Source organism: Janibacter sp. LM (assembly GCF_039631275.1).
GTDB lineage: Bacteria > Actinomycetota > Actinomycetes > Actinomycetales > Dermatophilaceae > Janibacter > Janibacter terrae.
This window is the reverse complement of record NZ_JBDIVG010000004.1, coordinates 56,177-111,037: the sequence shown is the minus strand read 5'-3', so window position 1 is coordinate 111,037 and position 54,861 is coordinate 56,177. Positions and strand designations below refer to the sequence as shown.

Here is a 54,861-nt window from a genome sequence, read left to right as displayed (position 1 = left end):
CGCAGCTTGCGGGCCGCGCCCTTGCCGAACTCGGTGCGCTTGTCGGAAACCAGGCGGATCTCGTCGCTGGACATGTGGTGCTCCTTGTCGTGGGGGTGTGCCCGCGAAGGGAGCGGGCGAGTCTCGGGCGGTGGCCTCGACGCGGGACGTGGCGCGGACGAAGGGTGTCGACGCGCAGGCGAACCCACATGGCGGCACCGCGTCGATCACGGATCGCTGCGACCGTGCAGCGTCCCTCGCCGAGGCAACCCCGAGATCCTAGTGGACCCGCGTGGCGTCGGCCAAACCGGCCCCGATCGCCTCGTCCGTGGGCGTCGGGAGGGCGGGGCCCTCCCCTTCGCCCAGCTTGACCATGACGACGCCCGCGAGGACCGCGACGCCGCCGAGCAGCTGGCCCGGGCTCATCGCCTCGCCGACGAGGAGCCAGGCGAAGGTGATCGCGAGGAGGACCTCGCTCAGGCCGACGAAGGAGGCGACCGTGCCGCCGAGGACGCGGGCCGCCGCGATGCCCGTCGCGTAGGCGACGGCCCCGGCGACCAGCGCGAGCTCGAGGACCGCGGCCCACCACGGCAGCGACCAGCCGCCGAGCGTGACGTCGGCCGTGCCGGCCGACCACGGGAGGATGCCGAGCGCAGTGGTGGCCACGAGGCTGAGGGCGCCGACCGCGAGGCCGCCCCCGGCGAGCGCGATGGGCGGCAGCGAGTGCTCGCTCTCGTGCGCGGCGACGAGGAAGAAGACGACGAGGCCGACGGCGGCGAGCAGGCCCCACAGGACACCCACGACGTCCAGCTCGGCCCCGGACGCCACGTCGAGGACGAGGACGAGCCCGACGATCGCGGCGACGACGCCGGCCGAGGTCAGCCGGCTCGGCCGGTGGCCGCGGCGCGCCCACATCCAGCCCACGATGAGCACCGGCGCGAGGTACTCGAGGAGGAGCGCGACGCCGACGGACAGGCTGTCGACCGCCATGAAGTACGCGAACTGGCAGCCCGCCACGGCGAGGAGGCCGTAGGCGAGGACGGGGACGACATTGCGCCGCAGGAGGTGCCAGCGCCCGCGCATCGCGACGGCCGTCGGGCCGGCGAGGAGCAGCGCGGCGCCGACGATGCGCAGCGTGACGACGGCGGCCGGGCTCCACCCGGTGGCCATGAGCGCGGTGCCGAAGGTGCCGGACGAGCCGAAGGCGGCGGCCGAGAAGAGCGCGATGCCCAGCCCGACGACGAAGGGGGTCTGGTGACCCGTGGTGGCGGCCCGCACGGCTGCTCCTGACGTCATGAGTGAAGTAACCTGTTGCTGATGACGCTAGACCTCGACGCCGTCAGGAGTCAACGTGACCTTTGCCCATGACACCGACGTGGCCCTGCGCACGGCCGCGGCGCTGGTCAACACGGGGGTCGGCGCCTTCCCCGACGAGCAGGGCGACACCCTGGCCACCCTCGAGGCCCTCCACGAGTTCTACGTCGGGTGGGGCTGGACGGGGCGCTTCGACGGCGACGCGGCCGAGCTCGAGCAGGTGCGCAGGCTGCGGGACCGGCTGCGCGGGGTGTGGGTCCGCGCCGAGGACGAGGCGGCGGCGGTCGAGGCCGTCAACGAGCTGCTGCGCGACGGACGCGCCCTCCCCCAGCTCGTCGACCACGACGACTACGGCTGGCACATCCACGCGACCGACGCGGACGCCCCCTTCGCCCGGCGGGTGCAGGTCGAGGCCGCGATGGCCTTCGTCGACGTCATCCGTGCCGGTGAGCTCTCCCGGCTGCGCGTCTGCGCCGCCGACGACTGCGACGACGTGCTCGTCGACCTCTCCCGCAACCGGTCCCGGCGCTACTGCGACGGCGGCTGCGGCAACCGCCTCGCCGCCGCCGCCTACCGCTCGCGGCAGGGCTGAGCCTCAGGTGAAGAGGCTGGTGACCGACCCGTCCTCGAAGACCTCACGGATGGCGCGAGAGACGAGGGGGGCGATCGACAGGACCGTGAGGCCGTCGAACTTCTGCTCGTCGGAGAGCGGGAGGGTGTCGGTGACGACGATCTCCTCGGCGGCGCAGGCCTGCATGCGCTCGACGGCCGGGCCGGAGAAGATCGCGTGCGTCGCGGCGATGATGACGCCGGCGGCACCGTCGGCCATGAGCGCGTCCGCAGCCTTGGTGATCGTGCCGGCGGTGTCGATCATGTCGTCGACGAGCACGCACCAGCGGCCCTCGACCTCACCGACGACGCGGTTGGCGACGGACTCGTTCGGCCGGTCGATGTCGCGGGTCTTGTGGATGAAGGCCAGCGGGACGCCGCCGAGCTGGCGGGACCACTGCTCGGCGACCTTGATCCGGCCGGCATCCGGGGAGACGACGGCGAGCTCACGGTCGCCGTACTTGTCCTTGACGTAGTCCGCGAGGATCGGCCGGGCCATGAGGTGGTCGACCGGCCCGTCGAAGAAGCCCTGGATCTGGTCGGTGTGCAGGTCGACCGCGATGAGCCGGTCGGCCCCGGCGGTCTTGAAGAGGTCGGCCATGAGGCGGGCCGAGATCGGCTCGCGGCCGCGGTGCTTCTTGTCCTGGCGGGCGTAGCCGTAGAAGGGCTGGACCACGGTGATCCGCTTGGCGCTCGCGCGCTTGAGGGCGTCGACCATGAGCAGCTGCTCCATGATCGCCTCGTTGATCGGCGTCGCGTGGCTCTGCAGGACGAAGGCGTCGCAGCCGCGCACCGACTCCTCGTAGCGCACGTAGATCTCGCCGTTGGCGAACTCGTAGGCGCTCGAGGGCACGAGCTCGGTCCCGAGCTTCTCCGCGACCGCCTCGGCGAGCGCCGGGTGGGTCCGCCCCGTGAAGACCATGAGGTTCTTCTCGGTGGTCTTGTTGATACCGGTCACTTGGTGTCCTCGCTGCTGTCGGGGGTGGCGGACGAAGGGGGCTGGGCTGCGGCGAGCGCGGCGGCCTCGGTCTGGGTGCCGGGCCGCTGCCTGGCGACCCAGCCGTCGACGTTGCGCTGGTGGCCGCGGGCGACGGCGAGCTGGCCGGGGCCGACGGCCTCCGTCACCGCGGAGCCGGCGGCGACGTAGGCACCGTCGGCGATCTCGACGGGCGCGACGAGCACGGCGTCGGAGCCGATGAAGGAGTGGCGCCCGACGACGGTCCGGTGCTTGTGGACACCGTCGTAGTTGGCGAAGATCGTGCCGGCGCCGATGTTGGCGCCCTCCTTGATGTCGGCGTCCCCCGCGTACGTGAGGTGAGGGACCTTGGCCCCCTCGCCGATCTTCGTGTTCTTGGTCTCGACGAAGCCGCCGATCTTCCCCTTCGCCCCGAGCTCGGTCCCCGGACGCAGGTACGAGAAGGGGCCGACCTTGGCACCGTCGCCGATGACCGCGAGCAGGCCCTCGGCGCGCTTGACCTCCGCCCCGTCGCCCACCTCGCAGTCGGTGAGCGTGACGTCCGGCCCGATCGTCGCCTCCGCGCCGATGCTCGTGGCCCCCAGCAGCTGGGTGCCGGGGAGCAGGCGGGTGTCCTGGCCGATGGTCACGTCGACGTCGATCCAGGTCGTGTCGGGGTCGATGATCGTCACGCCGGCACGCATGTGGCGCTCGCAGGTGCGGCGGTTGAGCTCCTTGCCGAGCTGGGCGAGCTGGACGCGGTCGTTGACGCCCTCGGTCTGCCACAGGTCGGTGAGGACGTGGGCGGCGACCGTCCCCCCGGCGGCACGCGCCAGCTGGAGGACGTCGGTCAGGTACTTCTCGCCCTGGGCGTTGTCGCTCCTGACGTTGGCCAGCTCGCGGCGCAGCACGGCGGCGTCGAAGGCGTAGATGCCCGAGTTGATCTCGCGGATGCCGCGCTCGGCCTCGGTGGCGTCCTTGAACTCCACGATCCGCTCGACGTGGCCGTCGGCGTCGCGGACGATGCGGCCGTAGGACTTGGCGTCCTCGAGCACCGAGGTGATGACGGTGACCGCCGCGCGCTCCTCGTGGTGCACCCGGGTCAGCTCGCTGATCGTCTCGGCGGACAGCAGCGGGACATCGCCCATCGTCACGACGACGGTGCCGGTGAGGTCGGCCGGGAGGACCTCGAGGCCGCACTCGACGGCTCGGCCGGTGCCCTTGACCTCGTCCTGGTCGGCGGTGCGGCAGGCCAGCCCGCTGCGCTGCGCGTACTCCTCGATGAAGGCGGCGACCCGATCCCGCTGGTGGCGGACGACGACCACCGTCTCCGCGGCGCCGGCACCCGCGGCGGCACGCATGGCGTGACCGAGGAGCGGGGCCCCACCCAGGGGGTGGAGGACCTTGGGGAGGGTCGATTTCATCCGGGTGCCCTCGCCCGCGGCGAGGATGATGACTGCGTCGGGACGGACGTCTTTCACGCGGTTGATCTCCGAGGTGTCGGGGGTGCGGCCGGCCGACCGGGCCGCCTCGCCACTGTAGCGGCCGATCGGCGCGCCCCTCGACCCGGCGCCCCCCGACCGCGACGGACCGACAGGACTCTGCATTCCCCTAGGGCAATGCAGAGTCTCGACGTCGAGGGGCTGCATTGCCCTAGGGGAATGCCGTCACAGGAGGTCGCGCAGGCCCGGGTCGGCGAGGTCGAGCGCGGCGCGCAGGGCGTCCGCTGCCGTCCGGGCGTCCCGCACGGCGACGGCGATCCGCTGGCAGTCCGGGCGGGAGTGCAGCGAGAGGGCGAGCCGGACCATCGGCACCCTGGAGGGGGCCATCGACAGGCTCGAGGCGCCGAGGCCGACGAGGACCAGGGCGAGCAGCGGGTCGCCCGCCGCCTCGCCGCACACACCGATCGGGGTCCCGGTCGCCGCTCCCCCGTCGCACGCGGCGGCGATGACGTCGAGGACGGCCGGCTGCCAGGGGTCGAGCAGGTCGGACAGCTCACCCTGCATCCGGTCCGCCGCGAGGGTGTACTGCGACAGGTCGTTGGTCCCGATGCTCGCGAAGTCCAGGTCGGCCAGGACGTGCCGCGAGCGAAGGGCGGCGGCCGGCACCTCGATCATCACGCCGACCGTGGGCAGCCCGTGCTCGCGCACCCGCCGGGCGAACCAGTCCGCCTCCTCGGCGGTGGCGACCATCGGGGCCATGACCCGCACGTCGGCTCCGGTGTCCGCGGCGGCCACGGCGAGCGCCGCGAGCTGGGTGTCGAGCAGCTCGGGTCGGGCGGCGGACAGCCGCAGGCCGCGACGGCCGAGGGCCGGGTTCTCCTCGGGACCGAGGTCGGCGAAGGACAACGGCTTGTCGGCGCCGGCGTCGAGGGTGCGCACGACGACGCGCCGGTCCCCGAAGGGGGCCAGGACCCGGCGGTAGATCTCCGCCTGCTCCTCGACGGTCGGGGCGGTCGTGGCGGAGAGGAAGACGAACTCGGTCCGGAAGAGCCCGACCCCCTCGACGTCCTGGGCCGCAGCGGACTCCGCGTCCTCGACGTCACCGATGTTGGCCAGCAGCGGCACGGGGTGCCCGTCGCGCGTGCGCCCGGGACCGATGGCGCCGACCAGGGCCGCGGCGCGACGCTCCCGGCGTGCGGTGAGGTCGGCGACGAACTCCTCGCTGGGGTCGAGCGTCACGGTGCCGAGGTCCCCGTCGACGGCGACCGGCGTGCCGGCGACCAGCTCGAGCGCCCGGTCGCACTGCACGACGGCGGGGATGCCGCGCTGCGCGGCGAGGATGGCGGTGTGGCTCGTGCGGCCACCACCGCTGGTGACGATGGCCAGGACGAGGGCGCGGTCGAGGACGGCGGTCTCCGCCGGCGCGAGGTCCTCGGCGACGACGATGCTCGGCTCGGCGAGGTCCGGGACGCCGGGAGCTGGCACCCCGAGGACCGCCGCGACCGCCCGCGCGCCGACGTCCCTGAGGTCGGCGACGCGCTCGGCGAAGTACCCGCCGAGGGCCTCGAACTGCACGACGAACTCGTCCACGGCCGACTCGATCGCGGTGGCCGGCCCCTCCCCGGCGTCGAGGTGCGCACCCGCCGCCTTGAGCAGGCTCTTGTCCCGGGCGATGAGCGCGGTGGCCGACAGGATCTCGGCAGCGGTGTCCTCGACCCGGCCGGCGCGGTCCTCGAGGTCCCGGGCGACCGACTCGAAGGCCGCGGCGACCGCCCCCTTCGCCTGCTCCGGGTCGGTGGCGGCCGGCTCACCCTCGGGCGCGCGGACGGGCGGGGCGACGAGCACCACCGGGCCGTACGCGCTGCCCGGGGAGACGCCGATGCCGCGGCGCGTGCTGTCCTCGACGGCCATCGGGCTCACTCCTTGGCGTCGAGGTCGGTCTCGAGGAGCTCGACGAGACCGTCGAGGACCTCCTCGGCGCCGTCCCCGTCGGCGGAGATCTCGACCCGCTCGCCGTGCTTGGCCCCGAGAGCCATGACGCCGAGGATGCTCGTCGCGTCGACGGGCGCCTCGCCGAGGCGGGCGATCTGCACGTCGAGACCGGACTCGCTGGCCTGCTTGACGAACAGCGCGGCGGGCCGGGCGTGGAGACCGACGGAGGAGGCGATGGTGGTGGTGCGACGGGCCATGGGGTTCTCCTGGTGGTGTGGTGGTGGTCGGCGGTCAGCCGGCCCGCTGGCGCGGGCAGGCTCCCACCTTGTCAGGCGGCGACGCGCTGTGGCTGCGTGTCGACCGCCGTCGTGCGGGCCCCGAGGGACTTGAGGACGACGACGATCAGGGCCATCACGAGCACGCCGATCACGAGCGCGACGACGAACATGAGGAAGTTGCCCATGAGTGGCAGGACCCAGATGCCGCCGTGGGGTGCGCGCAGGGTGACCCCGGCGGCCAGGGCGATGCCCCCGGTGAGGGCCGATCCGACGACGGAGCCGGCGATGACCCGGACCGGGTCGGCAGCGGCGAAGGGGATGGCCCCCTCCGAGATGAACGACGCGCCGAGCAGCCAGGCCGCGCGGCCGTTCTCCCGCTCGGGCTCGGTGAAGAGCCGCGGCCGCACGGTGGTGGCGAGTGCCATGGCGAGGGGGGCGACCATGCCGGCCGCCATGACCGCGGCCATGATCTTCAGCTGGATGGCGTCGGTCGCCGCACCCGCCGTGGCCAGGCCGGTCGTGGCGAAGGCGTAGGCCACCTTGTTGACCGGGCCGCCGAGGTCGAAGCCCATCATCGCGCCGAGGATCAGACCCAGGACGAGCGAGCTGCCTCCGCCCATGCCCTCGAGCGCCGCCGTGAGGTTGTCCATGAGCCAGGTGATCGGCCGGCCGAGGACGGTGATGAAGAGGCCGGCGGTGATGAAGGTGGACAGCAGCGGGATGACGACGACGGGCATGATGCCGCGCACGCCGGCGGGCACGGTCCAGCCGGCGAGCCACCGGGCGACGAAGCCCGCGAGGAACCCGGTGGCCAGGCCACCGAGGAAGCCGGCACCCATCGTCGCCGCGATCCAGCCGCCGACGATGCCGGGGACGAGGCCCGGACGGTCGGCGATGGCGTAGGCGATGTAGCCGGAGAGGATCGGCACCAGGAAGCCGAAGGCGGCGCCGCCCATGACGTACAGGAGCGCGGCCCACGAGGTGAGGCTCACCGGGTTGAAGCTGTTGGTGATGTTGTACTTCCCCTCCGCGTCGAGGGCGTACTTGGTGATCTCGATGGCGCCCTGCTCGCCGAGGGCGACCTGGGCGAGCATGAAGGACAGCGCGATGAGGATCCCGCCCGCGGCGACGAAGGGGATCATGTAGCTCACGCCGGTCATGAGCCACTGGCGCACCCTGGTGGCGGTGGACACCTCGTCCTGCGTGTCGGTGGAGTCGTCGGCCTCGGCGCGCGCGGCCTGCGCGGCGGCCCGGTCGGGGTCGGCAGCCCACTCGCGGGCCAGCGTCGTGGCGCGCCGGACGAGCTCGGGTGCGTCGGAGACGGCTTTCTTCACGCCCACGTCGACCGTGGGCTTGCCCGCGAACCGGTCCTTGTCCCGGACCTCGAGGTCGTGGGCGAAGATCACCGCGTCAGCGCTCTGGATCTCCTTGCGCGACAACGGCTTCGAGCCCGCAGAGCCCTGCGTCTCGACGGAGATCGTGTGCCCGGCCTCGGTGGCGGCGAGCTCGAGGGCCTCGGCCGCCATGTAGGTGTGGGCGATGCCGGTCGGGCAGGAGGTGACCGCGACGAGGTGGAGGGGCGCGTCCGACGGCGCTGCCGCCGGAGCCTCGGCCGGCGTTGCGGCCGGTGCTGCGGCCGGTGCTGCGGCGGCGGGCTCGTCCAGGGCCACCCGCGCGTTGACGATGTCGACGACCTCGGCCTCCGTCGTCGCCGCCTCGAGGTCCGCGCGGAAGCTCGTGTCCATGAGGGCCCTGGCGAGCTTGGGCAGGACCTGCATGTGCGCCTCTCCCCCGCCCCCGGGGGCGGCGATGAGGAAGACGAGGGTGGCGGGGCCGTCCGCCGCGCCCCAGTCGATCCCCTCGCGCGATCGTCCGAAGACGAGCGACGGCTCGGTGATCGCCGCGCTGCGGGCGTGGGGGATCCCGATGCCTCCGGGGAGACCGGTGGCCATGACCTCCTCACGGGCGCGCACGTCCTCGAGGAAGGCCTCGAGGTCCGTCGCGCGACCGGCGGTCACGAGGGTCTCGGCGAGCGTCCGGGTGGCCGCGTGCCGATCCGGGGCGACCAGGTCGAGCACGACCTGGGACTGGGTGATGAGCGCCATCTCGGGGTTCCTTTCGGACAGCTCAGTCGCGGACGGCGAGGGAGCGGTCGGGGGTGGAGGTCAGCTCGACGGCGATGCCGACGAGGTCGTCGGGGCCGGGGACGCGGCTGCCGGGCAGGGTGACGGCCGCGGCGCCCCAGAGCACGCCCGTGCGCAGGGCGGCCTCGGGTGTGGTGCCGCTCGACAGGTCGTGGACGAGGCCGGCGAGCATGCAGTCGCCGGCACCGACGGTGGACCGGGGGGTGCCGATCGTGGCCCGGGCGTGGGTGGCTCCCGAGGCGTCGACGAGGACCGCGCCGTCGCGACCGAGGCTCACGGCGACCGTGCCGATGCCCTGCGCGACGATGTCGCGGGCCGCGTCGATGACGTCGCCGAGCGTGGGGAGCTCGGCACCGACGAGCTCTTCGAGCTCGACGCGGTTGGGCTTGACGAGGTCCGGGCGCTCGGCGACCGCGGGACGCAGGGGGTCGCCCGAGGAGTCGACGGCGACGCGGGCCCCCGCCGCCCGAGCAGAACGCACGAGCCGGGCGTGCAGGTCGACGGGCGCACCGGGTGGCAGGGAGCCGCACGTCACGACCCAGACCGGCTCGTCGGGGACGGAGCGGACGCAGTCGGCGACGGTCTGCAGGAGGCGGTCGACCTCCGAGGCGTCGAGGGTCGGGCCGGGCTCGTTGAGCTTGGTCGTCGTGCCGTCGGGCTCGACGGCGGTGATGTTCAGCCGGACGGAGCCGCGGATCGGGACCCCCCGGCGGGCGACTCCTGCGTCGTCGAGCAGGTCGGCCATCAGGTGCCCCTCGGGGCCCCCTTCGGGCAGGACGGCGAGCGTCGCCGCGCCCTGGGCGGTGAGCGCCCGCGAGACGTTGACCCCCTTGCCGCCGGGGTCGATCCGGCTCGAGGTCGCGCGGTTGACCGCACCCCGGTGCAGGTCGTCGAAGGCCACGGTGCGGTCGACGCTCGGGTTGGGCGTGAGCGTGATGATCATGCGAGCACCACGGCCATGCCCTCGGCGCCGAGCGCGGCGGCGGTGTCGGTGTCGAGGTCCTCGTCGGTGATGAGCAGGTCGATCGACCCACCGTCGGCGAAGCGGTGGAAGTGGTCGTCCCCGGACTTGGTCGAGTCCGCGAGGACGACGGTCCGGCGCGCGGCGGAGACCATGGCCCGCTTGGCCACGGCCTCGGCCTGGTCCGGGGTCGTCATGCCGCGCGTCGGGGAGAAGCCGTTGGTGCCGAGGAAGGCGACGTCGACGCAGACATCGGCGAGGGCGGAGGTGACCCAGGCCCCCACGCAGGCGCCGGTCCGGCCGCGGACGCGACCCCCGAGGACGTAGAGGCCCGTGTGGGTGTGGCCCTGCAGGATCACCGCGGTGTCGATGGAGTTGGTGACGACCGTGAGCCCCTCGCGGTCCGGGAGGAGCTCGGCGAGCGCCCGCGTCGTCGAGCCGCCGTCGAGGAGGATCGCGCCCTCGGTGGGCAGCTCGTCCAGGGCCCGGGCGGCGATGCGGCGCTTGGTCTGCGAGTTCTGGCTCGCGCGGGTCGCCAGGGGCGGCTCGACCTCGAGCCGCTCGACCGGGAGCGCCCCGCCGTGGACCCGGCGCACGGACCCCCGGCGCTCGAGGGCGGTGAGGTCACGCCGGACGGTCTCCGTCGTCACCCCCAGGGCCGAGGACAGGGCGAGGACCTCGACCCGCCCGTGGGCGCGCGCCATCTCGAGGATGCGCTGCTGCCGCTCGGGTGCGTACATCGCGGTGGACTCCCTCGTCCTCCATGGGCGTCACGGGCGCCCGTACCAGTGGTGACGAAGCACCACGATAGGACCCGAACCAACAGAAGTAAAGAGAAACCAACCTGTATTTGTGTTGGGAGTTTTGAGCGGCAGGACCTGCCCGCGCCGCCTAGCCCGGCACGGCGTAGAGCAGGTCGCCGGCGCCGACACGTTCCGGCATGCCTGACAGGTCGAGCGAGTCGGGGGCGGCGTCGAGGACGATGACCGGGACCTCGCGCGAGATCGGCCGCCCCGCGATCTCGTTCGGCAGCGACGACGGGTCCCAGGTGATCATCGGGTCACCGGCGGCGACCGTCGCGCCCTGCTCGACGAGCACCTCGAAGCCCTCGCCCTGGAGCCCCACGGTGTTGATCCCGAGGTGCACGAGCACGCCGGTGCCCTCGCCGACGACGACGAAGGCGTGCGGGTGCACCTTCATCACCGCCCCGCCGATCGGGGCGAGCACGCTCGTCCGGCCGTCGGGTGGGTCGATGACGACCCCGGGGCCGACGAGCTGGGCGGCGAAGACGTCGTCGACGCTCTCGGTCACGGGCCGCACGGCGCCGGCGCAGGGGGCGAGGACCTCACTCACATCAGGTCCTCGATGTCCTCGGCCAGGGTGTCGGCCTCGGGGCCGACGACGACCTGGACGACCGTGCCCTGGGCCATGACGCCGTGCGCGCCGGCCGCCTTGAGCGCGGCCTGGTCGACCTTGGAGCCGTCGCGGACCTCGGTGCGCAGCCGCGTGATGCACGGCTCGATCTCGACGACGTTGTCGGCGCCGCCGAGGCCGGCGAGGATCTGCTCCGCCTTGGTTGCCATGGTGTGTCCTCTCGTTGGGTGGTGCGTCAGGTGTCGGTGCGGGTGACCTTGGCCAGGCCGCGGGGGCTGTCGGGGTCGAGGCCGAGCGCTCGGGAGAGCCGCTCGACGAGCTGCTGGGCCGGCGCGATGAGCCCGAGCGGAGCCACCGCCTCCGGCAGGTCGGGCCCGGCGACGTGGACGTCGCAGGCCCGCGCGAAGGGGGTGTCCCCGCCGATGCCGACGACCTGCGCGCCCCTGCGGCGCAGGTCGTCGGCGAGCTCGGTGACCGGTCCCGTCATCGGGCCGTCCTGGGCGGCGACGAGCACCGCGACGACACCGGGGTCGACGACGGAGATCGGCCCGTGTCGCAGGTCGGCGTACGAGTAGCCGCGCACGGGCACGAGGCAGGTCTCCTCGATCTTCAGCGCGGTCTCCAGCGCGGTGCCGAGGCACATCCCGCGGCCCGAGACGACGACGTGCTCGGCGCCGTGCAGCAGCTCCACGGCGGGGTCGAGCCGGCCCGGGTCGGCGAGCGCCGCCTCGACCTCGTCGGCGACCCGGGCGAGCGGCTCCTCGACCCGAGCGCCGAGGGCGTCACCGAGGACGGCCGTCGCGGCGAGCTGGGTGAGGTAGGTCTTCGTGGCGGGCACCGCCCGCTCCGGCCCGGCCCGGGTGACGAAGGGGAGGTCCGCCCCCTTCGCCAGCGGGGAGCCCTCGACATTGGTCACGGCCACGGTCGCGGCACCGCAGGCCCGGGCCCACGCGAGCGTGTCGACGATCTCCGTGGTCGCGCCGGACTGCGAGATCGCGACGGCCAGCGTGTCGGTGAGGTCGAGGCGGGCGCGGTAGTGGGTCGCGATGCTCGGGGCGGCGAGGCCCGTCGGGACGCCCGCGCGGGCCTCGAGGAGGTAGCGGGCGTAGACGGCGGCGTTGTCGCTCGAGCCGCGGGCGACGAGCAGGACGCGGCGACGACCCCGGGCCAGGGCGCGCACGTCGGCGCGCAGGGGCAGCAGGGCGGCGAGGGTGCGACGGACCGCACCGGGCTGCTGCGCGATCTCGTCGGCCATGACGCTCACCTGCTTGACACCTCCCACCTCGACGTGGATCCTCACTGGTACGTACCAGACCGTACCAATGAGGGTGAGGATCCGGAAGTGTCCCGGGACAGGCTGATCGGCTCTCGGCCGAAGCACGCGCAGCTGCGCGCCCGCCTCGCCGAGCTCGCGAATGCCCTCGGGCCCGACGCGGCCATCCCCTCCGAGCGCGAGCTCATGACGACCCACGACGTCTCGCGGGCCACGGTGCGCAAGGCGATCGAGTCGCTCATCGCCGACGGCCTGCTGAGCCGCGTGCAGGGCAAGGGCACCTTCGTCACCCGACCGCGACTCGAGAGCCAGCTGCACCTGGCGAGCTTCAGCCAGGACATGCGCCGGCGCGGGCTCGAGCCCTCGACCCGGCTGCTCGTCGTCGAGCGGGCGGCCCCCCCGGGCGAGGTCGCCGCATGGCTCGGCGAGGACAGCTCGTGGCGGCTGGAGCGCCTGCGGCTGGCCGACGGCCAGCCGATCGCCCTCGAGGAGAGCTGGTACTCCGCCACGCTCCTGCCCGACCTCGACGCCCACGACCTCGGCGACTCGATCTACGCCCTCCTCTCCGACGAGTACGGCGTCGCCATCGACGCCGCCGAGCAGACCCTGTGGGGCGAGAGCGCCGAGGGCACCGTCGCCCGGCTGCTCGCGAGCCCGGCGCACACGCCGCTGCTCGTCTTCCGCCGCCTCTCCTCGAGCCTCGGCCGCCCGGTCGAGCACGTCGTCTCCCGCTACCGCGGGGACCGCTACCAGCTGCACATGTCGTTGCGCCGGGACGACACCCCACCCCCGGCACCTGAAGGAAGGGATTGACTCGTGACCACTGCAGACGGGCCCATCGACGTGCCCGGCGACCGCCCGGCACGCAAGAAGCTCAACCTCGCCCCGCTCCAGAAGTTCGGGCGCAGCCTCATGCTGCCCATCGCGGCCCTGCCCGCAGCGGCGCTCCTGCTGCGCCTCGGCCAGCCCGACCTCCTCGGCGCCGACGGCCTCGGGTGGACGCGCGTCGCGCCGGTCATCGGCGCCGCGGGCGGCGCGCTCTTCGACAACCTGCCCATCCTCTTCGCCGTCGGCATCGCCATCGGCATGGCGAGGAAGTCGGACGGCTCGACGGCCCTCGCGGCCGTCGTCGGCTACCTCGTCTTCAAGGGCGTGGGCGACGCGATGTCCCCCGTCGTCCTCGGCGCTGCCCCCGAGGGCGAGGAGCAGGAGCTGATCAACTACGGCGTCTTCGGCGGCATCATCATGGGCCTCGTCGCGGCGTGGCTCTGGCAGCGCTACCACCGGATCAAGCTGCCGGCATACCTCGCCTTCTTCGGCGGCCGCCGCTTCGTCCCGATCGCGACCGCCACCGCGGCCATCGTCATCTCCGTGCTCGTCAGCCTCGTCTACACGTGGTTCGACGCCGGCATCACCAACCTCGGTGAGTGGGTCGCCGACAACGAGGTGCTCGGTGGTTTCGTCTACGGCACGGTCAACCGGCTGCTCATCCCGACCGGGCTGCACCACATCCTCAACAACCCGCCGTGGTTCCTCATCGGCGAGTACACGCCCGCGGGCGGCCAGCCGGTCACCGGTGACATCGCCCGCTTCCTCAACGGCGACCCGACGGCGGGCGCCTTCATGACCGGCTTCTTCCCGATCATGATGTTCGCCCTGCCGGCCGCCGCCCTGGCGATCTACCACGAGGCCAAGCCGGCGCAGCGCAAGGTCGTCGGCGGCATCATGGGTTCGGCCGCGCTCACCGCCTTCCTCACCGGCGTCACGGAGCCGCTCGAGTTCGCCTTCATGTTCGTCGCATGGCCGCTCTACGTCATCCACGCGCTCCTCACCGGCAGCTCGCTGGCCCTGGTCAACGCCCTCGGGATCAAGGACGGGTTCGGCTTCTCCGCCGGCCTCTTCGACTACGTCCTCAACTTCAACATCGCCACCAAGCCCCTGCTGCTCGTCGTCATCGGGCTCGGCTACGCGCTCGTGTACTACGTGCTCTTCCGCTTCGTCATCCGCCGGTGGAACCTGCGCACCCCCGGCCGCGAGGAGGAGGGCGAGGAGTCCCTCGTCACGGCGGACGACAGCGCGTGATCCTCGCCGCCGACCGCGTCCTCGCCCCGGGGGGCACGCTCGCCCCGGGGTGGGTGCGCGTCGCCGGTGACCGCATCGTCGGGACCGGCGAAGGGGGTCCCCCCTCACCTGCCGAGGTGGTCCTGCCGGGCACCCTCGCGCCGGGTTTCGTCGACACCCACTGCCACGGGGGCGGCGGCGCGTCCTTCACCGTCGGTGACGCCGACGAGGCGGCGACCGTGGCCGCGGCGCACCTGCGCCACGGAACGACGAGCCTCGTCGCGAGCCTCGTGACCGACGAGGTCGACGCCCTCGACCGGTCGATGCGGGGGCTGCGCGACCTCGTCACCGACGGGCTGCTCGCCGGGCTGCACCTCGAGGGCCCGTGGCTCGCGCGCGACTTCTGCGGCGCCCACGAGCCGGCGCTGCTGCGGCCCCCTTCGCCGGAGGACGTGGAGCAGCTGCTGGCCGCCGGGGGCGAGGCGCTGCGGATGGTGACGCTCGCACCGGAGCTCGACGGGGGCCTCGACGCGGTGCGCCGGGTCGTCGGTGCGGGTGCGGTGGCGGCGGTGGGGCACACGGACGCCACCTGGGAGCAGACGCGGGCGGCGATCGACGCCGGCGCGAGCACCGCGACCCACCTGTACAACCAGGTCCGCGGCCTCCACCACCGCCGGCCCGGGCCGATCGCGGCACTCCTGCAGGACGAGCGGGTGTCGGTCGAGCTGATCTCCGACGGCGTGCACGTCCACCCGGCGATGCTCCGCCTCGCGCTCGGCGCGGCGCCCGGCCGGATCGTGCTCGTCACCGACGCGATGGGCGCGGCCGCCGCGGCCGACGGCGACTACCACCTCGGCCCGATCCACGTGCAGGTGCGCGACGGGGTGGCCCGCACACCGAGCGGCGCGATCGCCGGCTCGACGCTGACCATGGCCGCTGCCGTGCGGCACTCCGTCGCGAGCGGGTTCACGCTCGAGCAGGCGGTGGACGCGGCGACCCGGGCACCGGCGGCCGCCCTCGGCCTGGGCGACGTCGGTCGCATCGAGGCCGGCGCCCGCGCCGACCTCGTCGTGCTCGACGAGACCCTCGAGGTGACCGCGGTGATGCGCTCGGGGTCGTGGACGACGGGGCCCTGACGACCTCCCGTGGTCTCGGTCCACGCCTTCTCCACGTGGCCCGACGGATCAGCCCTCGAGCTCCTCGTCGATCGCCTCGCCCGTGACGTCGTGGGCGCGGACGCTCGCGAGGTGGGCGCCGCCGAGCGGGTCGGCGTGCCAGCGCACGAGGTCCCAGCCGTCACCGGGGTGGCCCTCGAGCAGGACCATGCCGGTGTTGTTGATCCACAGCCCCTCGACGTGCTCCGCGTCGAGTCCGGCCGCGAGGGTCGCGTAGACGCGGATCGCCGCGCCGTGGCTGAAGAGCGCGACCGTGTCGTCGCGCCCGTGGGCCTCGGCGATGCCGCGCACGGCCCCGTCGTACCGGGTCATGAAGTCGTGCCCGGTCGTGCCGCCCGGCAGGGCGTGGTCGAGGTCGCGGTGCAGCCAGGCGGCCACTCCCCCGAGGTAGGCCTCGACGGCCGAGCGGTCCGACCGCATCTCGTACTCGCCGGCGACGATCTCCTCCAGTCCCTCGCGCACGTGCATGTCGACGCCGCGCTCCGCGCCGAGCGGGGAGCCGGTGAGCTGGGTGCGCACGAGCGGCGAGGCGTAGACCGCGCTCACGTCCTCGTCCGCGAGCGCCGCGGGCACGGCCGCGGACTGGGCGTGCCCGAGCTCGGTCAGACCCGCACCGGGGAAGGCGGTGTCGAGCGCGCCGGTCACGTTGTTGGGGGTCTGGCCGTGACGGATGAGGAGGAGTCGCACGCCAGCAGGCTACGTGGCCGCCACGGCCGCCAGCACCGCGGTCAGCGGCGCCGGCGCTCGGTCGAGGTCCAGCACCTGGACGCACAACCGCGCGTACCTCGCCTTGCGACCCGACTGCGACGTGAGGAAGCGCCGCAGCACCTGCTCGCGCGTCCAGTCGCGCTGCGCCGGCATCCCCGCCAGCAGGCGAAGGGAGGTGGAGTCACCCGCCGCGTCGATGACGGCCTCCACGCCGTCCGGACCGAGGGAGCGCAGCAGCTCGTCCTCGAGGTCGACGACGCAGGCGTGGAAGTCCCGTCGTGCAGGACCGCCCTCGTCGGGCGCGACGGGGATCCCGGCTGCGGCCAGCCCCCTTCGCACGTGGCGTTCCTCGCCGATGTCGTAGAGGCCGAGCAAGCGACGGCCCTCGCCGAGCGGTCCGAGGCGCAGGGCGTGCGCGCGGAGGTTGGTGATGCCACCCAACGCCACGATCTCGACGCCCGCGAGATCCTGCCGCGTGCGAGCCGCCAGGGCGCACAGGGCGATCAGGTCGCTCTCACCCTCGACGAGGACGACCGGCCGCGGGTCCACTTCAGCGCACTCCGACGACCCACACGTACTGGCGGGCGGCGCGGCTGCGACGACGCTCGGTCCGCTTGCTGAGGACCGCGTAGCCGTCGGGAGAGGTCTGGACTCCGGGGGCCATCCCGTCACCTGCCGCGACCGTCGTCGCCGTCCGCGCGTCCACGACCCGCTGGCTCGAGCTGAGCTTGTCGCCGAACACCGCCTCGCGCGTGCGGTAGAACACGACGAGTCGCCCGCGTGGCTCGTTGGTCGCGATGCGCATGCCGTCGGGCACCTCGACCGAGCCGACGCCCGTGCCGGACAACGCGTCCGTGATCGTCACCCGGTCACCGTCGCGCCGCAGCAGGTAGCGGTCGTGCACGACGCTCCTGCCATCGGGCACCTCCTGGCTCTCGTCGACGGGAGGGGCCTTCACCGTGACGAACCCGGACCCGTCGAAGAGCCGGACCGAGTCGCCGCACCTCACGAGGGGCGTCGCGTCGGCCGCCAACCGCCCGCCGGAGTCACCGGGGGTGTCGAGACGCGCGCCCGGGCAGCTGACCCGTGCGACCTCCCGGCCGGAGCGGAGGGAGGTCGCCGTCACCTCGTCGCCCGAGCGGTGCACCGCGATGTCCTCGCGCACCACGACGCGGCCGCGAGGTGAGTCCTGCCAGTTCCGGGCGATCCTGCCGGTGTCGAGGTCGAGGGCCTCGGTCCGGTCCGTGCGCGGCGTGAGCAGCACGTAGCGCTGCTCCGGCAGAGCGGTGGGGTAGAGCGCGGCCAGGTCGGCGTCGCACGCCACCCCCGGGTCGTGGCTCCACGTGACCGCGCCGTCGTCGAGCGCGACCCCGGAGACGACCAGCTGACCGTCCTCCCCGTCCTCGTCCAGCCTGGGTGCGCCGTCCGGGGACAAGCAGGACACGACCGCCACGTGCTCCTCGGAGAGCCCGATGACCTCGGCCGACTCCCCCGCCCGCAGGGTCTTGTCACCGTGCGCGACGAGCAGGTCCGCAGCCAGCGCCTGCACCCGCGTGCCGTCACCGGAGATCGTGACGTCCCCGCCGAGCGCGCTGACCGACCTCCCGTCGGAGGTCAGCGCCTCGGGCCGCCCCGAGCCCTCCAGCTGCCACGCCCCGCCCTCCTGCGCGTGCTCGACGAGGTATCCGCCCTCGTCGTCGGAGTGGACGAACCAGCCCCCGGGCCCCAGCTGCACCGAGTAGGTGTCGTCGCCCTGGTAGTAGACCCGGCCGTCGACGGCGCCGCCCCCACGGCTCGTGAAGAACCACAACCCCGCCCCGGCGAGCAGTGCTCCGACCACGACGACGGCGACGAGCCTGGTGAGGTCGGCCGTCTTGCTCGGTGTGCGGGTCATGACGCCTCCCGCGCGCCCGCGACCCAGGCGCGGGGCGCTCCGTCCTCCGCGGCGTCCTCGTCCAGAGAGACGAGGACCTCCCCGGACGGGGCCAGGTCGGTCCCCGTGCGCATCCCCGGCCCGGCGGCGAGCACGAGCTCGCCGGTCGTCGCGTCGAAGACCCGGTAGTCACCGGTCACGCGCTCCCCGCCGGCGTCGATGCGGACGAACCCGATGAGCCGACCGACCGGCCCGAACTGCCCGACCTCGTAGCCCTCCGGGACGTCCAGGGTGCCGATGGTCTCGTCGGTGAGCCCGTCGGAGAGCTGCACGCCGTCGCCCGTGCGCCGCAGGACGGTCCGGCCCACCGCGACCGGCTCGGAGCCCAGCTTGCCGTCGATCCCGGTGACGGGGGCGGCCCCGCTGTCGACGACCTCGCCGTCGTCGACGAGGCGGACGCCGTCCCGGCAGGCGACGAAGGGGGTGACCTCCGGCGCGAGCTGCCGGCTGATGTGCTGCGGGTCGCCCGCACTCGCCCCGTCGCACTCGACCCGCGCCACGACCTCCTCCGTCGGCAGCGAGCGGTAGGCGACCGCATCCGCGCCGGCCGGCTCGAGGACGTGGTCCCCGTGGACGGTCACGTCGGACCTGCGGACGCCGGTCCAGCGACGCTCCACCCGGCCGGTGTCGAGGTCGACCGCGTGGCGGGCGTCGTCAGCGGTCTCGACGAGCAGGTACTCCTGCTCCGGCAGCGTGTCCGGGTAGTACGACGGCGTCACCTGCGGCCCGCACGCCACCCCCGTGTCGTGCGTCCACGCGACCGAGGCGTCCTCGAGGTCGATGCCCGCGACGACCTGTGTGCCGCCCTCGACCTCGTCGACCAGGCGGGCCGGTGCGGGCGCGAGGCAGGTGAGGACGGCGACGTGATCGGCACTCACCCCGACCGGGACGACGTCCTCGCCGGGCCACAGGTCCGCGTCGCCGAAGGCCTCGACGATGTCCTGCGCCCGGGTCGTCAACCGCGACCCGTCACGCTGGAGGACGACCTGCCCCTCGACGTCCTGGACGATGACCCCCTTCGGCGTGATCTCGCGCTGCGAGGACATGTCACCGACGGTCCAGCTCTCGTCCGTGCGCACGTTGGTGGCGACGTACCCGTCGCCGTCCGCCGGGTGGGTCACCCACCCGTCCGGGCCGAGCTGGACCGCGATGTCCTCGCTGCTCCACAGCACCCGGCCACCCACCTGCGGATCCTCGCCGCCGAACGCCGGGAGGTCGTCCCAGAAGTAGATGGCGGCCGGGACGAGCGAGAGCGCGAGCACCCCGAGGAAGATCCACGGGACGCGCCGCCGGGGACCGCTCTCCTGCACTGGGCTGGTGTGGGGCGAGGTCGTCACGGGGAGATTGTCGCCGACCCGGCCCGGCCGCGTCGCGCGGGATAGCCTGCGGCCCATGGGGACCGACACGCAGCACCCGCCGCGCCTCGATGCCGACCGGCTGCGGCGGGTCGTGCTGGTCGTCGCCGGGCTGAACTTCGCCTACTTCTTCGTCGAGTTCTCCGTGGCCCTCGTCGCGGGCTCGGTGTCGCTCCTCGCCGACAGCGTCGACTTCCTCGAGGACACGTCGATCAACCTGCTGATCTTCGTCGCACTCGGCTGGCCGCTCGCCCGACGGGCGCTCATGGGCAAGGGCATGGCCCTGGTCATCCTCGGTCCCGCCGCCGTCGCCGGCTGGGAGGCCGTCCGGCGCTTCTCCGACCCCGTGGCCCCTGAGGTCCTGCCGGTCGTCCTCGCCTCGCTCGGCGCCATCGTCATCAACGGCACGAGCGGCTGGCTGCTCGCGGGCGTGCGGCACGCGGGCGGCTCGCTCAGCCGCGCGGCCTTCCTCTCGGCGCGCAACGACGTGCTCGTCAACGTAGCCGTCATCGGGATGGCCGTCATCACGCTGTGGACCTCGTCGGGCTGGCCGGACCTCGTCCTCGGCTGCGGGATCATCGCCATCGCGCTGCACGCCGCGTGGGAGGTCTGGGAGGTGAGCGAGCAGGAGCGCCTCGCCGCCAAGGCCCTCGCGGGCGAGGAGATCGACTGAAGCTCCCCGGGTAGGAGTCGAACCTACGTCGCTAGTCCTGATTCAAAGTCAGGCGGGCCCTGCCGGCAGACCAACCGGGGAACGCCGCCGGAGCGGCACCGGTCAGGGTAGTCGACCCACCCCCTTCGCCCGTCACCGACAATGGACGCATGAGCCAGCGAGACGACCAGACACCGACACCCCGGCGTCCGCGGATGACCGGTGCCGCGCGTCGCGAGCAGCTCGTGAGCGTCGGTCGTGGCCTCTTCGCGGCGAAGGGGGTCGACGGCACCTCGGTCGAGGAGATCGCCGCGACCGCCCGGGTCTCCAAGCCGGCGGTGTACGAGCACTTCGGCGGCAAGGAGGGCCTGTACGCCGTCGTCGTCGACCGCGAGCTGCGCACGCTCACGGACCGCATCACCACCTCCCTCACCCGGGGCGGGTCGGACCGGGAGACCATCGAGCGGGCCGCGCTCGCCCTCTTCGACTACATCGAGGGGTCGTCGGACGGGTTCCGGATCCTCGTGCGCGATGTCGCCGGCGGGGCCCCGACCGGCACCTACTCGTCGCTCATGTCCGACGTGGCCGCCCAGGTCTCCTACCTGCTCTCCGACGCCTTCGAGCAGCGGGGGTTCGACACCCAGGCCGCCCCGATGTACGCGCAGATGCTCGTCGGCATGGTCTCGCTCACCGGCCAGTCGTGGCTCGAGACCCGCTCACCCGCCAAGGAGGTCGTCGCTGCGCACGTCGTCAACCTCGCTTGGAACGGCCTGACCGGCCTGCGCTCGGCGCCGGCCGGCCTGGGCGCGTCCGGGGCCTGATCAGGCCTTGCGGCCCACCGCGAAGACCCGACGGAAGGTCAGCAGCACCCCCGCCGGGGTGCGGGGGTAGGCGGCGGCGACCTTGTCGGCGTAGGCCGCGATGAACTCCTCGCGCTCGCTCTCGTCGTCGAGCACCTCCAGCATCGGGCGCAGCCCGGTGCCCGAGACCCAGTCGAGCACGGGGTTCTCGCTCTCGCCCGCGGGGTCGAGCACGTGCGTGTACGTGGTCTCCCAGGCGTCGACGGCGAGGCCGTGGGCGCTGAGGATCTGCAGGTAGGTCGACGGGTCACCGGCGCCGTAGCGCTTGCTCGCGGCCTCGAGCTCGCCCGCCCGGGGGTGGTCGACGGCGGTCTCGCGCATGAGTGCGTGCGTCGGTGCGTCGAAGTTGCCCGGGACCTGCAGCGCGAACCACCCGCCGGGCGCCAGCGCCTCCACCCAGTGCTCGATGAGCGGCAGGTGGCGCGGGACCCACTGCAGGGCAGCGTTGCTCACGATGACGTCGGGCGCGGCGCCGAGACTCTCGATGTCCCACTCGGCCAGGTCGGCCTCGACCCACTCGACCCGCCCGTCGGTGTCGAGGGCACGGGCCGCGTCGAGCATCTCCACGCTGCTGTCGACACCCACGACCCGCGCACCGGGCCACCGGTCGGCCAGCGAGAGCGTCAGGGGTCCGTTGCCGCAGCCGAGGTCGACGACGAGGGCGGGGTCGACCGCGTCGACGCGCCCCACGAGGTCGAAGAACGGTCGCGCCCTCTCGTTCGAGAACTGTCCGTACCTGCTCGGGTCCCACGCCACCGTCATGCTGTCTCCTTCGAGTCGGTGCCCAGAGCCTACTGGCAGGTCACCACACTCTCTTGACGTCGAGATTCACGATGACGGCTATTCTCGACGGATGAGCAGCCGACACGACCCCGCCGACGACGTCGACGCCATCGTCGAGGCCTGGCGTCGCGAGCGCCCCGACCTCCACGTCGACCCCCTCCACGTCTTCTCCCGCGTCTCCCGGCTGGCCCGCCTGCTCGACCTCGACCGCATGCAGGCCTTCGCCCGGCACGAGCTCGAGGGCTGGGAGTTCGACGTCCTCTCTGCGCTGCGCCGCGCCGGCGAGCCCTACCAGCTCTCCCCCGGGCGGCTCGTGCAGGAGACCCTCGTGACCTCGGGGACGATGACCAACCGCATCGACCGCCTGACGGTCAAGGGATGGGTCGAGCGCCTCCCCTCACCGACCGACCGCCGCGGCGTCATCGTCCGCCTGACCGAGGCGGGCCAGCGAGCGGTGGACGCCGCGATGGCCGACCTGCTCACCCGCGAGGCCGAGCTGCTCGACGACATGCCCGAGGACGAGCGCCGGGCCCTGGCCAACGCGCTGCGGCGCCTGCTCACACCCTTCGAGGCGTAGCTCAGCCGAAGAGCTCGGCGGCCTCGAGCCACTCGAGCTCCAGCAGCTCCTTCTCCTCCGCGAGCTCCCCGAGCTGCGCGTTGAGCTCTCCGAGCCGCGCGTGGTCGTGCACCGCGTCGGCCATCTCGTGGTGCAGCCTGTCCTCGCGTGCCGCGACCTTGGCCAGCTGCTTCTCGACCCGTGCCATGGCCTTGCGCGCCTCGCGCTGGGCGGCCGGGTCGACCGCCGACTCATCCGAGGAGGACGAAGGGGGCGCCCCTCCCCCCTTCGTCGTGGCCGTCGGCACACCGGACATCGCCGCGGGACCGCCCGTGGACCGCTGGGCCTGGCGCAGTCGTAGGTACTCGTCGACGCCGCCCGGGACATGCCGCAGGCGCCCGTCGAGGATCGCGTACTGCTGGTCGGTGATCCGCTCGAGGAGGTACCGGTCGTGGGAGATGACGATGAGCGTGCCCGGCCAGGAGTCGAGCAGGTCCTCCATCGCCGCGAGCATGTCGGAGTCGACGTCGTTGGTCGGCTCGTCGAGGGCGATGACGTTGGGCTCGCTGAGCAGGAGCAGGAGCAGCTGCAGGCGCCTCTTCTGACCGCCCGAGAGGTCGTCCACGCGCGCCGACAGGTGCTCCCGGGCGAAGCCCAGCCGCTCGAGCAGCTGCGCGGGCGTGTGGTCCTTGCCGTCGACGGTGAAGGTCGTCTTCGTCCGGGCGAGCACCTCGCGGACGCGGTCCCCGCCGATCTCGGCGAGCTGGGAGAACTGCTGGTCGAGGAACCCGAGCCGGACGGTCTTGCCGCGCTTGACCCGACCCGAGGTCGGCGCGAGGTCACCGGACACGAGCGCGAGCAGCGTGGACTTGCCGACGCCGTTCGCGCCGAGGATCCCGGTGCGCTCACCTGGCGCGATGCGCCAGGTGATGTCGCGCAGGATCGTGCGGTCACCGAAGGCGACGCCGGCGTCCTCGAGGTCGATGACGTCCTTGCCGAGGCGGGCGACGGCCATGCGCTGCAGCTCGATCGGGTTGCGCACCGGGGGCACGTCCGCGATGAGCTCGTTGGCGGCGTCGATGCGGAACTTCGGCTTGGAGGTGCGGGCCGGGGCGCCGCGGCGCAGCCAGGCGAGCTCCTTGCGCATGAGGTTCTGCCGCTTCTGCTCGGTCGCGGCGTTGATCCGGTCGCGCTCGACGCGCTGGAGGACGTAGGCGGCGTAACCGCCCTCGAAGGGCTCGACGATCCCGTCGTGCACCTCCCACGTCTCGGTGCACACCTCGTCGAGGAACCACCGGTCGTGGGTGATGACGAGGAGGCCACCGGCCCCCTTCGCCCAGCGGCGGGTGAGGTGGTCCGCGAGCCAGGCGATGCCCTCGACGTCGAGGTGGTTGGTCGGCTCGTCGAGCGCGATGAGGTCCCACTCGCCCACGAGGAGGGCGGCGAGCGCGACCCGGCGTCGCTGCCCACCGGAGAGCTCGCCGACGCGGGCCTCCCACGGCACGTCCGAGACCAGCCCGGCGATGACGTCGCGGACGGCGGGGTCGCCGGCCCACTCGTGCTCGGGTCGGTCGCCGACGATGCAGTGCCCCACGCTCGACGCGGGGTCGAGGTCGTCGGTCTGGCCCAGGACGCCGAACCGCACACCGCCGCGCCGCGTCACGCGTCCCGACTGCGGCTCGATCGTGCCGGCGAGCAGGCCCAGCAGGCTGGACTTGCCGTCACCGTTGCGGCCGACGAGGCCGATGCGGTCGCCCTCCTCGATGCCGATGCTCACCGAGTCGAAGACGACGCGCGTGGGGTACTCGAGGTGGAGCGCCTCCGCGCCCAGGAGCGGTGTGGCCATCAGCGCGTGCGCACCGTCGGCAGGATGTGGGCACCCTGGACCGGGCCGGTGGCGCGCAGGACGTCGCCGGCGACGCCGGAGGCGGTGAGCGCCACGGCGAGGTCGATCGCGCCCTCGGCGGACTCGGCGAGGATCGCGACGGTCGGCCCCGAGCCCGAGACGATCGCGGCCAGCGCGCCGAAGCCCATGGCGGCCTCGATGACCTCGCCGATCGCCGGCTGCAGCGCCACCGCGTCGGGCTGCAGGTCGTTGTCGAGGACCGGTGCGAGCGCGAGCGGGTCACCCGCGCGCAGCGCGCTCATCAGCTCGCTGCGCGGCTGCGGGTCGTGGATCTCGGTGCCCGCGGTGCGCTGGTCGAAGGCGGAGTAGACGAGCGGGGTCGACAGGCCGCTCGCGGCGGAGGGCACGAAGACCCAGTGGTAGACCCCCTTCGCCAGGACGGCCGTGACGACCTCGCCGCGGCCGGAGCCGACGGCGGTGCCGCCGTGGAGGAGGAAGGGGACGTCGCTCCCGATGCCGGCGGCGACCTCCTCGAGCTCCTCCCTGGGCAGGTCCGTGCCCCAGAGCGCGTCGCACGCGACGAGCGCGGCCGCGGCGTCGGCCGAGCCGCCGGCCATGCCGCCTGCGACGGGGATCTCCTTGTGGATCGACAGGTGCACGGGGTCCTGGGTGCCGGTGTGCTCGGCGAGGGCACGGGCCGCGCGCAGCGCGAGGTTGGACTCGTCGGTCGGCACCTTGTCCGCGTCGCGGCCGCGGACCGAGCAGCCCCACTCGTCCGCGTACGCAGCGGTGACCTCGTCGTGGACGCCCACCGCCTGGTAGACGGTCGAGAGCGCGTGGTACCCGTCCTCGCGCAGCGGTCCGACGAAGAGCTCGAGGTTGACCTTGGCCGGCGCGCGCACCGTGACGGCGGCGGGCGTCTCGAGCACTGAGGTCATGTGGTCACCCTAGCCATGAGTTCCTCGGTGATCCGCGCGAAGGCGACGACGTCGAGCTGCTCGCCCCGGGTCCTCGGGTCCACCCCTGCCGCGGAGAGAGCCTCCTGCGCGACCTCGCCCGACCCGGCGATGCCCCGCAGGGCCGCCCGCAGGGTCTTGCGACGCTGGGCGAAGGCGGCGTCGACGACCCGGAAGACCTGCTCCCGGGTCGCGCTCGTCTCCGGTGGCTCGCGCCGCTGGAGCCGCACGAGGCCGGAGTCGACGTTCGGGACCGGCCAGAAGATGCTCCGGGAGACGCGGCCGGCGAGGCTGACCTGCGTCCACCACGCGGCCTTGACGCTCGGCACGCCGTAGACCTTGCTGCCCGGCTCGGCGGCGAGGCGCTCGGCGACCTCGAGCTGGACCATGACGAGCACCCGCTCGATGCTCGGGAAGAGCTCGAGGAAGCGCAGCACGACCGGCACGGAGACGTTGTAGGGCAGGTTGGCGACGAGTGCGGTGGGGGGCGGGCCCGGCAGGTCGGTGACCGTCATCGCGTCACCGTGGACGACCTCGAGGCGGTCGGCCGCGGCGGGTGCGAGCTCGGCGACGGTGCCCGGCAGGGCCTGCGCGAGCACCGGGTCGACCTCCACCGCAGTGACGCGCCCGGCGGACTCGAGCAGGGCGAGGGTCAGCGACCCGAGGCCGGGGCCGATCTCCACGACGTGGTCCTGCGCCGTCACGCCACCGGCACGCACGATGCGCCGCACCGTGTTGGCGTCGACGACGAAGTTCTGGCCCCACTGCTTCGTCGGGCGCACCCCGAGGCGGTCGGCGAGCTCGCGCACCTTGGTGGCGCCGAGCAGGCCGACGCCGCTCCCGTCGCTGCGGGCACCGGCTGGGTCGGACGTCATGAGGGGACTCTATGTCGTCCCGGACGGGACCGGGACACGCTCGGGCCCCCGCGACCCGGAGGTCACGGGGGCCCGTGAGGAGGTCGCGCCAGCGACCGTCCCGGAGGGTCAGGCGGCGTGCGCGCAGCCCCACGGCTGGAGGCCGCGGTCGGCGTAGACGCGGTTGGCCACGGTGATCTGCTGCTCGCGGCTGGCGAGGTCCGGGCGGGCGGCGAAGTCGCCCCCGCCGGCGCCCAGCCAGGTCTGCAGGTCGAACTGCAGCCCGCCGTAGTAGCCGTTGCCCGTGTTGATCGACCAGTTGCCGGTCGACTCGCACTGCGCGATGCGGTCCCACATCGCCGCGTTGGACGTGTTGAGACCGGAGCTGCTCGTGGAGGTGTTGGTCGAGGACGGCGGCTTGGGGGCCGTGGTCTTCGGGGTGGTCTTCGGCGCGGTGGGCTCGGGGGCCGGCTCCGGCGCGGGCTCGGGCTCGGGGGCCGGCTCGGGGGCCGGCTTGGGGGCCGGCTTGACCTTGGTGCCCTCGACGACGACCTTCTTGACCGGCTGCTGGGTCACCGTGCTCGTGCCCTTGCGGGTGTAGACGACGTCACCGTTCTTGTAGGTGATCGTGTAGGTCGTGCTGCGGGAGCCGGCGCGGCCCTCCTGCTCGACCTCGGTCGTGCCCTCGTAGAGGGAGGCGTCCTTCTTGATGATCGTGTCGAAGGGGATGGCCTGGGTGCGCGTCGTCGTCTTGCGGTTGACGCGGTCGAGGCGGATCGTCATGCCGTCCTTGACGGTGGTCGAGGCACCCGGCTTCACGAGGTCGTTGGAGTCGTAGCGGACCTCGGCCTGCGCGAGCGCGGCCTTGACGGTCGTGGCGGTCACGGTCTCGGTGGAGCGCTTGCCGCCCACGAGGAGCGTGATGTCCTTGGGAGTGCTGACGTCGAGGTCGAGGCCGTTGCGGCCGATCGACTGGCTGCGGGAGGCGGACAGGACGGCGTCCTCGCCGCCCCGGATGTCGAGCTGCTTGAGCGCGTCGCCGACGGTCGTCGCCGTGGTCCAGTACTCCCGCTCCTTGCCGTCCACCGTCAGGGTCAGCTTGCGGCCGTAGCGCACGACGATGGTCTGGCCGTCGTCGACCGGGCTCTCGGCCGAGGGGGTGACGACGTCGTGGGGACCGACCTCGATGCCCTGCTTGTCCAGGACGTCACCGACGGTGCCGCCGAAGGCGTGGACGGTGGACGTGTCGCCGTCGACGGAGAGGGCGACGGACTTGTCCATGACGACGACGCCCGAGACTCCGAGGGCGAGGGCGCCGACGACGCCGGCCTGGGTGATGCGGCGGATCGCGGGTGAACTCACAGTGCTCCGATGATTGTGCTTCCCGGGCACCGGTGGCCACGGACACACGGGCCCACGAGGTGCCGGACCCGGTGTCAGCGGCAGATCAGGGGAAACCGGCTCCGGCCAACAGCGGACCACCCTGCACGACGCGCCCCCCACAGGTCAAGTTTTGGTAACGGAGCCTGTGGAGGGCATCGCCCGCTGACGGGGACGCAGCTCGCGACAACTCCCGAGGATCCGGGGCTGCAGGTGCGGCCGCGGTCCGTGACCATGACCTCCGTCACGGGGCCGGCGGGATCACGCCCAGGGGCCGTACACGCGCTCGCTGTTGTCCGAGATCGCCGCGCACATCGACGGCACGTCGACCCCGAGGGCTCGGGCCATGACCCGCACCGTGTGCGGCAGCAGGTACGGGGCGTTGGCGCGACCGCGCTCGGGCGTCGGCGTGAGGTAGGGCGCGTCGGTCTCGGCGAGCACCTGCTCGATCGGGGTGTGGACGAGCGCCTCGCGCAGGGCGGCCGCGCTCTTGAAGGTCACGGTCCCGGCGAAGGAGAGGTAGTAGCCGCGCTCGACGCACTCGCGGGCCATCGCGAGGTCACCGCTGAAGCAGTGCAGCACCGTCGTCTCCGGCGCCCCCTCCTCCGCGAGGACCCGCAGCACGTCGTCGTGGCTGTCACGGTCGTGGATCTGCAGGGCCTTGCCGGTGCGCTTGGCCAGGTCGATGTGCCAGCGGAAGGACTCCTGCTGCGCCGCGTGCCCCTCCGGCCCGGTGCGGAAGTAGTCGAGGCCGCTCTCGCCGATCGCCCGCACCCGCGGGTGCGCGGCGAGCCGCTCGATCTCGTCCCAGGCCGCTTGCAGGTCGCCGGCCTCGGCGAGCGCGGGGATCTCGTTGGGGTGCAAGGCAATTGCGCCGAGCATGCTCGGGTGGCGCTCGACCTGATCGACGGTGAACCACGCACTCTCGAGGTCACAACCGACCTGGACGACCCGGTCGACCCCGACCGACGCGGCGGCGGCGAGCGCGCCGGCGACGTCCTCGGTGCTGCGCTCGTCACCCCCTTCGGGCGCGATGGCGTCGGGGACGTCCCGGCGACGGATGTCGAGGTGCGTGTGGTTGTCGACGACCGCGACCGGCAAGGGGTCCGGCCGCGGCGCGACCTTGTCCCGGTCCCCCATCAGTCGTCCGCCATGGCCGCGCGCTCGGTGGCGACGACCTCCTCGGGGTCGAGCTTGACGAAGACCGGGGTGGGCTTGGCGATCGGCGTGCCCACGGTGACGGGCGCGCTCGCCCACGCGGGGAAGGTCGAGTAGTCGCCGGTGATCACGGGGTACCCGGGACCGCCGTCGAGGTCCTCGACGTCCTCGACCCGGGGCATCGGGACGAGCTGGCCCTGGCCCCCGAGGACCACGTGGACCCGGTTGGCCGCGTGCGGGACGAAGGGGGCGAGCAGCACGTTGCAGTCGCTGACGCACTGGGTGAGCGTGTGCAGGACCGTCGCCAGGCGCTCGCGCTCGTCCTCGCCCTTGAGCCGGAAGGGCTCGGTGTCGGTCACGTACTTGTTGACGTCGCCCACGACGCGCATGGCCTCCGCGAGCGCGGCCTTCTGGCGGTTGCGCGAGAGCAGGTCGCCCACCTCGTCGAAGGCACCGCGCACCCGGGCGAGGACCGCGTCGTCGACCGGCTCGAGCGTGCCCGGCTGCGGGATCTCGCCGAAGCTCTTCGCGACCATCGAGGCGGTGCGGTTGACCAGGTTGCCCCAGCCGGCGACGAGCTCGGAGTTGTTGCGCTGGACGAAGTCGGGCCAGGTGAAGTCCGAGTCCTGGTTCTCCGGGCCGGCCGCGCAGATGTAGTAGCGCAACGGGTCCGGTCCGTAGGTCTGCAGGACGTGGCGCAGGCCGATGACGTGACCGCGGCTGGAGGAGAACTGCTTGGACTCCATCGTGAGGAACTCGCTCGCCACGACCTCGGTCGGGAGGTTGAGCTCGCCGTACGGGCCGGGCTCTCCCCCCTTCGCCCCCTTGCCGGAGTACGCGAGCAGCTCCGCCGGCCAGATCTGGCTGTGGAAGGTGATGTTGTCCTTGCCCATGAAGTAGTACGAGCGGGCCCGCTCGTCGTTCCACCACTCGCGCCAGCGGTCGGGGTCGCCGGAGCGGCGGGCCCACTCGATCGACGCGGACAGGTACCCGATGACCGCGTCGAACCACACGTAGAAGCGCTTGGTCGGGTACTTGGCGCCGAGCTCGCCCGGGAGCGGGATGCCCCAGTCGATGTCACGGGTCATCGCCCGCGGCCGGATGTCGTCGAGGATGTTCAGGCTGAAGTTGATGACATTGGGCCGCCAGGTACCGGTCGCCTCGCGCCCCTCGAGGTACTCGCGCAGCGCGTCGGCCAGGGCGGGCAGGTCGAGGAAGAAGTGCTCGGTCTCGCCGAACTGCGGGGTGGCGCCGTCGATCTTGCTGCGCGGGTCCAGCAGGTCCGTCGGCTCGAGCTGGTTGCCGCAGTTGTCACACTGGTCGCCGCGGGCGTCCTGGTAGCCGCAGATCGGGCAGGTGCCCTCGATGTAGCGGTCGGGCAGCGTCCGGCCGGTGCGCGGGTCGAGCGCGACCTGCTGGGTCTGCTCGACGAAGTAGCCGTTGGCCAGGCACTGCTCGAAGAGGTCCTGGACGACCCGGTAGTGGTTGCGCGAGGTCGTGCGCGTGTACAGGTCGTACGAGCAGCCGAGGTCGGCGAGCTCTTGGGCGATGATGCGGTGGTTGCGGTCGGCGAACTCGCGCGCCGAGATGCCCTCCTTGTCGGCCTGCACGAGGATCGGCGTCCCGTGCTCGTCCGAGCCGCTCACGACGAGCACGTCGTGGCCGGCCATCCGCATGTACCGGCTGAAGACGTCCGAGGGGACCCCGATCCCGGCGACGTGACCGAGGTGGCGGGGGCCGTTGGCGTACGGCCAGGCGACAGCGGAGAGAACCTTCATGCGGCTCATCCTAGGTTCCCGGCCACGCCGCCCCGTCAGCGCTAACCTGCTGCGACCACGTGGGCTCCGCCCGCACCGACGAAGGGGGGCGCCCCCGTGATCGCCGCACTCACCGGGATGGGCCTGAGCGCCGCTGCGGGCCTCAACGCGTACATCCCCTTCCTCGTCGTCGCGCTGCTCGCCCGCTTCAGCGACGTCTTCGTCCTGCCGACGGGGTTCGAGTGGATGGAGTCGTGGTGGGCCATCGGGATCGGCGCGGTCCTGCTCCTCACCGAGATGACCCTCGACAAGGTGCCCGCGGTGGACAGCATCAACGACGCGGTCCAGACCTTCATCCGGCCGAGCATGGGCGGCCTCATGGGCGCCGCGACGGCCGGGGCGAGCACCCTCGACGAGTCCACGTGGATGCAGGAGCACGCGTGGGTCGGAGTCCTGCTCGGCGTCGTGGTCTCGGGACTCGTGCACGCGGGCAAGGCCGCGTCACGTCCGGTGGTCAACGCGGGCACCGCCGGGTTCGCGGCGCCGGTGGTCTCGACCGTCGAGGACGGGGCGTCGATCGGCATCTCGCTGATCGCGGTCTTCCTGCCACTCCTCGTGGTCCTCGTGCTCGTGCTGCTCGCGGCCCTGCTGGTGCAGGTGCTGCTGCTGTGGCGACGGCTGCGCCGGCGCCGTGAGCGGCCTGCCTGGTAGGGCACGCGGTCTGCTGGCACACCTAGGCTGGTGCCATGGCCGCAGCCCCCGAGCACCTGCCCCGCCGGACGGCCCTGACCGAGTCCTTCCTGCTCCTCGGCGTCTCGCTCGGGGCCTCCGCGCTGTGGTCCGCCCTCGCGCTGGTGCGCAAGCTCGGTGCCCAGGGCGGACTGTCCGGCCAGGTGACGGCGATGAACCAGTCGGTCACGCCCGACCAACCCTGGCTCGACCTCGCCCACCAGCTCGTGGGCATCGCGCTCGCCCTCGTGCCCGTGGGGCTGGCGTTGCACCTGCTCGCCCGGCAGCACGAGCGGCCGACCCGCCGCATCGGTCTCGACGGTCGGGCGCCCGGACGGGACGTCGCGATGGGCCTGGGCCTGGCCGCCGTCATCGGCATCCCCGGGCTCGGCCTCTACCTCGCTGCCCGCTCCCTCGGCCTCAACACGACCATCGCCGCCTCCGACCTCTCCTCGGCGTGGTGGACCGTGCCGGTGCTGGTCCTCGCCGCGGGGCAGAACGCCCTGCTCGAGGAGGTCGTCATGGTCGGCTACCTCTTCACCCGCTGGCGCGAGGCCGGCTGGAGCCCGGTCGTGGTCGTCGTCGCGAGCGCGCTCGTGCGCGGCAGCTACCACCTCTACCAGGGCTTCGGCGGCTTCGTCGGCAACATCGCGATGGGCCTGCTCCTCGGCGTCGTCTACCTCAGGGTGCGCCGGACGATGCCGCTCTTCATCGCGCACTGGGTGATCGACGTCGTCGCCTTCGTCGGCTACGCCCTGCTCGTCACGAGGATCGACTGGCTGGGTCAGCTGTAGTCGACGCCGCCCAGGTCCGCCGGGTCGGCGTCCTTCAGGGTCCTCGCCCCCGCAGGGGCGGTGAAGTCCTCGCGGCTCTGCCCCCACCGGGAGAAGGTGAGCGTCGTGCGGTCCGGGTACCTGCCGAGGGTCATCTTGAGCATCTCCGGTGCCTGCGGGTCGCTCGAGACCCACACCGTGCGCTGCACACCCCGCCCGCCGTCGTCGCCGGCCCGGGCGAGCGGGATCCGGTAGGTCCACTCGCCACCGAGCTCCTCGACGGTGACATCGCTCTTGAGCTGGTCGAACTGGGTCAGGGAGTCGCCGTAGAAGGTCCGCAGGAAGGTGTAGGGGCGCACCCCGTCGACGGGCGAGCCCTTCTTGCCGGGGACCTTGACCCACCGGCCGACGTTCTTGCGCAGCGGGCTCTTGAGCCTGACCCGGGTGGCGTCGAGCCATTTCTGGTCGACCTTGAGGTAGTGGTCCCACCCGATGGCGTAGGAGTCGAAGGTCCCGCCGTCGGCCAGCGTGAGCGTCGTTCGCGAGATGCCCCCGCCCCCCTCGACACGCGAGCGCACACCCCCGGTGGAGCCCTCGGCGTGGATCGTGATGTCGAGGTCGCGCTCGACGTCGCGCAGGGTGCCGTCGATCGTGACGTTCGCGTGGGTGGCCATCCGGTCGCGCACGGCGGTCAGCACCGGAGCCGGCTGCGGCGGCGACGGCTTGTCCCGGTCCGCGGTCGTCGACGGGCTCGACGTCGGCTCCGTGGTCGAGGTCGTCGTGAGCGGCACGTGTGCGGTCGAGGAGGTCTCGCTCGGCTCCCCCTGGACCAACGAGCAGCCGGCCGTGGACAGCGCGACGGCGCCGGCCAGCAGGATGCTGGCGCGGCGCCGTGCGCGGTGGTGCGTGGTCATGACGGTCCCCCTGGTCGTCAGGCCGTTCGGCTCAGAAGCCGCCGCGGGCTGCGGTGCGCAGGTCCGCGTTGAGCGTGCTGATGACGTCGAGCGGGATCTCCTTGGGGCAGGCAGCGGCGCACTCGCCGATGTTGGTGCACCCGCCGAAGCCCTCGAGGTCGTGCGTCTCGAGCATCTTGACGACGCGGCCACCACGCTCGGGCTGACCCTGCGGCAGCTCACCCAGGTGGGTGACCTTGGCGCCGAGGAAGAGCATGCCCGAGGCGTTGGGGCAGGCCGCGACGCAGGCGCCGCAGCCGATGCACTTGGCGGAGTCGAAGGCGCGGTCGGCCTTCTCCTTCGGCACCGGCACCGAGTGCGCCTCGGGGGCGGCACCGGTGTTGACGGAGACGTAGCCGCCGGACTGGATGATCCGGTCGAAGGCGCTGCGGTCGACGACGAGGTCACGGATCACCGGGAAGGCGTTCGCCCGCCACGGCTCGATCGTGATGGTCTCGCCGCTGCGGAAGGAGCGCATGTGCAGCTGGCAGGTGGTCGTCCGCTCGGGGCCGTGGGCCTCACCGGAGATCATCAGGCCGCACATGCCGCAGATGCCCTCGCGGCAGTCGCTGTCGAAGGCGATCGGCTCGGTGCCCTCGCCGATCAGCTGCTCGTTGAGGACGTCGAGCATCTCCAGGAAGGACATGTCCGGGGAGATGTCCGCGACCTGGTAGGTGACGAGTTCGCCCTTCGCCGTGGGTCCGGCCTGGCGCCAGATCTTGAGGGTCAGTTCCATGCTCACTTGTAGCTCCGCTGCTTCAGCTCGATGAACTTGTAGTTCAGGTCTTCCTTGTGCAGGACGGGTGCGTCCTCGCCGAACTCCCAGGCCGCGACGTACGCGAACTCGTCGTCGTGGCGCAGGGCCTCGCCGTCCTCGGTCACGGACTCGGCACGGAAGTGACCGCCGCAGGACTCTCGGCGGTGCAGCGCGTCGATGCACATGAGCTCACCGAGCTCCAGGAAGTCGGCCACCCGGCCGGCCTTCTCGAGGCTCTGGTTGAGCGAGTCCGCGCTGCCGAGCACCCGGACGTTGGTCCAGAACTCGTCCTTGAGCGCGCGGATCAGGCCGATGGCCTTGCGCAGGCCCTCGTCCGTGCGCTCCATGCCGCAGTACTCCCACATGATGTTGCCGAGCTCGCGGTGGAAGGAGTCGACGCTGCGCTCACCGTTGATCGAGAGGAACTTCTCGATCCGGTCGGTGACCGCGGTCTTCGCCTCGACGACGGCCGGGTGGTCCTCGGCGATCTTGTCGAACGGGCCCTTGGCCAGGTAGTCCCGGACGGTGTTGGGCAGGACGAAGTAGCCGTCGGCGAGGCACTGCATGAGCGAGGAGGCGCCCAGGCGGTTGGCCCCGTGGTCGGAGAAGTTGGACTCACCGATCGAGAAGAGGCCCTCGACCGACGTCTGCAGGTCGTAGTCGACCCACAGGCCACCCATCGTGTAGTGCACGGCGGGGTAGATCCGCATCGGCACCTCGTAGGGGTTCTCGCCGGTGATGCGGGCGTACATGTCGAAGAGGTTGCCGTACTTCTCCTCGACGGCCGCCTGGCCCAGCCGCTCGATGGCGGCGGCGAAGTCCAGGTAGACGCCCCGGCGCATCTGGCGCGGGTTGCCCTCCGCGTCGACCTCGTCGACGAGCGGGCCGACGCCGCGTCCCTCGTCGCACATGTTCTTGGCCTGGCGCGAGGCGATGTCACGGGGCACGAGGTTGCCGAAGGCGGGGTAGATCCGCTCCAGGTAGTAGTCGCGGTCCTCCTCGGGGATCTGCCGCGGGTCCTTGTCGCAGTCCTCGGCGCGCTTGGGCACCCAGATGCGGCCGTCGTTGCGCAGCGACTCCGACATCAGGGTCAGCTTCGACTGGTGGTCGCCGGAGACCGGGATGCACGTCGGGTGGATCTGCGTGTAGCACGGGTTGGCGAAGTAGGCGCCCTTGCGGTGCGCCCGCCACGCGGCCGTGACATTGCAGCCCATCGCGTTGGTGGAGAGGAAGAAGACGTTGCCGTAGCCGCCGGTGGCGAGCACGACGACGTCGGCCAGGTGGGTCTCGATCTCGCCGGTGACCATGTCGCGGGCGATGATGCCGCGGGCGACACCGTCGACGATGACGACCTCGAGCATCTCGTGGCGGCTGTACTCGGTGACCGTGCCCTTGGCGACCTGGCGCTCCATGGCCTGGTAGGCGCCGATGAGCAGCTGCTGACCGGTCTGGCCGGCGGCGTAGAAGGTCCGGGCGACCTGGACGCCACCGAAGGAGCGGTTGTCGAGGAGACCGCCGTACTCGCGGGCGAAGGGGACGCCCTGGGCGACGCACTGGTCGATGATGTTGGCGCTGACCTGGGCCAGTCGGTACACGTTGGTCTCGCGGCTGCGGTAGTCGCCGCCCTTGACCGTGTCGTAGAAGAGGCGGTAGACGGAGTCGCCGTCGTCGTTGTAGTTCTTCGCGGCGTTGATGCCACCCTGCGCGGCGATGGAGTGCGCGCGGCGGGCGCTGTCCTGGTAGAAGAAGCTCTTGACGTTGTAGCCGGCCTCGCCCATCGTGGCGGCGGCCGAGGCACCGGCGAGGCCGGTACCGACGATGATCACGTCGAGCTTGCGACGGTTGGACGGGTTGACCAGTGCGGAGTCGAACTGGTGCTGCGTCCACATCGCGTTGATGTCGACGTCGGGCGCCTTGGTGTCCGCGACGGGCGCGCCCTCGGAGAAGTACTCGCTGAGAGTGTCGGTCATGGTGAGGAGGCTCCTGCTCAGAGACTGTCGATGAAGATGTAGACGGGCGGGACGAGGAACCCGACCACGATCACCGCAGCGATGACGGTGCCGATCACCCGGGCGCGCGCACGCGCCGTGGCGGTGTTGTTCAGACCCATCGTCTGCGAGGCGCTGTAGACGCCGTGGTAGAGGTGCATGCCGAGCGCGACCATGGCGATGACGTAGATGAGCAGGACCCACCACGTCGCGAACGCCGCGCTGATCATCACGTACGGCGACTCCTTGATGGCCGCCGCGTCGGCCGCACCGTAGAGGTTCGGCTTGACGATCGTGAACTGGATCAGGTGGAAGACCACGAAGGCCAGGAGGGCGAGGCCACCCCAGCGCATGGTGCGCGAGGCGAGCGTCGAGTGGACGTTCTTCTTCACCTGGTACCTGACCGGGCGGGCGGCGTTGTTGCGCCCCATGAGCTTCAGCGCGGCGTAGACGTGCCCGACGAGCGCGAGGACCAGGACGATGCGCACGATCCACAGCAGGCCCTCGTACGGGAGCATCGGCTCCCCGAAGGTCCTCAGGTGGTGTGCGTACTCGTCGAAGGCTTCCTGACCGGCCAGGGCCAACAGGTTGCCGTACATGTGCAGGAGCACATACAGGATGAAGATGACGCCAGTGCCTGCCATGAGCAATTTGAGCCCGATCGAGGACGACGCCACCCCCTTCTTCTTCGCGGGGAGGGTCGTAGTAGCCACGGGGTCAAGGTACCGCCTTGTGAGCGGGCACACGCCACCGGTTCCGCCCTTCGCCATGTGACCTTGGTCCGGTTACCGTGCCGTAATAGGCAACACGTCCGTCGCAATAACCTCGCGGGACACCGCGCCGAGGAGGCCCTCATGGACGACTCACCCGCCGCGGAGACGATCGTCTCGGCGACCACGCCCCGGGGGGAGATCGCGCTGCGCGAGCGAGCAGATCCCGACGGGGGCGGCGTGCACGAGCTGATCATCGCGGGGACCTTCGCGATGGACAGCCTCGACACCTCCACCGAGACCAGGCTCCCCGAGGAGTCGCTGTCCCGCACGGCGGCACCCGAGCGCGTGCTGGTCGCCGGCCTCGGTCTCGGGTTCACCACCTGGCAGGTCCTGAAGGACAAGCGGGTGCGGCACGTCGACGTCGTCGAGATCGAGGCCGACCTCGTGCAGTGGGCCCGCCTCGGCCTCGCCCCCACCCTCGGGCTCGTGGCTCGTCACCCCCGTGTGGGCGTCCACGCCGGGGACGTCGCCGGGGTCCTGCGCGGCGAGGCCACCCCGGTCGGCGCGTGGGACCTGGTCCTCCTGGACGTCGACAACGGACCGAGCTTCCTCCTTCACGAGGGCAACGAGCGGCTGTACCGGCCCGAGGCCCTCGCCGCAGCCCTGGCGCAGGTGTCGCCCGGCGGGACCCTCGCGATCTGGGCCGCCCAGCGCGAGCCGGAGCTCCTCACGAGCCTCGAGCGCCTTGCCCCCACCGAGGAGGTCGTCCTCGAGGTCGAGCGCCAGGGCCGCCGCCTCGAGTACGCGCTCTACCTGACCTCTGCATTGCCCTAGGGCAATGCAGACGAACGGTCAGGCGGAGGCCGCCGCCCGGGCAGCGAGCGGCAGCGCCGCCGTGATCGTCTCCAGGGCGGAGGCGTCGAGGGCGTCGGACACGAACCAGACCTCGAAGGCGCTCGGCGGGAGGTGCACGCCGGCCTCGAGCATGGCGTGGAAGAAGCGGCCGTAGGCCGCGGTGTCCTGGGCCTGCGCGTCGGCGAAGGAGGTGACCTCCCCTTCGCGGAAGAAGATCGAGAACATCGAGCCCGCCCACTGCACCCGGTGCGCGACGCCCTCGGCGGACAGCGCCGCGGACGCGGCGTCGGCGATCGTGCGGGCCGTGGTCTCCAGGCGCGGGTAGAGGTCCTCGGTGCAGGCGCGCAGCGTCGCCAGGCCGGCGGCGGTCGCGACAGGGTTCCCCGACAGCGTGCCCGCCTGGTAGACCGGCCCCTCCGGTGCGAGGTGCGCCATGAGGTCGGCGCGGCCGCCGAAGGCCGCGGCCGGGAAGCCGCCGCCCATGACCTTGCCGAAGGTGAAGAGGTCCGGGGCCCCGCCCGCGTACCCGCCGGGGTGCGCGCCCTGCGGCCCCGTCTCGAGGCCGTACCAGCCCGAGCGGCTCGCACGGAAGCCCGTCATGACCTCGTCGCTGATGAGCAGTGCCCCGTGCCGGGCGGTGACCCGGCGCAGCCCCTCGGTGAACCCGGGCGCGGGCGGGACGACGCCCATGTTGCCCGGGGCCGCCTCGGTGATGACCGCCGCGATCTCCTCGCCACGCAGAGCGAAGAGCTCCTCGACGGCCGCCAGGTCGTTGTACGGCAGGACCACCGTCTCCCCCGCCGCGGAGGCGGGCACGCCGGCCGAGTCCGGCAGGGCGAAGGTCGCGACGCCCGAGCCCGCCTGCGCGAGCAGTGCGTCGACATGCCCGTGGTAGCAGCCGGCGAACTTCACGATGACCGAGCGCCCGGTCGCGCCCCGCGCCAGGCGAAGGGCGGACATCGTCGCCTCGGTCCCGGACGAGACCAGGCGAACCTGCTCGAGCGGCTCGACGCGGTCGACGATCTCGGCGGCCAGGGCCACCTCGTTCTCGCTCGGGGTGCCGAAGGAGAAGCCCTTGCCTGCGGCCGTGGTGACCGCCGCGAGGACGTCCGGGTGCGCGTGGCCGAGGATCATCGGCCCCCACGAGCAGATGAGGTCGACATAGCGGTTGCCGTCGACGTCGACGAGCGTCGCGCCCTGCGCGCTCTCGATGAACCGCGGGACGCCGCCGACGCCGCCGAAGGCGCGCACCGGCGAGTTGACCCCACCGGGGATCACCTCGCGCGCGCGGTCGAAGAGGGCCTGCGAGCGGGTCGTCGAGAGCGTCATGCCCTCATCCTCCCAAGGTCGCGGTCCTCGAGGGCACACGGGGCGGGGCCACCTGCCATCACGGGCGCCGGTGCGTTCAGTCGTCGAGGCCGATCTCGTGGTGCCCCGGCGCGAGCCGGTCGCGCACGACCGCCATCGCCTCACCGAGCGCCGCGAACTGCTCGGGCGTGAGCGCGTCGACGAGGTGCCGGCGCACGGACTCCACGTGCACGCTGGCGAGCGCGCCCAGGGCGTCCCGGCCGGCGTCGGTCATGAGGATCTCGACCCCCCGGCCGTCGTCGGAGGAGCGGCAGCGCTCCACCCACCCGCGCTTCTCCAGGCGCGAGGCGGTGTGCGTGACGCGGGAGCGCGACTGGATGATGTCGTCGGCCAGGCGTGACATGCGCATGCGTTGCCCGGGCGACTCCGAGAGCATCGAGAGCAGCTCGTACTCGGTGAGCTGGATGTTGTGCGGCGCGAGGTCGTCGACGAGGGCACGCTCGAGCAGCCGCACGCCGCGCAGGTACGCGCGCCAGTGCTGCTGCTCGTCCTCGTCCAGCCAGCGCGTCCCGCTCACAGCCGCCCCGCCACCTCGAGCGCGAAGTACGTGAGGATGATCTGCGCGCCGGCCCGCTTGATGTGCAGCAGCGACTCCGTGACGGCCGCGTCGCGGTCGATCCAGCCGCGCTCGGCGGCAGCGACGATCTGCGCGAACTCGCCGGAGATCTGGTAGGCCGCGACGGGCACGGTCGAGACCTCGGCGGCCGCCGCGACGATGTCGAGGTGCGGCTGCGCCGGCTTGACCATGACGATGTCGGCGCCCTCGGCGAGGTCGAGGTCGATCTCGCGCAGCGCCTCGGTCGCGTTGGCCGGGTCCTGCTGGTACGTCGCCCGGTCACCGCTCAGCGAGGACTGGACGGCCTCGCGGAAGGGCCCGTAGAGGGCGGAGGTGTACTTCGCGGCGTAGGCCAGCACGAGCGTGTCGGTGTGGCCGGCCGCGTCCAGGGCGGCGCGCACGTGCGCGACCTGGCCGTCCATCATCCCGGAGAGCCCCAGCACGTGGGAGCCGGCCTCGGCCTGCGCGATCGCCATCGCGGCGTAGCGCTCGAGGGTCGCGTCGTTGTCGACGACGCTGCGGCCGTCGAGGGTGCTCGTGAGCACCCCGCAGTGGCCGTGGTCGGTGAACTCGTCGAGGCACAGGTCGGTCATGACGACGAGGCGGTCCCCGACCGCGTCGACGACGGCCCTCGTGGCCAGGTTGAGGATGCCCTGCGGGTCGTCGGCGCCGGAGCCCCGGGCGTCCTTGGCCACCGGCACGCCGAAGAGCATGATCCCGCCGATGCCCGCGTCCACGCACGCCTGCGCCTCGTCGACGAGCGACTCGAGCGTGTGCTGCACGACGCCGGGCATCGAGGAGATCTCGACCGGCTCGTGGATCCCCTCGCGCACGAAGACCGGCAGGACGAGGTCCGCCGGGTGCAGGCGGGTCTGCGCCACGAGACGACGAAGGGGGACGCTCCCCCGCAGTCGTCGCGGTCGCACGACCGGTCCGCGAGGTGCTGCGTCGCCCACGCTCACCCCTTCGCCTTGCGGCGGGTCGTCGACTTCTTGCGGCGGGCGCTCGGGCGGGTCGGCTCCTCACCGGCGGCCACGGCGGCGGCGGCCAGCTCGCGCCCGTGGTCGGCGAGGGCCTGGACGAGGCTCTCGCCGGTGGCCTCGGGCGCCATGACGTCGACCCGCAGACCGGCCTCCTCGGCGGTCTTGACCGTGGCCGGACCGATGCAGGCGATGACCGTCGACGGGTGCGGCTTGCCGGCGATGCCGACGAGGTTGCGCACCGTCGAGGACGAGGTGAAGACGACGGCGTCGAAGGCGCCCTGCTTGATCGCGTCGCGCACCGGCGCCGGCGGCGGGGTCGCCCGCACCGTGCGGTAGGCCGTGACGTCGTCGACCTGCCAACCCATGTCCTGCAGACCGGCGACGAGCGTGTCGGTCGCGATGTCGGCCCGCGGGAGGAAGACCCGGTCCATCGGGTCGAGCACCTCGTCGTAGGGCGGCCAGACCTCGAGCAGCCCCCGGGCCGACATCTCGCCGTCGGGCACGAGATCGGGCTCGAGGCCCCACTCGCGCAGGGCGTCGGCGGTGACCCCACCCACCGCGGCGATCTTCAACCCGGAGAACGCGCGGGCGTCGAGACCGAACTCCTCGAACTTCTCGCGGATGGCCTTGACGGCGTTGACCGAGGTGAACCCGATCCACTGGTAGCGACCGGTGACGAGCCCGCGCACGGCGCGCTCGACGGCCTGCGGCGTGCGCGGCGGCTCGACGCTGATCGTCGGGACGACCTCGCTGGTCGCGCCGTGGCCGAGCAGCTGCCGGGTCATCGGGCCGGCCTGGTCCTTGGTGCGCGGGATGAGCACCCGCCAGCCGAAGAGCGGCTTGCTCTCGAACCACGAGAGGGTGTCGCGCAGCCCGACCGTCGAACCGACGACCGCGAGCGTGGGCACCTCGAGCCCGGCGACGGCGTCGGCCGCCCCCTGCAGGGTCGTCGCCCGGGTCGTCTGCGCGGTCGTCGTGCCGCCCCGGGTCACGGCGACCGGGGTGTCCGCGGCGCGCCCGGCGGCGAGCAGGTCGCCGAAGGCGGCGGCCAGGTGGTCGGGCAGGCCGAGCAGGACCAGGGTCACGTCGTCGGCGACCGAGGCGGACAGGTCCGCGCGCTTGGCCCCGGTGAGGCTCACGACGTGGACCGCGCCGGTGGAGCGCGCGGTGAGCGGGATGCCGGCGTACGCCGGGACGGCGCTCACGGCCGAGACGCCGGGGACGACGTCGAAGTCGATGTCGGCCTTGACGAGGGCCTGCGCCTCCTCGGCGAGTCCGTTGAAGGTCGCGGGGTCGCCGTCCATGAGCCGCACGACGAGACCGCCCTTGTGCGCCTTGGCCGTCTTGACGACGAGCTTGGCGCGGGAGGCGTGGGTCAGCTGCTGCCCGTGCTCGCCGTGGCTGGCATCGACGATCTCGACGTCGCCCGAGGTGAGCGAGCCGACGACCGCCTCGTTGGTCAGCTGGTCGGTGATGACCGCGTCAGCACGACCCAGCAGATCGACGGCGGCGACGGTCATGAGTGACGCGTCACCGGGACCGGCGCCGACGAAGGCGACGCGGGCCGGCCGGCGGGAGGCGTCGACGTGGGCGGGTGCGGCAGAGCGCTGGGGGGTCACTGGGCATGCTCCGAAGCGGTGGTGGGGTGGGTGGCTGACAGGTCGGCGATGGCGGGGGCGCCGTCGTCGACCAGCGTGCGGGCGAGGCGGCGGCCGAGGGCCTCCGCGTCGGTGAGGGGGCCGGTGATCGACCGGCGCAGGTCCGCGGTGCCGTCGGTCGCGGCGATCACGGCCCGCAGCGAGAGGACCGGGCCGTCGACGTCCTCGACGACCTCGCCGAGCGCGCCGACGGGTGCGGCGCACCCTGCGCTCAGCTCCGCGAGGATCGCGCGCTCCGCGGTGACGGCCGCGCGCGTGTCCGGGTCGTCGAGGGGGCGAAGGGAGGCGATCACCACCTCGTCGTCGGAGCGGCACTCGACGGCCAGGGCACCCTGGCCGGGCGCGGGCAGCATCTGGATCGGCTCGAGCAGCTCGGTGATCCGGTCGGTGAGGCCGAGCCGCGTGAGCCCGGCGTGCGCGAGCACGACGGCGTCGAGCTGGTCCTCGCCGGGACCGACCATGTCGAGGCGGGTGCCGAGGTTGCCGCGGATGTCGCGGAACTCCAGCCCGAGCCCGAGGGCCGCCAGCTGGGCGCGACGGCGCGGGGACCCGGTCCCGACGACCGACCCCTCGCCGAGCTCGCCCAGGGTCAGTCCGTCTCGGGCGCAGAGCGCGTCGCGCGGGTCGACCCGCGGGGGGATCGCGGCGACGACGAGACCGGGCTCCTGCACGGCCGGCAGGTCCTTGAGCGAGTGCACGGCGAGGTCGATCTCACCCGCGTGCAGGGCCTCGCGGAGCGCGCTGGCGAAGACACCGGTCCCGCCCATGCTGGCCAGCGAGGCGCGGTTGGTGTCGCCCTCGGTGACGACCTCGACGAGCTCGACCTCGTGGCCGGCTGCCCGCAGGGCATCGGCGACGTGGCCGGACTGGGTCATCGCGAGCGCGGAGCGCCGCGTGCCGAGGCGGAGCGCGGTCACAGGGCACCCCCTTCGGCGTGGAGGTCGAAGAGCTGGCGCAGGGCGTCCTCGTACTCGCCGAAGCGGCCGTCGATCGCCAGCTCCTTGGCGCGCACGGTCGGCTGGTGCAGGAGCTTCTCGACGATGCGGTGGACGGCGAGCTCGACCTCGGCACGGTCGGCCCCCGACATGTCCGGGGTTCGCTGGTCCAGGCGGGTCAGCTCACGCTCGACGACCTGCTGGGCGGCGGTGCGCAGCGCACGCACCGTGGGTCCGGCGATGCTCGCCGCGCGCTTGCCGAGGTGCTGGGTGACGGCGTCACCGACGATCGCGCGCGCCTGCTCGACCTCGGGCAGGCGGCCGTCGGAGCCGAGCAGGTCACCGAGGTCGGCGAGACCGAGGCGGGTGACGCCACGCAGGTCGGCGACCTCGTGGGCCACGTCGTGCGGGAGGGCGAGGTCGATGAAGGCCTGCGGGCGACCGCCGCGGGCGACCTGCGCGTCGGCGACGTCGGGCAGGGTGATGGCCAGACCGGTCGAGCCGGTGCACGAGATGACGACGTCCGCGTCGGCGAGCGCGTCGACGAGCTCGTGGGCGGGGCGGGCCGACCCGCCGAGGCGCTCGGCCAGCGCCGCGCCCCGCTCGTGGGTGCGGTTGACGACGGTCAGCTCGGCGACGCCGCGACGCACGCAGCTGGTGGCCGCCAGGGCGCTCATGGCGCCGGCGCCGACGACGAGCACGTGCGCCTGCTCGAGGTCGCCGAGGTGCTCCCGGGCGGCGTCGAGACCGGCGCCGACGAGCGAGCGGGAGACCTCGTCGATGGCGGTCTCGCTGTGCACCCGCTTGCCGGTGCGCAGGGCCTGCTGGACGAGGGAGTTCAGGCTCGGGCCGACATGACCCTCGCTCTGGCCGCGGCCGAGCGCGTCCCTCAGCTGCCCGAGGATCTGCGACTCCCCCACCGCCATCGAGTCGAGCCCGGCGGCGACGTTGAAGACGTGGGCGACGGCGGCGTCGCCGTAGTGCAGGTCGAGGTGGGCCTTGAGGTCGTCGTGGGTGATGCCCGTCGAGGACGTCATCGCCTCGGTGAGGTCGGCCACGGCCCCGTGGAAGGCGCTGACCTCGGCGTAGACCTCGGTGCGGTTGCACGTCGCGACGACGAGGTGCTCGGTGATGTCGGGGCTGGCGGTCGCCGCCGCGATGATCGCGGCGAGGCTGGACTCGTCGAGCGCCGCCCGCTCGAGGACGGAGATCGGGGCCCGACGATGGTTGAGCCCGAAGGCGAGCAGACTCATCTGGCGGCCCCTTCCAGGAAGTCCTCTGGACTGGCCCCGAAGCGCTGCTGCTCGTGGAAGGCGAGGATCTGCAGCTCCGTGGACAGGTCGACCTTGCGCATGTGGACTCCCTCGGGGACCTGGATGGCCGTGGCGGCGAAGTTGAGGATCGAGCTGACCCCCGCGGCGACGAGGAGGTCGGCGACCTCCTGGGCAGAGCCGGCGGGGGTCGCGATGACCCCGATGCAGGCCTCGCCGGGACGGACGAGCGCGTCGAGCGCGTCCATCGGTTGGATCGCGAGGTCGTCGAGCCTCTCGCCGACGACGAGCGGGTCGCGGTCGAGCAGGGCGACGACCTTGAACCCCTTGGTGGCGAACCCGCCGTAGGAGGCGAGCGCGCGGCCCAGGTTGCCCATCCCGACGATGATCACGGGCCAGTCGTGGGTCAGGCCGAGCGCCCGGGAGATCTGGTAGTTGAGGTGGGCCACGTCGTAGCCGACGCCGCGGACGCCGTACGAGCCGAGGTGGCTGAGGTCCTTGCGCAGCTTGGCCGAGGTGACACCGGCGCTGTGGGCGAGCTCCTCGGAGGAGACGGACAGCACGCCCTGAGAGGTCATCTGGCCGAGTGCCCGCAGGTATCCGGGGAGTCGCGCGACCGTTGCGTCGGGGATGTCCCGCTTGGCGGTCTGATCGACGGACACGGTTGCCCTCGGCTCCTCTCCCGGTCGGGGGGCGCGGCGCCTGACGACCGAACAGGATCGAGATTACGCTCTTGTGAACAAATGCACAAAGTCAGCCGTCAGGCGAGACCAGCGGGGGCGGACGCGTCCCCTCAGGGGCGAAGGGCGGCGCGCAGCCTCCCTTCGTCGACCCGGTGGTAGTCGTGCTGGCGGCCGTCGACGAAGGTCACCGGCACCTCCTCGGTGTACCGGGCCAGACGCGGGTCCGCGTCGATGTCGACCTCGGCGAAGCTGTCGCCGGTCTCGGCGACGACCCCCTCGATGACCCCCCGTGCGATCTCGCACAGGTGGCAGCCCTGCCGGCCGATCATGACGACCCGGGCGCCGGGCAATGCATCCATACCTGCTCCTAGAAGAAGACCGAGCGACGGGTGACGAGGACCGAGTACAGGGTCTGCTGGATCGTCTCGCGCACCTGGTCGGTCAGCTCGAAGACGAGCATCGGGTCGTCCGCCGCCGCCGGTCCGAGGGAGGCGGTGTCGATCGGCTCGCCGAACTCGATGATCCACTTGCTCGGCAGGGGGATCAGACCGAGCGGGCCCAGCAGCGGGAAGAAGGGCGTGATCGGGGCATAGGGGGCGCCGACGAGGCGGGCGACCGTCTTCATGTTGCCGATCATCGGGTAGACCTCCTCGGCCCCGACGACGGAGCACGGGATGATCGGCACCTCCGAGCGGATCGCCGCCGAGACGAAGCCACCCCGACCGAAACGCTGCAGCTTGTAGCGCTCACGGAAGGGTTTGCCGACGCCCTTGAAGCCCTCGGGCCACACGCCGACGAGCTCACCACCGCGCAGCAGGCGCTCCGCGTCGGCGTTGGAGGCCAGGGTCGCGCCCGTCTTCCGGGCGAAGTCGCCCACGACCGGCAGCTGGAAGACGAGGTCGGCGCCGAGCATCCGCAGGAAGCGGCGCTGGGGGTGGGCGTCGTGGATCGCCAGCTGGGTGATGACCGAGTCGATCGCGATGGTGCCCGAGTGGTTGGAGACGAGGAGCGCACCGGTGTCGGCCGGGATGTTCTCGATCCCCCGGACCTCGACGCGGAACCACTTGTCCTTGAGCAGGCGCAGCACGGGGAAGACCGTGTGGATCGTGAAGTCCTCGTCGAAGCCGAAGTCGTCGACCGCGTAGTCGCCCCTGACCCGACGCTGGAGGAAGTGCAGCGTCTCGGCGAAGCGCCGCTCCCACTCCTCACCCGCCGCGGCGCCGGCCGCTTGGCCGAGCGTGCGCGAGGTGAGCTGACCGGCGGAGAGCAGCACCGACAGCAGCTCCGCCAGGCCCGGCACGATCGTCTGGCCGGAGTCGGGCGTGCCGGTCGACGCGGTCCGCGACTGCTGCTGCGGGGTCGTGGCGGACGGGCGGGCTGCGGTGGAGGTGCTCCTGCGGGCCGGCGGTCGGCGGGGGCCGGCCGCGGGCTTCGCCGTCGTGCGCCGGACGGTGGGCGGCCCGCCGTCCGGGCCGGGCACGACGGTGAGGTTGGGCTTGCGGGGCGGCCGGGGCTTCTTGGGCCGGGCGGGCGTGGTGCTGCGCGCGGCCGGGGCCGACGGCACCTCCGCCGAGGGACCGGTGAGCAGCGGCGTGGTGCGACGACGAGCCCGCTCGCCCCCGGCGCGGTCGGCCGCGAGGGCGACGCTGGAGCGCGGCGCGGAGGCTGCCGTGGTCTTCTTCGCCGTCGTCTTCTTCGCCGTCGTCTTCTTCGCGGCGGCCTTCTTCGTGGCGGCCTTCTTCGCGGGAGCCGTCGCACTCTTCTTCGTGGCGGTCTTCCTGGCCGTGGACTTCTTGGCGGTACGGTCGGCCATCACTTCTCGCTCTCGGGTGTGGGCGCCACGGCGCGCATCGCGGCCTCGGCGGCCTGGACTGCGGACCAGCCGGGCTGCGCGAAGGGCAGGCGGTCCATGACCCGGCCCTTCGTCGCCCGGGCGTAGTCCTCGTAGGCGGCCCGGGTCGTGTACGCCGGCTCGAAGCCGAGGTGCTCGCGCATGCGGGTGGTGTCCAGACCCCGGCCGAAGCTCAGCAGGTCGAGCTGGTCGGAGCCGATGTCGATGAGGCCGAACTTCTTGGCCAGGTCGGTGACCATGCCGGTCGCGGCCCGCGGCACGAGCGCATAGGGACGGCCGGCGAGGTTGGCGGCCTGGCTGGCGGTGATGATCCCGTCGCCGGCGACGTTGACCGCGCCGAGCCCCGGGAGGCCGACCGCCGTGGCCATCGCCGCGACGCAGTCGTCCTCGTGGACGAACTGCAGGCGCGCGTCGTACCCGAACGGGATGGGGATCACCGGGAGGCTGAAGTGGTCGGTGAAGGCGGTGCGGATGCGTGGGCCGATGACATTGGCGAAGCGCAGCGTCGTGATCTCGATGTCCGGGCGCCGTCGCGACAGGCCGCGCACGTAGCCCTCGACCTCGACGCTGTCGCGGGCCCAGCCCGACCTGGGCATCCGCTTGGCGGACATGTCCTCGGTGAACATCGCGGGGTCACGTGGGCTCGAGCCGTAGACCCCGGCGGTCGACTTCACGACCAGCTTGCTCACCGACTCGGCCCGCTGGCACGCCGCGAGGAGCTGCATCGTGCCGATGACGTTGATCTCCTTCTGCGTCGCCCGACCACCGCCGGCGCGCGGCGTGGCGATGACCGCCATGTGCACGACGGTGTCGACGTCGTTGCCCGCGATGATCCGGCTGATGAGCGGGCTGCGGATGTCGGCGCGCATGAACTCGGCGCGGCCGATGCCGTGGCGTGGCGGCACCACGTCGACGCCGATGATCCGGCCGACGGACTCGTCGCGGCTCAGCCGTCGGGCGAAGGCACCGCCGAGGTGGCGGGAGACGCCTGCGATGAGGACGGTCTCGGGCACCGGGACACCTTCCTGTGGAGATGGACCCGTGGGTCGGGGCACTGTGGGCAGCCTAGTCACGCGGCCCTGCGCGGGGGGCCGTTCAGCCGCCTGGTGGGCGCGGAGAGATCGGGATCACGACGGGGACGACGAAGGGGGCCCCACCGGTCATCCGGTCGGGGCCCCCTTCGTGCGGGTCACTTCTTGTTGCGACGCTGGTGGCGCGTCTTGCGCAGCAGCTTGCGGTGCTTCTTCTTCGCCATGCGCTTGCGACGCTTCTTGATGACAGAACCCATGCGGACGTCCTTCGGTGTTGATCGGTGCTTTCGGTGGTGGCTCGAGCGATGCCGGCCTTGCGGCGCAGGCCCCACCGAGTACGAGTCAGACGGCAGAGTTTACCCGACTCCCGCGGGAGGCTCGCGCCCGGGGAGTCGGGACGGGTCGGGCCAGAGCTCTCAGGCCGTCTCGATGAACGACGTCTCGAGGTAGGTGTGCACCGCGTCCTCGGGGACTCGGAAGCTACGACCGACGCGGACGGCCGGCAGGTCACCGTTGTGGACCATGCGGTAGACGGTCATCTTCGACACCCGCATGATCGACGCGACCTCAGCCACGGTGAGGAAGTGCACCTCACCCAGTCGATCGTTGGACATGATCACCTCGACATCTCCGCAGGGCCGCACCACCGACCCATGTCGGCAGACGTCAACGAGCCCCGCAGATGACAACCATAGGGGCAGATGTGACGACTGTGAAGACTGGAGGGCAGATTCACCCCCCGCCGTCCACCCGACACGCCGGGAAGCGGCGGAAAATCGGTCCTACTCGTACCAGACGTCGAGACCGTGGAGCGGGAAGACCGCCTCGCGGGCGGCCATGATCGCCCGGTCCACGCCGCTGTGCGGGTTGTAGCCCATGCTCCACGGCTGCACCCAGATCGGCAGGTCCTGCGGCTCCAGGTCGCCCATGCGCTCCGGGCCGCGCTCCCCCGAGATCTTCTCCACGTGCGCGCGCCAGGGCTCCGGGATCGGGGTGTCCGCCGGGATCGGCTTGTGGGCGGCGATGGCGGTGAGGTGGGTCCAGGCGCGGGGCACCGCCCCGACCAGGTCGTAGCCGCCCCCGCCGAAGGCGACCCACCGTCCGTCGCAGACCTCGTGGGCGAGGCGGTGCAGGTTGACCGCGGCCTGGCGCTGGGCGTCGGTCGTGAGGGACATGTGCGCGAGCGGGTCCTCGCGGTGGGTGTCGCATCCGTGCTGGGTGAGCAGGATCTGGGGCTCGAAGGCGCGCACGACCGGGGCCGCCACCGCGGTGATGGCGCGCAACCACGGGCCGTCGGTCACCCCGGGCGGGAGGGCGACGTTGACCGCGGTGCCCTCGGCCCCGGGCCCACCCGTGTCGCCCGGCCATCCGGTCCCGGGGAAGAGGGTGCGTCCCGACTCGTGGATCGAGACCGTGAGCACCCGGGGGTCGTCGTAGAAGATCTCCTGCACGCCGTCGCCGTGGTGGACGTCGACGTCGACGTAGGCCACGCGCTCGACACCCTGGTCGAGCAGCCACTGGATCGCGGCAGCGATGTCGTTGTAGACGCAGAACCCTGCGGCCCGCTCGCGCATCGCGTGGTGCATGCCCCCGGTGAAGTTCACCCCGTGCTCGGCCTCGCCGACCCACACCCGGCGCGCTGCCTCGACCGAGCCGGCCACGATCCGCGCGCTCGCCTCGTGCATCCCCACGAAGGCCGGGACGTCGTCGGTGCCGATGCCCCACGTCCCGTCGGCGCTCGCGGGGTCCGCGGAGCCGGCGCGGACCGCGTCGACGTACGCGCGCGAGTGGACGGTGGCGAGCACCTCGTCGGTGGCCACGTCGACGTCGACGACCTCGACGTCGTCGAAGACCCCGAGCTCGCGGCACAGTCGCGCCGTGAGGTCGAGACGCACCGGTGCCATCGGGTGCCCGGGACCGAAGTCGTATCTGGTGAAGTCCTCGCCCCAGATGGCGCACACCTGCGTGCTCATGGGTTGGACGCTACCCGGATATAGGGTTTTCTCCACGACCACCCCGACGAAACGGAGGACCGCGTGCCCCGCATGCGTCTGCACAACGAGGACGTCCTCGTCATCGGCCTCGGACGATTCGGCGGTGCCGTCGCCACCGAGCTGCACCGGCTGGGCAACCGCGTCACGGCGCTCGAGCTCGACCCGTCGTTGGCGGAGAGCTACCTCGGGCGGGTCGGACGCATCGTGCAGGGCGACGCCACCTCCGTCCAGGCCATCGAGGAGATCAAGCCGCACACGTTCTCCGCCAGCGTCCTCGGGATCGGGTCCTCGATCGAGGCGAGCGTCCTCGCCGCGGTCAACCTCATCGACGGCGAGGCCCCCAAGGTGTGGGCCAAGGCGGTCAGCCCGGAGCACGCCCGGATCCTCAACCGGATCGGCGTGCACCACGTGCTCTCCCCCGAGATCGAGTCGGGCAAGCGCCTGGCCCACCTCATCGGCAGCCGCCTGATGGACTACATCGAGTTCGACGACGGCTTCGCGATCGTCAAGATGACCCCGCCGGCGGAGGCGATCGGGTTCACCCTCGAGCAGTCCGCGATCCGCAGCAAGTACGGGGTGACGGTCGTCGGCGTGAAGTCGCCCGGCCAGGACTTCACCTACGCCCGGCCGGAGACGAAGGTCCGCAGCGGCGACCTGATCATCGTCAGCGGCCCCACCACCCTCATCGAGCGGATGGCCGCACGACCCTGAGACCGCCCGTGGCACTGCACTGCAGGGCGCGGACGTGGCGAGGCGCCTCGTCCCCCTTCGTCGAAGGGGGACGAGACGCCTCGTGCGGGTCCCTCGCTCAGGCCGTGGCCGGGGCGGGGACGCTCGCGGGAGCGGTGCCCTCGTACAGCGCCTCCTCGGCCTCCGGGGTGATGCCGCGGCGGCGCTGCCACTTGGCGAGGTAGGCCACGGCGAAGGGCATCGTGAAGGCGGTCGTGACCACGGCCGCCGCGACCTGCGCGGTCGCCGTCGCCTGGATCCCGGCCAGCGACGGGTCGATCGTCGCGACGGCCAGCGGCGTGGCGATCGCGTTGCCCGCCGTCGAGGCCTCGCAGAAGCCCGCGAGGACATTGCGCGTGGGCTGGGGGTGGCGACGCAGCAGGTGCCACAGGTAGAGGCCGCCGACGGCCGCGCCGCCGGAGAGGACGACGGTCAGCAGGCCGAGCAGGACGCCGATGGCACCGGCACCGGCCAGCACCCGGAAGTCGATGCCCGCGCCCAGGGCGAAGGCGGCGAAGGGGATGATGAGCTTCTCGCCCGGCGCGAGGAAGTCCCGCGCGATCTGGCTGGTGTTGCCGAGGATGAAGCCGAGGAGCATCGGGAAGATCGCGGCGAACAGCGCCATCATCGGGAAGCTCGCCAGGCCGGCTGCGCCCATGGCGACCATGGTGAGGAAGGGCCCGTCGTTGATCGAGAGGATCGAGATGGCGCCCTTGTCGGTCTTGTTGCCGAACTGGCTGGTGAGCGCCACGTAGAGGGAGCCGTTGGAGTTGGACATGCCGGCGATGATCGCCAGCGGCAGCAGACCCCACAGGGTGCCGTCGGGCATGACCCACGCGACCCCGAGGCCGAAGACGACCGCGACGCCGTACTTGGCGAGGAGCATGACGATGCCCTTCTCGACCGAGGGCAGGGCCGCCTTGACGTTGATCTGCGAGCCGATCGACATGAAGAACAGACCGATGAGGACCGCCGCGCCCTCCTTGAACAGGGCGGTGGTGAAGGAGCCGATGCCGAGCACGTCCGGGGCGACGGTGTTGATGAGCGCGCCGAGGAAGAGGGGCACGATCATCAGCGCCCCGGGGATGCGCCCGATGGCGCGCAGGAGGTTGTCCATGATGAGAACTCCGTTGTTCTGGGGATGGGATGGGGAAGGGGTGGTGCAGGAACGCGTGGGGGCGGTCAGCCCTGGTCGCCGCCGCCGACCGGCAGCACGCTGCCGGTGATGTAGGACGCCTCGTCGGAGGCGAGGAAGAGGATCGGGGCGGCCTGCTCGGCGAGGGTCCCGTAGCGACCGACATGGGTGCTGTCGACGGTCTGGTCGACGATCTGCTGGTACCACTCGTCGTCCCGGGCGCCGAGCTCGGTGTCGTTGCGCGGGACCCGGCGCGCCGGCGCCTCGGTCCCGCCGGGGGCGGTCGCGACGACGCGGACCCCCTTCGACGCGGCCTCGAAGGACAGCGAGGCGGTGAGCGCGTTGACGCCACCCTTGGCCGCGGCGTAGGGCACACGGTTGATGCTGCGCGTGGCGATCGAGGAGACGTTGACGATGACGCCGCTCCCCCGCTCGACCATCGACGGGAGCACCGCGCGGCAGCACCAGAGGGTCGGGAAGAGCGAGCGGCTGATCTCCCGCTGGATGTGCTCCGGCTCGTACTCCTCGTACGGCCGGGTCCAGATCGTCCCGCCCACGTTGTTGACGAGGACGTCGATGCGGCCATACCGCTCGACGGCGGTCGCCAGCAGCTCCTCGGCGCCCGACCACTGCTCGAGGTCGGTCTCCAGGCAGGAGGCGGTGCCGCCGGCGGCGACGATGCGCTCGACGACCTCGGCGACGAGGGGCGAGCGGTCGACGAGGAGGACGCTCCCCCCTTCGGCAGCCGCCCGCTCGGCGACCTGCGCACCGATCCCCTGGGCGGATCCGGTGACGACGACGACCTTGCCGGCGAAACGATCCGGGCAGGTTGGACTCATGGGTGTGCTCCTGGGTGGGTGGTGCGAAGGGGGCGAGCCGGTCCGGCTGACGACCAGTACGCCATCACCGGGCGCGAGGCACCAACACTTCCGCTGGGTAATGTCTCCCTGCGGAACAACCGGAGATCCTCGGGGGCCGGATCGGACATATTGGTTCGCCATGCGGAACACCACGATCCAGCGGCCCGTCGGGCCGCACCTGTCCTCGCTGGACTCCGGGCTGCAGGTGATGACGATGTTCAGCAGCCACCAGTCCGTCAACGTCACCCAGGTGGCCGAGCACCTGGACTGCTCGCGCTCGACCGCGTACCGGGTGCTCAACACCCTGCGCAACCGCGGCATCGTCATGCTCGGGCCGGGGGGCCGCGGGTACTACCCCGGGCCGGTCCTGGTCGACCTGGCGCGCCCCCGGGGTCTCGACCTCGTCGACCGGGTGCGCTTCCGACCCGTCATCGACAAGGCGGTCGAGCTCACCGGCGAGACGGTCCACGTCGGCGCACTCGTCGGCTCCCACATCGTCTTCTTCGACGGCAAGGAGCCGGACCGGGCGGTCCGGGCCCAGCTGACCGCGGGGTACTTCCGTCCGGCGCACGCGATCTCGGCCGGCAAGCTGCTGCTGTCCGACTACTCGGACGACCAGGTGGCCGCCCTGTTCCCGGGCGAACGACTTCCCAAGGAGACCCCGTGGACGACCGACTCGGTGTCCGCCCTCATCGCCGAGCTGCCGGCGATCCGCGAGCAGGGGTACGTCCTGAACTTCCAGCAGACGGAGGCCGGGCTGGCCGGCTGCTCGGTCCCGGTGCCCGGTCGGGGGTGGCGGGAAAGGGTCGCCCTGTGCGCCACCGTGCCGGTGAGCCGGGGCACCCGCGAGGAGCTCCTGCTCGTGCGCGACGGCCTCGTCGAGGCGGCCGCCCTCTTCCGGTGAGGGATCAGCCGCGGTCGTCGCCGAGGGCGAGGACCAGGGCGATCTCCTCCTCGCCTCCGGCATCGGAGGCGGTGCGCATGGCCCGACGCTCGTCGGTGGGACGGAACCCGAAGCTGGACGCGAAGGCCACGGCCCGACCGTTGTCGGAGCCGACCCAGTAGAAGAGCTGGCCGAAGCCGCGCTGCTCGGCGATGCGGGCGCCCTGGCTCACGAGGTTGGCCGCGACGGACTTGCCCCGCCAGGCGGGTGCGACCCAGAGGCCGAAGAGCTGCCCGGCGGTGGCGTCGTCGCCGCCGTGGGCGGTACCGAGGCTCGCGACGCCCACCAGCTCGTCGTCGACCTCTGCCACGAGGCGGACGCTGCGGGACATCCGCGTCCGCCAGAACTCCTCCGGCTCGGCCGCCTCGGTCGCGTGGTCGGCGACGAAGGCCTCAGGAGATTCCTGCAGCGCTTCCAGCCGAAGGGTGCGGTAGGTCGCCCACTCGTCCTCGGTCAGTGCGCGCACGGTGATCTCACTCATGGCGCGAGTCTCTCATCCCCGGGCCCGAATTGCCCTGCCGGGTCACGGATTGTTCACCCGGTCGACCGCAGGTCGCGGCTCATCCGCTCGCACGCCTCGTCGTCCTCGGCCCGCACCCCGTCGAAGGAGAACCCGGCCCGGGCGTACATCGCCGCGGCCCGCGGGTTGTCCGCCATGACGTGCATCAGGACCCGCGGGGCGCCCCGGCGCGCAGCCTCCGCGACGCAGGCCTCGACGAGCGCGTCGGCGACGCCGCTGCCCCGGGCGTGACCGGCGACCCACATCGCCACGATCTCGGGCTCACCCCCGGGCTGCTGGGTGTACAGGGTCGCCGCGCCGAGCGGCAGCCCGTCCCCACGGGCGGCGAGGAAGACGGGGTGGCCGAGCCGCTCACGCCACGTCGCCTCGTCGAACCCGACCTCGCGGCCGAAGCTGCTCCCGTAGGCACGCGGCTCGTCGAGCAGCATCGCGAGGCGGACGGCGCGGTGCAGCTGCCACTCGTCGGGGGTGAGGCGGCGCACGGCCCAGCCACCGACCATCAGCCGGCCCTGTCGGCGCACGCCTCCACCGCGTCGGCGAAGGCGTGCCGCACACCGTGGGCCTCGAGCCGCGCGAGCGCGGCGGCCGTCGACCCTCCGGGCGAGGTGACCGAGGCCCGCAGCAGCGCGGCCTCCTCGCCGGTCTCGACGAGCATGGCGCCGGCCCCGCGGGCGGCCTGCGCGGCGAGAGCCAGGGCGTCGGAGCGGGTCAGCCCGCGCGCGACCCCAGCGTCGACGAGCGCCTCGACCACGAGGTAGAAGTACGCCGGCGCCGAGCCGGAGAGCGCGGTCGCGACGCCCTGCTGGGACTCGGGCAGGACGAGCGTCCCGCCGGTCGGGGCGAGCAGCTCGCGGACCCGCTCGAGCTGCTCGTCGGTGACGTCGTCGGCGGGGCTGAGCACGGTCATCCCCTGCCCGACCCGGGCCGGGGTGTTGGGCATCCCGCGGATCGCGGCGACGCCGCTCGGCAGGGCCGCGGCCAGGTCGGCGAGCGACACGCCGAGGGCCAGGCTGAGCACGATCGAGCCGGGACGAAGGGAGGGCGCCAGCTCCTGCAGCAGCGCGGGCACGGAGTACGGCTTGACGACGACGAGGTGCACGTCGGCACGGCCGGCGGCGGTCGTCGCGTCGACCACCTCGACGCCACGGTCGGCGTACGCCACCCGCAGCTCCTCGGCACGGGGGGCGTGACCCTCGACGGCGAGGACCTCCCCTTCGCCCGCGAGGGCCTCGAGGATCGCGCCGCCCATGGCGCCGACTCCGTAGATCGCGACTGTCATC

At 72.5% G+C, this 54,861-nt stretch carries 57 protein-coding genes and 1 tRNA gene (1 of these 58 running past the window's edge); 12 read left to right on the top strand and 46 right to left on the bottom strand.

Annotation, left to right across the window (positions count from 1 at the left end; genetic code table 11):
- Positions 1-74: the start of a 50S ribosomal protein L25/general stress protein Ctc gene (locus tag ABC138_RS03060; protein ID WP_068321605.1), read on the bottom strand. 610 nt of this gene lie to the left of the window's left edge; only the first 74 of its 684 coding nucleotides appear in the window; it begins with the start codon at positions 72-74; its stop codon lies beyond the left edge, outside the window.
- Positions 75-258: 184 nt separating this feature from the next.
- Positions 259-1,275 carry a DMT family transporter gene (locus ABC138_RS03055; protein WP_345912716.1) on the bottom strand — a complete coding sequence of 339 codons (1,017 nt, stop codon included), beginning with the start codon at positions 1,273-1,275 and terminating at the stop codon, positions 259-261.
- Between the two features lie 55 nt (positions 1,276-1,330).
- On the opposite strand from ABC138_RS03055, the gene ABC138_RS03050 reads away from it, so the two are divergent.
- On the top strand, positions 1,331-1,885 hold the full coding sequence (locus ABC138_RS03050; protein WP_068321599.1) for a CGNR zinc finger domain-containing protein: 555 nt from the start codon (positions 1,331-1,333) through the stop codon (positions 1,883-1,885).
- 3 nt (positions 1,886-1,888) lie between these two features.
- Here the strand turns inward: ABC138_RS03050 and ABC138_RS03045 are convergent, their stop codons facing one another.
- The 10 genes from ABC138_RS03045 to ABC138_RS03000 form a co-directional block, all read right to left on the bottom strand.
- Positions 1,889-2,860 carry a ribose-phosphate diphosphokinase gene (locus ABC138_RS03045; protein WP_068321596.1) on the bottom strand — a complete coding sequence of 324 codons (972 nt, stop codon included), beginning with the start codon at positions 2,858-2,860 and terminating at the stop codon, positions 1,889-1,891.
- Positions 2,857-4,338, bottom strand: a complete 1,482-nt coding sequence (gene glmU, locus ABC138_RS03040; protein WP_345912715.1) for a bifunctional UDP-N-acetylglucosamine diphosphorylase/glucosamine-1-phosphate N-acetyltransferase GlmU — start codon at positions 4,336-4,338, stop codon at positions 2,857-2,859. Before glmU ends, ABC138_RS03045 begins: the two co-directional genes overlap by 4 nt.
- A gap of 186 nt (positions 4,339-4,524) precedes the next feature.
- Complete coding sequence (ptsP, locus tag ABC138_RS03035) at positions 4,525-6,210, bottom strand: phosphoenolpyruvate--protein phosphotransferase (RefSeq protein WP_068321593.1); 1,686 nt, start codon at positions 6,208-6,210, stop codon at positions 4,525-4,527.
- Positions 6,211-6,215: 5 nt separating this feature from the next.
- Positions 6,216-6,488, bottom strand: coding sequence for an HPr family phosphocarrier protein (locus ABC138_RS03030; protein WP_068321589.1), 273 nt, complete (start codon positions 6,486-6,488; stop codon positions 6,216-6,218).
- 71 nt (positions 6,489-6,559) lie between these two features.
- The gene (locus ABC138_RS03025; protein WP_345912714.1) at positions 6,560-8,614 is read right to left on the bottom strand and encodes a fructose-specific PTS transporter subunit EIIC; all 2,055 of its coding nucleotides are present in this window, start codon (positions 8,612-8,614) and stop codon (positions 6,560-6,562) included.
- A 22-nt stretch (positions 8,615-8,636) separates the two neighbouring features.
- The gene (gene pfkB / locus ABC138_RS03020) at positions 8,637-9,596 is read right to left on the bottom strand and encodes a 1-phosphofructokinase (protein WP_345912713.1); all 960 of its coding nucleotides are present in this window, start codon (positions 9,594-9,596) and stop codon (positions 8,637-8,639) included.
- The gene (locus tag ABC138_RS03015) at positions 9,593-10,354 is read right to left on the bottom strand and encodes a DeoR/GlpR family DNA-binding transcription regulator (protein WP_068321574.1); all 762 of its coding nucleotides are present in this window, start codon (positions 10,352-10,354) and stop codon (positions 9,593-9,595) included. The genes pfkB and ABC138_RS03015 overlap by 4 nt, the downstream gene beginning before the upstream one ends.
- Positions 10,355-10,505: 151 nt before the next feature.
- Positions 10,506-10,967: a PTS glucose transporter subunit IIA gene (locus ABC138_RS03010; protein ID WP_345912712.1), complete on the bottom strand. Its 462-nt coding sequence runs from the start codon at positions 10,965-10,967 to the stop codon at positions 10,506-10,508.
- Positions 10,964-11,227, bottom strand: a complete 264-nt coding sequence (locus ABC138_RS03005; RefSeq protein WP_255218231.1) for a PTS glucose/sucrose transporter subunit IIB — start codon at positions 11,225-11,227, stop codon at positions 10,964-10,966. The genes ABC138_RS03010 and ABC138_RS03005 overlap by 4 nt, the downstream gene beginning before the upstream one ends.
- Positions 11,224-12,243 (bottom strand): SIS domain-containing protein, encoded by a 1,020-nt coding sequence (locus tag ABC138_RS03000; RefSeq protein ID WP_345912711.1) that lies wholly within the window; start codon positions 12,241-12,243, stop codon positions 11,224-11,226. The genes ABC138_RS03005 and ABC138_RS03000 overlap by 4 nt, the downstream gene beginning before the upstream one ends.
- 87 nt (positions 12,244-12,330) lie before the next feature.
- On the opposite strand from ABC138_RS03000, the gene ABC138_RS02995 reads away from it, so the two are divergent.
- The 3 genes from ABC138_RS02995 to nagA are packed head-to-tail and all read left to right on the top strand — an operon-like array spanning position 12,331 to position 15,458.
- Positions 12,331-13,074 carry a GntR family transcriptional regulator gene (locus ABC138_RS02995; RefSeq protein ID WP_345912710.1) on the top strand — a complete coding sequence of 248 codons (744 nt, stop codon included), beginning with the start codon at positions 12,331-12,333 and terminating at the stop codon, positions 13,072-13,074.
- Between the two features lie 24 nt (positions 13,075-13,098).
- Positions 13,099-14,343, top strand: a complete 1,245-nt coding sequence (locus tag ABC138_RS02990; protein ID WP_345912731.1) for a PTS transporter subunit EIIC — start codon at positions 13,099-13,101, stop codon at positions 14,341-14,343.
- Positions 14,340-15,458, top strand: coding sequence for an N-acetylglucosamine-6-phosphate deacetylase (gene nagA / locus ABC138_RS02985; RefSeq protein WP_068423706.1), 1,119 nt, complete (start codon positions 14,340-14,342; stop codon positions 15,456-15,458). Before ABC138_RS02990 ends, nagA begins: the two co-directional genes overlap by 4 nt.
- Positions 15,459-15,506: 48 nt before the next feature.
- Here the strand turns inward: nagA and ABC138_RS02980 are convergent, their stop codons facing one another.
- From ABC138_RS02980 to ABC138_RS02965, 4 genes are read right to left on the bottom strand one after another with little or no spacing between them, the layout of a single operon-like run.
- The gene (locus ABC138_RS02980) at positions 15,507-16,184 is read right to left on the bottom strand and encodes a histidine phosphatase family protein (protein WP_068423704.1); all 678 of its coding nucleotides are present in this window, start codon (positions 16,182-16,184) and stop codon (positions 15,507-15,509) included.
- Positions 16,185-16,193: 9 nt separating this feature from the next.
- The gene (locus tag ABC138_RS02975; RefSeq protein ID WP_345912709.1) at positions 16,194-16,754 is read right to left on the bottom strand and encodes a TOPRIM nucleotidyl transferase/hydrolase domain-containing protein; all 561 of its coding nucleotides are present in this window, start codon (positions 16,752-16,754) and stop codon (positions 16,194-16,196) included.
- Position 16,755: 1 nt separating this feature from the next.
- Positions 16,756-18,099, bottom strand: coding sequence for a hypothetical protein (locus tag ABC138_RS02970; protein WP_068423700.1), 1,344 nt, complete (start codon positions 18,097-18,099; stop codon positions 16,756-16,758).
- On the bottom strand, positions 18,096-19,475 hold the full coding sequence (locus ABC138_RS02965) for a hypothetical protein (RefSeq protein ID WP_170307540.1): 1,380 nt from the start codon (positions 19,473-19,475) through the stop codon (positions 18,096-18,098). Before ABC138_RS02965 ends, ABC138_RS02970 begins: the two co-directional genes overlap by 4 nt.
- Before the next feature lie 55 nt (positions 19,476-19,530).
- Between ABC138_RS02965 and ABC138_RS02960 the strand changes: the two genes are divergently transcribed.
- On the top strand, positions 19,531-20,166 hold the full coding sequence (locus tag ABC138_RS02960; protein WP_068321551.1) for a cation diffusion facilitator family transporter: 636 nt from the start codon (positions 19,531-19,533) through the stop codon (positions 20,164-20,166).
- A 2-nt stretch (positions 20,167-20,168) separates the two neighbouring features.
- On the opposite strand, the gene ABC138_RS02955 is transcribed toward ABC138_RS02960, so the two are convergent.
- Positions 20,169-20,247 (bottom strand) — tRNA-Gln (locus tag ABC138_RS02955).
- Positions 20,248-20,360: 113 nt separating this feature from the next.
- Between ABC138_RS02955 and ABC138_RS02950 the strand changes: the two genes are divergently transcribed.
- Positions 20,361-20,966, top strand: coding sequence for a TetR/AcrR family transcriptional regulator (locus ABC138_RS02950; RefSeq protein ID WP_345912730.1), 606 nt, complete (start codon positions 20,361-20,363; stop codon positions 20,964-20,966).
- Here ABC138_RS02950 and ABC138_RS02945 read toward each other — a convergent pair whose 3' ends face one another.
- Positions 20,967-21,767 carry a methyltransferase domain-containing protein gene (locus ABC138_RS02945; protein ID WP_068321545.1) on the bottom strand — a complete coding sequence of 267 codons (801 nt, stop codon included), beginning with the start codon at positions 21,765-21,767 and terminating at the stop codon, positions 20,967-20,969.
- A gap of 91 nt (positions 21,768-21,858) precedes the next feature.
- Here ABC138_RS02945 and ABC138_RS02940 point away from each other — a divergent pair, with 91 nt between their 5' ends.
- Positions 21,859-22,365, top strand: coding sequence for a MarR family transcriptional regulator (locus tag ABC138_RS02940; protein ID WP_068321542.1), 507 nt, complete (start codon positions 21,859-21,861; stop codon positions 22,363-22,365).
- A 1-nt stretch (position 22,366) separates the two neighbouring features.
- Here the strand turns inward: ABC138_RS02940 and ABC138_RS02935 are convergent, their stop codons facing one another.
- The 6 genes from ABC138_RS02935 to metG all read right to left on the bottom strand — a co-directional run bounded on the left by ABC138_RS02935 (position 22,367) and on the right by metG (position 30,316).
- On the bottom strand, positions 22,367-24,190 hold the full coding sequence (locus ABC138_RS02935; protein WP_345912708.1) for an ABC-F family ATP-binding cassette domain-containing protein: 1,824 nt from the start codon (positions 24,188-24,190) through the stop codon (positions 22,367-22,369).
- Positions 24,190-25,128, bottom strand: coding sequence for a 4-(cytidine 5'-diphospho)-2-C-methyl-D-erythritol kinase (locus ABC138_RS02930; RefSeq protein ID WP_345912707.1), 939 nt, complete (start codon positions 25,126-25,128; stop codon positions 24,190-24,192). Before ABC138_RS02930 ends, ABC138_RS02935 begins: the two co-directional genes overlap by 1 nt.
- Positions 25,125-26,021, bottom strand: a complete 897-nt coding sequence (gene rsmA, locus ABC138_RS02925; protein WP_345912706.1) for a 16S rRNA (adenine(1518)-N(6)/adenine(1519)-N(6))-dimethyltransferase RsmA — start codon at positions 26,019-26,021, stop codon at positions 25,125-25,127. The genes ABC138_RS02930 and rsmA overlap by 4 nt, the downstream gene beginning before the upstream one ends.
- A 108-nt stretch (positions 26,022-26,129) precedes the next feature.
- Positions 26,130-27,362, bottom strand: a complete 1,233-nt coding sequence (locus tag ABC138_RS02920; RefSeq protein ID WP_345912705.1) for a ubiquitin-like domain-containing protein — start codon at positions 27,360-27,362, stop codon at positions 26,130-26,132.
- Positions 27,363-27,641: 279 nt separating this feature from the next.
- Positions 27,642-28,520 (bottom strand): TatD family hydrolase, encoded by an 879-nt coding sequence (locus tag ABC138_RS02915; protein WP_345912704.1) that lies wholly within the window; start codon positions 28,518-28,520, stop codon positions 27,642-27,644.
- Positions 28,520-30,316, bottom strand: a complete 1,797-nt coding sequence (metG, locus tag ABC138_RS02910; RefSeq protein ID WP_345912703.1) for a methionine--tRNA ligase — start codon at positions 30,314-30,316, stop codon at positions 28,520-28,522. The genes ABC138_RS02915 and metG overlap by 1 nt, the downstream gene beginning before the upstream one ends.
- Positions 30,317-30,412: 96 nt before the next feature.
- Here metG and ABC138_RS02905 point away from each other — a divergent pair, with 96 nt between their 5' ends.
- On the top strand, positions 30,413-31,006 hold the full coding sequence (locus tag ABC138_RS02905) for a DUF4126 domain-containing protein (RefSeq protein ID WP_345912702.1): 594 nt from the start codon (positions 30,413-30,415) through the stop codon (positions 31,004-31,006).
- Between the two features lie 35 nt (positions 31,007-31,041).
- Positions 31,042-31,818, top strand: a complete 777-nt coding sequence (locus ABC138_RS02900; RefSeq protein ID WP_338537632.1) for a CPBP family intramembrane glutamic endopeptidase — start codon at positions 31,042-31,044, stop codon at positions 31,816-31,818.
- Here the strand turns inward: ABC138_RS02900 and ABC138_RS02895 are convergent.
- Genes ABC138_RS02895 through ABC138_RS02880 form a run of 4 tightly spaced genes read right to left on the bottom strand, consistent with a single transcriptional unit; the run spans position 31,809 to position 36,208 of the window.
- A complete protein-coding gene (locus ABC138_RS02895; protein WP_068423686.1) occupies positions 31,809-32,711 on the bottom strand; it encodes a hypothetical protein in 903 nt (300 codons plus the stop codon). The two genes, ABC138_RS02900 and ABC138_RS02895, sit on opposite strands and share 10 nt — an antisense overlap.
- Positions 32,712-32,742: 31 nt before the next feature.
- A complete protein-coding gene (locus tag ABC138_RS02890) occupies positions 32,743-33,486 on the bottom strand; it encodes a succinate dehydrogenase/fumarate reductase iron-sulfur subunit (protein ID WP_068423683.1) in 744 nt (247 codons plus the stop codon).
- 2 nt (positions 33,487-33,488) lie between these two features.
- A complete protein-coding gene (locus ABC138_RS02885; protein WP_068423680.1) occupies positions 33,489-35,477 on the bottom strand; it encodes a fumarate reductase/succinate dehydrogenase flavoprotein subunit in 1,989 nt (662 codons plus the stop codon).
- 17 nt (positions 35,478-35,494) lie between these two features.
- Entirely contained in the window at positions 35,495-36,208 is a 714-nt protein-coding gene (locus tag ABC138_RS02880; RefSeq protein ID WP_345912701.1) for a succinate dehydrogenase cytochrome b subunit, read from the bottom strand.
- A gap of 141 nt (positions 36,209-36,349) precedes the next feature.
- On the opposite strand from ABC138_RS02880, the gene ABC138_RS02875 reads away from it, so the two are divergent.
- On the top strand, positions 36,350-37,042 hold the full coding sequence (locus ABC138_RS02875; protein ID WP_345912700.1) for a hypothetical protein: 693 nt from the start codon (positions 36,350-36,352) through the stop codon (positions 37,040-37,042).
- A gap of 18 nt (positions 37,043-37,060) precedes the next feature.
- Here the strand turns inward: ABC138_RS02875 and hemL are convergent, their stop codons facing one another.
- From hemL to ABC138_RS02810, 13 genes are all read right to left on the bottom strand, one after another.
- Entirely contained in the window at positions 37,061-38,392 is a 1,332-nt protein-coding gene (hemL, locus tag ABC138_RS02870) for a glutamate-1-semialdehyde 2,1-aminomutase (RefSeq protein ID WP_068423675.1), read from the bottom strand.
- Between the two features lie 76 nt (positions 38,393-38,468).
- Complete coding sequence (locus ABC138_RS02865) at positions 38,469-38,948, bottom strand: MarR family transcriptional regulator (RefSeq protein WP_068423673.1); 480 nt, start codon at positions 38,946-38,948, stop codon at positions 38,469-38,471.
- The gene (gene hemB, locus ABC138_RS02860; RefSeq protein WP_068321498.1) at positions 38,945-39,943 is read right to left on the bottom strand and encodes a porphobilinogen synthase; all 999 of its coding nucleotides are present in this window, start codon (positions 39,941-39,943) and stop codon (positions 38,945-38,947) included. Before hemB ends, ABC138_RS02865 begins: the two co-directional genes overlap by 4 nt.
- Positions 39,944-39,945: 2 nt before the next feature.
- The gene (locus ABC138_RS02855; protein WP_068321495.1) at positions 39,946-41,589 is read right to left on the bottom strand and encodes a uroporphyrinogen-III synthase; all 1,644 of its coding nucleotides are present in this window, start codon (positions 41,587-41,589) and stop codon (positions 39,946-39,948) included.
- Positions 41,586-42,545, bottom strand: coding sequence for a hydroxymethylbilane synthase (hemC, locus tag ABC138_RS02850; protein WP_068321492.1), 960 nt, complete (start codon positions 42,543-42,545; stop codon positions 41,586-41,588). The genes ABC138_RS02855 and hemC overlap by 4 nt, the downstream gene beginning before the upstream one ends.
- Positions 42,542-43,816 (bottom strand): glutamyl-tRNA reductase, encoded by a 1,275-nt coding sequence (locus tag ABC138_RS02845; protein WP_068321489.1) that lies wholly within the window; start codon positions 43,814-43,816, stop codon positions 42,542-42,544. The genes hemC and ABC138_RS02845 overlap by 4 nt, the downstream gene beginning before the upstream one ends.
- Positions 43,813-44,496, bottom strand: a complete 684-nt coding sequence (locus ABC138_RS02840) for a redox-sensing transcriptional repressor Rex (RefSeq protein WP_068321486.1) — start codon at positions 44,494-44,496, stop codon at positions 43,813-43,815. The genes ABC138_RS02845 and ABC138_RS02840 overlap by 4 nt, the downstream gene beginning before the upstream one ends.
- Positions 44,497-44,627: 131 nt before the next feature.
- Positions 44,628-44,876 carry a glutaredoxin family protein gene (locus ABC138_RS02835; protein ID WP_068321483.1) on the bottom strand — a complete coding sequence of 83 codons (249 nt, stop codon included), beginning with the start codon at positions 44,874-44,876 and terminating at the stop codon, positions 44,628-44,630.
- 8 nt (positions 44,877-44,884) lie between these two features.
- Positions 44,885-46,330 (bottom strand): lysophospholipid acyltransferase family protein, encoded by a 1,446-nt coding sequence (locus ABC138_RS02830; RefSeq protein ID WP_082807379.1) that lies wholly within the window; start codon positions 46,328-46,330, stop codon positions 44,885-44,887.
- Positions 46,330-47,382, bottom strand: a complete 1,053-nt coding sequence (locus ABC138_RS02825) for an NAD-dependent epimerase/dehydratase family protein (protein ID WP_169701783.1) — start codon at positions 47,380-47,382, stop codon at positions 46,330-46,332. The genes ABC138_RS02830 and ABC138_RS02825 overlap by 1 nt, the downstream gene beginning before the upstream one ends.
- A 176-nt stretch (positions 47,383-47,558) precedes the next feature.
- A complete protein-coding gene (locus ABC138_RS02820) occupies positions 47,559-47,657 on the bottom strand; it encodes an AURKAIP1/COX24 domain-containing protein (RefSeq protein ID WP_003792170.1) in 99 nt (32 codons plus the stop codon).
- Between the two features lie 159 nt (positions 47,658-47,816).
- The gene (locus tag ABC138_RS02815) at positions 47,817-48,014 is read right to left on the bottom strand and encodes a helix-turn-helix domain-containing protein (RefSeq protein WP_068322435.1); all 198 of its coding nucleotides are present in this window, start codon (positions 48,012-48,014) and stop codon (positions 47,817-47,819) included.
- A gap of 168 nt (positions 48,015-48,182) precedes the next feature.
- Positions 48,183-49,373: an acetoin utilization protein AcuC gene (locus ABC138_RS02810; protein WP_068321480.1), complete on the bottom strand. Its 1,191-nt coding sequence runs from the start codon at positions 49,371-49,373 to the stop codon at positions 48,183-48,185.
- 63 nt (positions 49,374-49,436) lie between these two features.
- Here ABC138_RS02810 and ABC138_RS02805 point away from each other — a divergent pair, with 63 nt between their 5' ends.
- Entirely contained in the window at positions 49,437-50,105 is a 669-nt protein-coding gene (locus tag ABC138_RS02805) for a TrkA family potassium uptake protein (RefSeq protein ID WP_255218216.1), read from the top strand.
- Between the two features lie 97 nt (positions 50,106-50,202).
- Here the strand turns inward: ABC138_RS02805 and ABC138_RS02800 are convergent, their stop codons facing one another.
- Positions 50,203-51,240 carry a 2-keto-3-deoxygluconate permease gene (locus tag ABC138_RS02800; protein ID WP_338537625.1) on the bottom strand — a complete coding sequence of 346 codons (1,038 nt, stop codon included), beginning with the start codon at positions 51,238-51,240 and terminating at the stop codon, positions 50,203-50,205.
- A gap of 65 nt (positions 51,241-51,305) precedes the next feature.
- Complete coding sequence (locus ABC138_RS02795; RefSeq protein WP_345912699.1) at positions 51,306-52,097, bottom strand: 1,6-dihydroxycyclohexa-2,4-diene-1-carboxylate dehydrogenase; 792 nt, start codon at positions 52,095-52,097, stop codon at positions 51,306-51,308.
- A gap of 160 nt (positions 52,098-52,257) precedes the next feature.
- Between ABC138_RS02795 and ABC138_RS02790 the strand changes: the two genes are divergently transcribed.
- Positions 52,258-53,022 (top strand): IclR family transcriptional regulator C-terminal domain-containing protein, encoded by a 765-nt coding sequence (locus ABC138_RS02790; RefSeq protein WP_345912698.1) that lies wholly within the window; start codon positions 52,258-52,260, stop codon positions 53,020-53,022.
- A 4-nt stretch (positions 53,023-53,026) separates the two neighbouring features.
- Here ABC138_RS02790 and ABC138_RS02785 read toward each other — a convergent pair whose 3' ends face one another.
- The 3 genes from ABC138_RS02785 to proC are packed head-to-tail and all read right to left on the bottom strand — an operon-like array spanning position 53,027 to position 54,860.
- Positions 53,027-53,542, bottom strand: coding sequence for a GNAT family N-acetyltransferase (locus ABC138_RS02785; protein ID WP_068321465.1), 516 nt, complete (start codon positions 53,540-53,542; stop codon positions 53,027-53,029).
- Positions 53,543-53,595: 53 nt separating this feature from the next.
- Entirely contained in the window at positions 53,596-54,102 is a 507-nt protein-coding gene (locus ABC138_RS02780) for a GNAT family N-acetyltransferase (protein ID WP_068321462.1), read from the bottom strand.
- Positions 54,081-54,860: a pyrroline-5-carboxylate reductase gene (gene proC / locus ABC138_RS02775; protein ID WP_068321459.1), complete on the bottom strand. Its 780-nt coding sequence runs from the start codon at positions 54,858-54,860 to the stop codon at positions 54,081-54,083. The genes ABC138_RS02780 and proC overlap by 22 nt, the downstream gene beginning before the upstream one ends.
- Position 54,861 lies beyond the last annotated feature (1 nt).

What these genes read in the sequence shown, in the direction of transcription:
- ABC138_RS02785 (WP_068321465.1), bottom strand. Translation starts at nt 53,542, where the DNA reads ATGAGTGAGATCACCGTGCGCGCACTGACCGAGGACGAGTGGGCGACC.
- ptsP (WP_068321593.1), bottom strand. Translation starts at nt 6,210, where the DNA reads ATGGCCGTCGAGGACAGCACGCGCCGCGGCATCGGCGTCTCCCCGGGC.
- ABC138_RS02875 (WP_345912700.1), top strand. Translation starts at nt 36,350, where the DNA reads ATGGACGACTCACCCGCCGCGGAGACGATCGTCTCGGCGACCACGCCC.
- ABC138_RS02810 (WP_068321480.1), bottom strand. Translation starts at nt 49,373, where the DNA reads ATGAGCACGCAGGTGTGCGCCATCTGGGGCGAGGACTTCACCAGATAC.
- metG (WP_345912703.1), bottom strand. Translation starts at nt 30,316, where the DNA reads ATGAAGGTTCTCTCCGCTGTCGCCTGGCCGTACGCCAACGGCCCCCGC.
- ABC138_RS02940 (WP_068321542.1), top strand. Translation starts at nt 21,859, where the DNA reads ATGAGCAGCCGACACGACCCCGCCGACGACGTCGACGCCATCGTCGAG.
- pfkB (WP_345912713.1), bottom strand. Translation starts at nt 9,596, where the DNA reads ATGATCATCACGCTCACGCCCAACCCGAGCGTCGACCGCACCGTGGCC.
- ABC138_RS02835 (WP_068321483.1), bottom strand. Translation starts at nt 44,876, where the DNA reads ATGGATGCATTGCCCGGCGCCCGGGTCGTCATGATCGGCCGGCAGGGC.
- ABC138_RS03000 (WP_345912711.1), bottom strand. Translation starts at nt 12,243, where the DNA reads ATGGCCGACGAGATCGCGCAGCAGCCCGGTGCGGTCCGTCGCACCCTC.
- ABC138_RS02795 (WP_345912699.1), bottom strand. Translation starts at nt 52,097, where the DNA reads ATGAGTCCAACCTGCCCGGATCGTTTCGCCGGCAAGGTCGTCGTCGTC.
- ABC138_RS02800 (WP_338537625.1), bottom strand. Translation starts at nt 51,240, where the DNA reads ATGGACAACCTCCTGCGCGCCATCGGGCGCATCCCCGGGGCGCTGATG.
- ABC138_RS02820 (WP_003792170.1), bottom strand. Translation starts at nt 47,657, where the DNA reads ATGGGTTCTGTCATCAAGAAGCGTCGCAAGCGCATGGCGAAGAAGAAG.
- ABC138_RS02970 (WP_068423700.1), bottom strand. Translation starts at nt 18,099, where the DNA reads ATGACCCGCACACCGAGCAAGACGGCCGACCTCACCAGGCTCGTCGCC.
- ABC138_RS02915 (WP_345912704.1), bottom strand. Translation starts at nt 28,520, where the DNA reads ATGGGGGACCGGGACAAGGTCGCGCCGCGGCCGGACCCCTTGCCGGTC.
- ABC138_RS02790 (WP_345912698.1), top strand. Translation starts at nt 52,258, where the DNA reads ATGCGGAACACCACGATCCAGCGGCCCGTCGGGCCGCACCTGTCCTCG.
- hemL (WP_068423675.1), bottom strand. Translation starts at nt 38,392, where the DNA reads ATGACGCTCTCGACGACCCGCTCGCAGGCCCTCTTCGACCGCGCGCGC.
- ABC138_RS03015 (WP_068321574.1), bottom strand. Translation starts at nt 10,354, where the DNA reads ATGTACGCACCCGAGCGGCAGCAGCGCATCCTCGAGATGGCGCGCGCC.
- ABC138_RS02930 (WP_345912707.1), bottom strand. Translation starts at nt 25,128, where the DNA reads ATGACCTCAGTGCTCGAGACGCCCGCCGCCGTCACGGTGCGCGCGCCG.
- rsmA (WP_345912706.1), bottom strand. Translation starts at nt 26,021, where the DNA reads ATGACGTCCGACCCAGCCGGTGCCCGCAGCGACGGGAGCGGCGTCGGC.
- ABC138_RS03055 (WP_345912716.1), bottom strand. Translation starts at nt 1,275, where the DNA reads ATGACGTCAGGAGCAGCCGTGCGGGCCGCCACCACGGGTCACCAGACC.
- ABC138_RS02885 (WP_068423680.1), bottom strand. Translation starts at nt 35,477, where the DNA reads ATGACCGACACTCTCAGCGAGTACTTCTCCGAGGGCGCGCCCGTCGCG.
- ABC138_RS03025 (WP_345912714.1), bottom strand. Translation starts at nt 8,614, where the DNA reads ATGGCGCTCATCACCCAGTCCCAGGTCGTGCTCGACCTGGTCGCCCCG.
- ABC138_RS02830 (WP_082807379.1), bottom strand. Translation starts at nt 46,330, where the DNA reads ATGGCCGACCGTACCGCCAAGAAGTCCACGGCCAGGAAGACCGCCACG.
- ABC138_RS02945 (WP_068321545.1), bottom strand. Translation starts at nt 21,767, where the DNA reads ATGACGGTGGCGTGGGACCCGAGCAGGTACGGACAGTTCTCGAACGAG.
- ABC138_RS03030 (WP_068321589.1), bottom strand. Translation starts at nt 6,488, where the DNA reads ATGGCCCGTCGCACCACCACCATCGCCTCCTCCGTCGGTCTCCACGCC.
- ABC138_RS02815 (WP_068322435.1), bottom strand. Translation starts at nt 48,014, where the DNA reads ATGTCCAACGATCGACTGGGTGAGGTGCACTTCCTCACCGTGGCTGAG.
- ABC138_RS02950 (WP_345912730.1), top strand. Translation starts at nt 20,361, where the DNA reads ATGACCGGTGCCGCGCGTCGCGAGCAGCTCGTGAGCGTCGGTCGTGGC.
- ABC138_RS02960 (WP_068321551.1), top strand. Translation starts at nt 19,531, where the DNA reads ATGGGGACCGACACGCAGCACCCGCCGCGCCTCGATGCCGACCGGCTG.
- ABC138_RS02935 (WP_345912708.1), bottom strand. Translation starts at nt 24,190, where the DNA reads ATGGCCACACCGCTCCTGGGCGCGGAGGCGCTCCACCTCGAGTACCCC.
- proC (WP_068321459.1), bottom strand. Translation starts at nt 54,860, where the DNA reads ATGACAGTCGCGATCTACGGAGTCGGCGCCATGGGCGGCGCGATCCTC.
- ABC138_RS02845 (WP_068321489.1), bottom strand. Translation starts at nt 43,816, where the DNA reads ATGAGTCTGCTCGCCTTCGGGCTCAACCATCGTCGGGCCCCGATCTCC.
- ABC138_RS02900 (WP_338537632.1), top strand. Translation starts at nt 31,042, where the DNA reads ATGGCCGCAGCCCCCGAGCACCTGCCCCGCCGGACGGCCCTGACCGAG.
- ABC138_RS02890 (WP_068423683.1), bottom strand. Translation starts at nt 33,486, where the DNA reads ATGGAACTGACCCTCAAGATCTGGCGCCAGGCCGGACCCACGGCGAAG.
- ABC138_RS02895 (WP_068423686.1), bottom strand. Translation starts at nt 32,711, where the DNA reads ATGACCACGCACCACCGCGCACGGCGCCGCGCCAGCATCCTGCTGGCC.